Annotated in this window: 52 protein-coding genes (2 of these 52 running past the window's edge); 18 read left to right on the top strand and 34 right to left on the bottom strand. The window is 45.7% G+C overall.

The window, feature by feature from the left end; translation table 11 throughout:
- On the bottom strand, positions 1-532 hold the start of the coding sequence (locus ACSAZL_RS21300; RefSeq protein WP_440946542.1) for an amino acid permease. It extends 1,727 nt beyond the left edge of the window; 532 of the gene's 2,259 nt are visible here — the first part of the coding sequence; it begins with the start codon at positions 530-532; the stop codon falls past the left edge of the window.
- Between the two features lie 245 nt (positions 533-777).
- Positions 778-3,588: a DNA helicase RecQ gene (gene recQ / locus ACSAZL_RS21295; protein ID WP_440946541.1), complete on the bottom strand. Its 2,811-nt coding sequence runs from the start codon at positions 3,586-3,588 to the stop codon at positions 778-780.
- 357 nt (positions 3,589-3,945) lie between these two features.
- On the opposite strand from recQ, the gene ACSAZL_RS21290 reads away from it, so the two are divergent.
- The gene (locus ACSAZL_RS21290) at positions 3,946-4,164 is read left to right on the top strand and encodes a hypothetical protein (protein ID WP_440946540.1); all 219 of its coding nucleotides are present in this window, start codon (positions 3,946-3,948) and stop codon (positions 4,162-4,164) included.
- 29 nt (positions 4,165-4,193) lie between these two features.
- The gene (locus ACSAZL_RS21285) at positions 4,194-4,361 is read left to right on the top strand and encodes a hypothetical protein (RefSeq protein WP_440946539.1); all 168 of its coding nucleotides are present in this window, start codon (positions 4,194-4,196) and stop codon (positions 4,359-4,361) included.
- Between the two features lie 975 nt (positions 4,362-5,336).
- Here the strand turns inward: ACSAZL_RS21285 and ACSAZL_RS21280 are convergent.
- Both ACSAZL_RS21280 and ACSAZL_RS21275 read right to left on the bottom strand, forming a co-directional pair.
- Positions 5,337-5,471 (bottom strand): hypothetical protein, encoded by a 135-nt coding sequence (locus ACSAZL_RS21280; protein ID WP_440946538.1) that lies wholly within the window; start codon positions 5,469-5,471, stop codon positions 5,337-5,339.
- A 7-nt stretch (positions 5,472-5,478) separates the two neighbouring features.
- Complete coding sequence (locus ACSAZL_RS21275; RefSeq protein WP_440946537.1) at positions 5,479-5,772, bottom strand: hypothetical protein; 294 nt, start codon at positions 5,770-5,772, stop codon at positions 5,479-5,481.
- A 154-nt stretch (positions 5,773-5,926) separates the two neighbouring features.
- On the opposite strand from ACSAZL_RS21275, the gene ACSAZL_RS21270 reads away from it, so the two are divergent.
- The 3 genes from ACSAZL_RS21270 to ACSAZL_RS21260 all read left to right on the top strand — a co-directional run bounded on the left by ACSAZL_RS21270 (position 5,927) and on the right by ACSAZL_RS21260 (position 8,312).
- Positions 5,927-6,106, top strand: a complete 180-nt coding sequence (locus tag ACSAZL_RS21270) for a hypothetical protein (protein WP_440946536.1) — start codon at positions 5,927-5,929, stop codon at positions 6,104-6,106.
- Between the two features lie 87 nt (positions 6,107-6,193).
- On the top strand, positions 6,194-7,111 hold the full coding sequence (gene guaA, locus ACSAZL_RS21265) for a glutamine-hydrolyzing GMP synthase (RefSeq protein WP_440946535.1): 918 nt from the start codon (positions 6,194-6,196) through the stop codon (positions 7,109-7,111).
- 160 nt (positions 7,112-7,271) lie between these two features.
- Positions 7,272-8,312 carry an archaeosine biosynthesis radical SAM protein RaSEA gene (locus tag ACSAZL_RS21260; protein WP_440946534.1) on the top strand — a complete coding sequence of 347 codons (1,041 nt, stop codon included), beginning with the start codon at positions 7,272-7,274 and terminating at the stop codon, positions 8,310-8,312.
- Between the two features lie 47 nt (positions 8,313-8,359).
- Here ACSAZL_RS21260 and ACSAZL_RS21255 read toward each other — a convergent pair whose 3' ends face one another.
- The 3 genes from ACSAZL_RS21255 to ACSAZL_RS21245 form a co-directional block, all read right to left on the bottom strand.
- Entirely contained in the window at positions 8,360-8,866 is a 507-nt protein-coding gene (locus tag ACSAZL_RS21255) for a GNAT family N-acetyltransferase (RefSeq protein ID WP_440946533.1), read from the bottom strand.
- 62 nt (positions 8,867-8,928) lie between these two features.
- Entirely contained in the window at positions 8,929-9,828 is a 900-nt protein-coding gene (gene argB / locus ACSAZL_RS21250; RefSeq protein ID WP_440946532.1) for an acetylglutamate kinase, read from the bottom strand.
- Positions 9,829-10,134: 306 nt separating this feature from the next.
- A complete protein-coding gene (locus ACSAZL_RS21245) occupies positions 10,135-10,419 on the bottom strand; it encodes a non-histone chromosomal MC1 family protein (RefSeq protein ID WP_048174297.1) in 285 nt (94 codons plus the stop codon).
- 424 nt (positions 10,420-10,843) lie between these two features.
- Between ACSAZL_RS21245 and mptA the strand changes: the two genes are divergently transcribed.
- Both mptA and ACSAZL_RS21235 read left to right on the top strand, forming a co-directional pair.
- Positions 10,844-11,800, top strand: coding sequence for a GTP cyclohydrolase MptA (gene mptA / locus ACSAZL_RS21240; protein WP_440946531.1), 957 nt, complete (start codon positions 10,844-10,846; stop codon positions 11,798-11,800).
- Positions 11,801-12,057: 257 nt separating this feature from the next.
- The gene (locus ACSAZL_RS21235) at positions 12,058-12,384 is read left to right on the top strand and encodes a DUF2098 domain-containing protein (RefSeq protein WP_440946530.1); all 327 of its coding nucleotides are present in this window, start codon (positions 12,058-12,060) and stop codon (positions 12,382-12,384) included.
- Positions 12,385-12,479: 95 nt separating this feature from the next.
- Here the strand turns inward: ACSAZL_RS21235 and ACSAZL_RS21230 are convergent, their stop codons facing one another.
- On the bottom strand, positions 12,480-13,913 hold the full coding sequence (locus ACSAZL_RS21230) for a methanogenesis marker 14 protein (protein WP_440946529.1): 1,434 nt from the start codon (positions 13,911-13,913) through the stop codon (positions 12,480-12,482).
- 1,008 nt (positions 13,914-14,921) lie between these two features.
- Here ACSAZL_RS21230 and ACSAZL_RS21225 point away from each other — a divergent pair.
- Positions 14,922-16,085 (top strand): Coenzyme F420 hydrogenase/dehydrogenase, beta subunit C-terminal domain, encoded by a 1,164-nt coding sequence (locus ACSAZL_RS21225; RefSeq protein WP_440946528.1) that lies wholly within the window; start codon positions 14,922-14,924, stop codon positions 16,083-16,085.
- A gap of 236 nt (positions 16,086-16,321) precedes the next feature.
- On the opposite strand, the gene ACSAZL_RS21220 is transcribed toward ACSAZL_RS21225, so the two are convergent.
- The gene (locus ACSAZL_RS21220; protein WP_440946527.1) at positions 16,322-16,861 is read right to left on the bottom strand and encodes an OsmC family protein; all 540 of its coding nucleotides are present in this window, start codon (positions 16,859-16,861) and stop codon (positions 16,322-16,324) included.
- 399 nt (positions 16,862-17,260) lie between these two features.
- On the opposite strand from ACSAZL_RS21220, the gene gatC reads away from it, so the two are divergent.
- The 3 genes from gatC to gatB are packed head-to-tail and all read left to right on the top strand — an operon-like array spanning position 17,261 to position 20,470.
- Positions 17,261-17,542: an Asp-tRNA(Asn)/Glu-tRNA(Gln) amidotransferase subunit GatC gene (gatC, locus tag ACSAZL_RS21215; RefSeq protein ID WP_440946526.1), complete on the top strand. Its 282-nt coding sequence runs from the start codon at positions 17,261-17,263 to the stop codon at positions 17,540-17,542.
- 12 nt (positions 17,543-17,554) lie between these two features.
- Entirely contained in the window at positions 17,555-18,982 is a 1,428-nt protein-coding gene (gene gatA, locus ACSAZL_RS21210; protein ID WP_440946525.1) for an Asp-tRNA(Asn)/Glu-tRNA(Gln) amidotransferase subunit GatA, read from the top strand.
- Positions 18,983-20,470, top strand: coding sequence for an Asp-tRNA(Asn)/Glu-tRNA(Gln) amidotransferase subunit GatB (gene gatB / locus ACSAZL_RS21205; protein WP_440946524.1), 1,488 nt, complete (start codon positions 18,983-18,985; stop codon positions 20,468-20,470). It begins immediately after the preceding gene.
- Between the two features lie 134 nt (positions 20,471-20,604).
- Here gatB and ACSAZL_RS21200 read toward each other — a convergent pair whose 3' ends face one another.
- Positions 20,605-21,405, bottom strand: a complete 801-nt coding sequence (locus tag ACSAZL_RS21200) for a nitrilase-related carbon-nitrogen hydrolase (RefSeq protein WP_440946523.1) — start codon at positions 21,403-21,405, stop codon at positions 20,605-20,607.
- 340 nt (positions 21,406-21,745) lie between these two features.
- On the opposite strand from ACSAZL_RS21200, the gene ACSAZL_RS21195 reads away from it, so the two are divergent.
- Positions 21,746-22,297 (top strand): class I SAM-dependent methyltransferase, encoded by a 552-nt coding sequence (locus tag ACSAZL_RS21195; protein ID WP_440946522.1) that lies wholly within the window; start codon positions 21,746-21,748, stop codon positions 22,295-22,297.
- A gap of 367 nt (positions 22,298-22,664) precedes the next feature.
- On the opposite strand, the gene ACSAZL_RS21190 is transcribed toward ACSAZL_RS21195, so the two are convergent.
- From ACSAZL_RS21190 to ACSAZL_RS21140, 11 genes are all read right to left on the bottom strand, one after another.
- On the bottom strand, positions 22,665-22,799 hold the full coding sequence (locus ACSAZL_RS21190; RefSeq protein ID WP_440946521.1) for a hypothetical protein: 135 nt from the start codon (positions 22,797-22,799) through the stop codon (positions 22,665-22,667).
- A gap of 393 nt (positions 22,800-23,192) precedes the next feature.
- Positions 23,193-24,494, bottom strand: a complete 1,302-nt coding sequence (locus ACSAZL_RS21185; RefSeq protein ID WP_440946520.1) for an S-layer protein domain-containing protein — start codon at positions 24,492-24,494, stop codon at positions 23,193-23,195.
- A 153-nt stretch (positions 24,495-24,647) separates the two neighbouring features.
- The gene (locus tag ACSAZL_RS21180; protein WP_440946519.1) at positions 24,648-25,457 is read right to left on the bottom strand and encodes an ABC transporter ATP-binding protein; all 810 of its coding nucleotides are present in this window, start codon (positions 25,455-25,457) and stop codon (positions 24,648-24,650) included.
- Entirely contained in the window at positions 25,448-26,467 is a 1,020-nt protein-coding gene (locus tag ACSAZL_RS21175) for a FecCD family ABC transporter permease (protein WP_440946518.1), read from the bottom strand. Before ACSAZL_RS21175 ends, ACSAZL_RS21180 begins: the two co-directional genes overlap by 10 nt.
- Positions 26,460-28,232 carry a radical SAM protein gene (locus ACSAZL_RS21170; protein ID WP_440946517.1) on the bottom strand — a complete coding sequence of 591 codons (1,773 nt, stop codon included), beginning with the start codon at positions 28,230-28,232 and terminating at the stop codon, positions 26,460-26,462. The genes ACSAZL_RS21175 and ACSAZL_RS21170 overlap by 8 nt, the downstream gene beginning before the upstream one ends.
- 13 nt (positions 28,233-28,245) lie before the next feature.
- Positions 28,246-28,869 (bottom strand): class I SAM-dependent methyltransferase, encoded by a 624-nt coding sequence (locus tag ACSAZL_RS21165; protein ID WP_440946516.1) that lies wholly within the window; start codon positions 28,867-28,869, stop codon positions 28,246-28,248.
- A complete protein-coding gene (locus tag ACSAZL_RS21160) occupies positions 28,866-29,984 on the bottom strand; it encodes an iron ABC transporter substrate-binding protein (protein WP_440946515.1) in 1,119 nt (372 codons plus the stop codon). Before ACSAZL_RS21160 ends, ACSAZL_RS21165 begins: the two co-directional genes overlap by 4 nt.
- A 478-nt stretch (positions 29,985-30,462) precedes the next feature.
- On the bottom strand, positions 30,463-31,551 hold the full coding sequence (locus tag ACSAZL_RS21155) for a hypothetical protein (protein ID WP_440946514.1): 1,089 nt from the start codon (positions 31,549-31,551) through the stop codon (positions 30,463-30,465).
- Between the two features lie 135 nt (positions 31,552-31,686).
- Complete coding sequence (locus tag ACSAZL_RS21150) at positions 31,687-32,529, bottom strand: hypothetical protein (protein WP_440946513.1); 843 nt, start codon at positions 32,527-32,529, stop codon at positions 31,687-31,689.
- Positions 32,530-32,908: 379 nt separating this feature from the next.
- Positions 32,909-33,439 carry an ATP-binding protein gene (locus tag ACSAZL_RS21145; RefSeq protein ID WP_440946512.1) on the bottom strand — a complete coding sequence of 177 codons (531 nt, stop codon included), beginning with the start codon at positions 33,437-33,439 and terminating at the stop codon, positions 32,909-32,911.
- Complete coding sequence (locus tag ACSAZL_RS21140) at positions 33,436-33,681, bottom strand: hypothetical protein (protein WP_440946511.1); 246 nt, start codon at positions 33,679-33,681, stop codon at positions 33,436-33,438. Before ACSAZL_RS21140 ends, ACSAZL_RS21145 begins: the two co-directional genes overlap by 4 nt.
- 305 nt (positions 33,682-33,986) lie before the next feature.
- Here ACSAZL_RS21140 and ACSAZL_RS21135 point away from each other — a divergent pair, with 305 nt between their 5' ends.
- Both ACSAZL_RS21135 and htpX read left to right on the top strand, forming a co-directional pair.
- Positions 33,987-34,532 carry a dihydrofolate reductase family protein gene (locus ACSAZL_RS21135; RefSeq protein ID WP_440946510.1) on the top strand — a complete coding sequence of 182 codons (546 nt, stop codon included), beginning with the start codon at positions 33,987-33,989 and terminating at the stop codon, positions 34,530-34,532.
- Between the two features lie 537 nt (positions 34,533-35,069).
- The gene (gene htpX / locus ACSAZL_RS21130; RefSeq protein WP_011024415.1) at positions 35,070-35,930 is read left to right on the top strand and encodes a zinc metalloprotease HtpX; all 861 of its coding nucleotides are present in this window, start codon (positions 35,070-35,072) and stop codon (positions 35,928-35,930) included.
- A 51-nt stretch (positions 35,931-35,981) separates the two neighbouring features.
- Here htpX and ACSAZL_RS21125 read toward each other — a convergent pair whose 3' ends face one another.
- On the bottom strand, positions 35,982-36,164 hold the full coding sequence (locus tag ACSAZL_RS21125) for a hypothetical protein (RefSeq protein ID WP_440946509.1): 183 nt from the start codon (positions 36,162-36,164) through the stop codon (positions 35,982-35,984).
- Between the two features lie 336 nt (positions 36,165-36,500).
- Here ACSAZL_RS21125 and ACSAZL_RS21120 point away from each other — a divergent pair, with 336 nt between their 5' ends.
- The 3 genes from ACSAZL_RS21120 (at position 36,501) to ACSAZL_RS21110 (ending at position 39,766) form a co-directional block, all read left to right on the top strand.
- On the top strand, positions 36,501-37,154 hold the full coding sequence (locus ACSAZL_RS21120; RefSeq protein ID WP_440946508.1) for a thymidylate synthase: 654 nt from the start codon (positions 36,501-36,503) through the stop codon (positions 37,152-37,154).
- A 107-nt stretch (positions 37,155-37,261) separates the two neighbouring features.
- A complete protein-coding gene (aroA, locus tag ACSAZL_RS21115) occupies positions 37,262-38,554 on the top strand; it encodes a 3-phosphoshikimate 1-carboxyvinyltransferase (RefSeq protein WP_440946507.1) in 1,293 nt (430 codons plus the stop codon).
- A gap of 231 nt (positions 38,555-38,785) precedes the next feature.
- Positions 38,786-39,766: a 50S ribosomal protein L11 methyltransferase gene (locus ACSAZL_RS21110; RefSeq protein ID WP_440946506.1), complete on the top strand. Its 981-nt coding sequence runs from the start codon at positions 38,786-38,788 to the stop codon at positions 39,764-39,766.
- Between the two features lie 252 nt (positions 39,767-40,018).
- Here the strand turns inward: ACSAZL_RS21110 and mcrA are convergent, their stop codons facing one another.
- Genes mcrA through mcrB form a run of 5 tightly spaced genes read right to left on the bottom strand, consistent with a single transcriptional unit; the run spans position 40,019 to position 44,958 of the window.
- Positions 40,019-41,731: a coenzyme-B sulfoethylthiotransferase subunit alpha gene (mcrA, locus tag ACSAZL_RS21105; RefSeq protein WP_440946505.1), complete on the bottom strand. Its 1,713-nt coding sequence runs from the start codon at positions 41,729-41,731 to the stop codon at positions 40,019-40,021.
- 10 nt (positions 41,732-41,741) lie between these two features.
- Positions 41,742-42,488: a coenzyme-B sulfoethylthiotransferase subunit gamma gene (gene mcrG / locus ACSAZL_RS21100; protein WP_440946504.1), complete on the bottom strand. Its 747-nt coding sequence runs from the start codon at positions 42,486-42,488 to the stop codon at positions 41,742-41,744.
- Between the two features lies 1 nt (position 42,489).
- Positions 42,490-43,110, bottom strand: a complete 621-nt coding sequence (mcrC, locus tag ACSAZL_RS21095) for a methyl-coenzyme M reductase I operon protein C (RefSeq protein WP_440946503.1) — start codon at positions 43,108-43,110, stop codon at positions 42,490-42,492.
- 6 nt (positions 43,111-43,116) lie between these two features.
- Complete coding sequence (gene mcrD, locus ACSAZL_RS21090) at positions 43,117-43,629, bottom strand: methyl-coenzyme M reductase operon protein D (RefSeq protein ID WP_440946502.1); 513 nt, start codon at positions 43,627-43,629, stop codon at positions 43,117-43,119.
- Between the two features lie 24 nt (positions 43,630-43,653).
- Complete coding sequence (gene mcrB, locus ACSAZL_RS21085) at positions 43,654-44,958, bottom strand: coenzyme-B sulfoethylthiotransferase subunit beta (protein ID WP_440946501.1); 1,305 nt, start codon at positions 44,956-44,958, stop codon at positions 43,654-43,656.
- Positions 44,959-45,377: 419 nt separating this feature from the next.
- Here mcrB and mmp10 point away from each other — a divergent pair, with 419 nt between their 5' ends.
- Positions 45,378-46,613 (top strand): methyl coenzyme M reductase-arginine methyltransferase Mmp10, encoded by a 1,236-nt coding sequence (gene mmp10 / locus ACSAZL_RS21080; RefSeq protein ID WP_440946500.1) that lies wholly within the window; start codon positions 45,378-45,380, stop codon positions 46,611-46,613.
- 360 nt (positions 46,614-46,973) lie between these two features.
- Here the strand turns inward: mmp10 and ACSAZL_RS21075 are convergent, their stop codons facing one another.
- The 7 genes from ACSAZL_RS21075 to mnhG form a co-directional block, all read right to left on the bottom strand.
- Positions 46,974-50,426 carry a DNA polymerase II large subunit gene (locus ACSAZL_RS21075; protein ID WP_440946499.1) on the bottom strand — a complete coding sequence of 1,151 codons (3,453 nt, stop codon included), beginning with the start codon at positions 50,424-50,426 and terminating at the stop codon, positions 46,974-46,976.
- A 34-nt stretch (positions 50,427-50,460) separates the two neighbouring features.
- Positions 50,461-50,706 carry a hypothetical protein gene (locus ACSAZL_RS21070; protein WP_440946498.1) on the bottom strand — a complete coding sequence of 82 codons (246 nt, stop codon included), beginning with the start codon at positions 50,704-50,706 and terminating at the stop codon, positions 50,461-50,463.
- 93 nt (positions 50,707-50,799) lie between these two features.
- Positions 50,800-51,891, bottom strand: coding sequence for an L-threonylcarbamoyladenylate synthase (locus tag ACSAZL_RS21065; RefSeq protein ID WP_440946497.1), 1,092 nt, complete (start codon positions 51,889-51,891; stop codon positions 50,800-50,802).
- 134 nt (positions 51,892-52,025) lie between these two features.
- Positions 52,026-53,312, bottom strand: a complete 1,287-nt coding sequence (rbcL, locus tag ACSAZL_RS21060) for a type III ribulose-bisphosphate carboxylase (protein WP_440946496.1) — start codon at positions 53,310-53,312, stop codon at positions 52,026-52,028.
- Positions 53,313-53,671: 359 nt separating this feature from the next.
- Positions 53,672-55,630: a hydantoinase/oxoprolinase family protein gene (locus tag ACSAZL_RS21055; RefSeq protein ID WP_440946495.1), complete on the bottom strand. Its 1,959-nt coding sequence runs from the start codon at positions 55,628-55,630 to the stop codon at positions 53,672-53,674.
- 341 nt (positions 55,631-55,971) lie between these two features.
- Positions 55,972-56,664, bottom strand: coding sequence for a metallophosphoesterase family protein (locus ACSAZL_RS21050; RefSeq protein ID WP_440946494.1), 693 nt, complete (start codon positions 56,662-56,664; stop codon positions 55,972-55,974).
- 916 nt (positions 56,665-57,580) lie between these two features.
- Positions 57,581-57,671: the 3' end of a monovalent cation/H(+) antiporter subunit G gene (gene mnhG / locus ACSAZL_RS21045; protein ID WP_440946493.1), read on the bottom strand. It continues 281 nt past the right edge of the window; only the last 91 of its 372 coding nucleotides appear in the window; the start codon falls outside the window, past its right edge; the stop codon is at positions 57,581-57,583.

Here is a 57,671-nt window from a genome sequence, read left to right as displayed (position 1 = left end):
GGATCCGGAACGCGAGCCTGGCACTAATATAGGCGATAACGAAGAGCAGGATAAAGGCTGCAAGGTCGATATAAAGGGCAGGATGCTCGGGAAAAAACCACCTCCAGCCAGTCCTGATCCCGAAAATGTACATGGAAACTGCCAGTGCCTGGGAAAGGTAGAGAGGAATCCCTATACTGCCCCCGACTTCAAGCCCAAGAGACTGGGAAATGATGGAAAAAGCTCCTCCAGCCCCTATACGAATATTTGTGGTGATCGAGGAGAGAGAAAGCCCCGTACAGGTTGTGATGGCAAAAGAGATCAGGATGATCAGCCAGGCCCCGAGCAGCCCCGCATTTCCCACGACCCAGCCCTCCCGCAGGTACATGATCACCCCGAGGATGGTAAGCAAGTTAGGAACAAAGACGCCCTCAAAGGTCCCGAACAAAACAGGCTTTGCTTTTTGCTCCTCTACCTGTTCCTGCAGGCTCTTTGTGTCTTCCCCGGTTTCGAGCATTTCGCCTTTGCCTGCTTCAAAAGGTTCATTTTCCAAATTTCTTTGGCCCCCATCGAACTGATAAGCTCGATTGTGCTACTTTTCTCCCCTGTGCTTCCCCATAAAAGTATGGACCGCTATTTAAAAAAAGATTCGGTACTGAAAAAGATTAAAAATTGTTCCAGGATAAAAATCCGGGAAAACCAATTTCAGGATATTTTATGTATCCTTTTATCCGCAAGAGCGAGTATCCCCATCAACCATGAATCGAAATCATGGAAAAAATAAAGGAAACTGGCCTCTCAGAATGAGAAAAACATTTTTGAGAGGAGAAAAGCCCTTATAAGTTTCATTTCCTCTTCCCGGCAGTTCTCTCCAAGCCTAGCTCTGAGCAGGGAGTCAAATTCGCTCTCCAATATTTCCACTGCCGTTTTTATTTGCTGCTGCCTTTCCGGAGGCACAAGCCCTTCAATTTTTCGAACCTTCCCGATAAGCATCAGTCTTTCAAACTGTCCGTAAGCATTTTTTATACTCAAACCTTCGATTTCTGCAATTTCACCGATATTGAGCCCCTGCAAATAGAGTGAATAAGTCTTTTCAAGGGAGGTCACCTCAAAGGAATCCATTTCAAGAGAATCTATTTCAGAAGAGTCTACCTCAAGGTTATCAGACTTGAAAGAATCTATTGTAAAAGGATCTTCTTCGCCAGGCTCAATCTCAAGAGAGCCGTTTTCTGAAAACTCTTCAGAGCAATCCGTTTTGTGTATTTCATCAGATCCGGGAGAATTTCCTTCAGGGTTAATTTCAATAAGGCCCCCGGATGGAGAAGGAGAAGAATCTGCTTCCGACCAATCCTGGATACTCATATCCAGATACCTTACTCTCTTTGCAGGCAAGCTACGAGCTTCGGAAGGGTTTTCAGGAAGGATGCCGGGAGGTAATGTTTCTAATTCATTCTCTTTATCGGCGTCCAGAGCAGAAGTTGCAGGCCCGAGCCCTTCGGTTTTAATTTCGAGTTCTGAAAATGCACTTTTGTAGACCCGGCTCTTTAAGGCTTCCCTCTGTTTCTCAGGTTCAGTTTCGTAATCATCGGAATCTTCAGCTTTCTCTACGGAACCCAAACCGTAGTCCCTGCAGTAATCCTCTATCTCCTTAAGAAAATCATCCCCGTATTTCCGGAGTTTATGGTCCCCCACCCCTGTGATAGAATGAAACTCTTCAGGGCTTTGCGGAAACTTTGCAGCCATCTCCTTCAGGCTGGTATCGGAAAAAATGATGTACGGAGGAAGATTTTTCTTTAAGGCGGTCTGTTTTCTCAGGGCTTTTAGCCTCTCAAAGAGAATGGGGTCATGTTCTGTCCCCGATCTGGAAAGTCCTCCAGACTTTCCTTTTTTAAGAATATCGGTAGCAGTTGAGTATCCATCGGCAGGAGGCTGTACGTTCTCTTCAGCTTTTGCTTTGATTTTGCCTGCAGGGGCTGGCAGGATAAAACTCTCTTCGGCTCCGGGTATAAAACCCTCAGGACAGACAAGCTCAACACTCTCCGAGCCATTCAAAATTTTCCTGCTCATAGAGTTCAGTTTCAGGACAGGGTACTGTGCTCCGCTTACCTCAAGAAGCCCGGTATTCAGCATTTCAGAGGCAAGAGACCTCCACTGTTCCTTTGTAAACTCCCTGCCACTACCATGGGATTTCAGCTTTTCATGGCGGTTTTGCCTGATCTTTTTATTTTTTGAACCTGTGAGCACATCAATAACATAGTTCGTTCCAAAACGCTGGTTCAATTCCTGGATACAGGAGATCAGTTTTCTGGCAGCTTCGGTCCCGTCAAAAGTGTCTTTAGGCCTGAGGCAGGTATCACAGTTCCCGCATGGAACTGAAAGCTCTTCCCCGAAATACTCCAGGAGAGTCTGGCGCCTGCACTTATTTCCTTCGCAGTAGGCTACCATCTGCCTTAACTGCACAAGGGAGATATCTTTTTCTTTCTCATTTGTTTTCTGTGCGATAAAGTATTCAATTTTAAAGCGGTCTCCCCTGCTGAAAAAAAGGATGCACTCGCATGGGCTGCCGTCCCGGCCTCCTCTTCCTGTTTCCTGGTAATAGCTTTCAAGGTTCCGGGGGAGGTCATAGTGGATTACAAAGCGGACATTGGACTTGTCGATCCCCATCCCGAAAGCGATTGTAGCCACTATTATGTCCACGTCGTCTTTTATGAACATCTCCTGGTTTCGGGCACGTTCGGAATCGGAAAGTCCGGCATGATAGGGAAGAGCCCTGAACCCTGCAAGGTTCAGCTTTTTTGTAAGGGTTTCCACGTTATTCCGGCTCTGGCAATAAATGATCCCGGCCTCACCCCTATGCCTGAGCAGATAATCGGTAATCTCGGAAAAAGTATCTTTCTTAGGTCTGACCTCATAGTAAAGGTTGCTCCGGTTAAAGCTGGCAACGTAAGGACCTTTTTCAGAGGCGATATCAAGTCCGAGCTGAGCTACGATATCCTTTCTGACCCTGCCGGTAGCTGTAGCCGTGAGTGCGATAACCGGTACATCAGGAAAACCTGTCTTCGAGTCCCTCAGAAGTTTCAGTTTCCGGTACTCGGGCCGGAAATCATGGCCCCATTCCGAAATACAGTGCGCTTCATCGATTGCAAAAAGGCTAACCTTGCCCTTCTTCAGGAAGGAAAAGGTCCCGGGCATCATGAGCCTCTCGGGTGCAATATAGAGTATTTTCAACCTGTTTTCCAGAAAAGCTGTTTTAACATCCCTGATTTCTCTAGCACTCTGGGTACTGTTCAAGCAGGCTGCAGCAATCCCGTTTGCTTCAAGCCCGTCAACCTGGTCTTTCATAAGGGAAATCAGGGGAGAAACAACAACAGTGACCCCGTCCAGAAGAAGGGCAGGCAGCTGGTAGCAGATTGACTTGCCCCCTCCCGTAGGCATGAGCACGAAAACATCTTTTCGATCCAGGACATCCCTGATAATTTCCTCCTGCAGGGGACGAAAAGCAGTATATCCGAAGTACTGACGGAGTACGGAGTGCATTCTGGCAGACAACAATACCCTGGACTCAAGCTCATTTTTACTATCTTTCAGTACTCCGTAATCAATGCCCATTATCTCATCCCTGAATTTGCAGAACTCGTACTATGCCAGAATATAAAATTTCGGGGGGCTCTTTGAAAGTCAAAGCATATTTCGACGCATTAGTCAAATAAGATATCCCCATGAAATCAATTTACACACTTGCACAATAGTTATACTTATTTGTGAATCTGCAGTGCTGGGATGTTTCAGACTCATCTTATTTAAGTTGCAAGTATGCAGGGTGAAAGTATTTCTTTCGGGATCCGAAAAGTATTCATTGCGTTCAAAAAACTAGAAGAAAATTTCTTTTTAAAAAGGGAGAAATAAAAATATAGAGCTGTTTTACTGAGATGTTTGAGAGCAAAACTCTCGAAAGAAATTTATGTGATGATAGCATTTAACTTAATTGAGAAATCTATCATGTTGAGAGAATACCTCGTTTTTAAAACCGGTGAACTTTGGAGCTACAGTCCGGAAGGCAACAAAAAGGACTGCAGGTCAGGCGACTCGTTTATCCCGAATGTTGAAGAGTTGTTCGCTGAACATGAAGAACGTTCTCGTCCCCCACTCCCATCCCCCGGTACCATAGTACTTGAAGTACCCTGAAAAGGGAAAAAACTTACCTGAATGTAACGATGATGGTGCCTTTTCTCCCTGAGATGATAGGACTTAAGAAGAAAAGGCGAGGCCGCCAAGGCGGAAAAGCAAATGTGGAAGTAAAGAACGGGGGGAATGTAGCGGCTACCAGGTCTCTAACATCAGGCATCCTCAGCGCCTGGGAACAACGCCTGATTAAGAGGTAAGAGAAGGAGGGGGAAGAAATATTGCCGTACATGTCAAGCTTTACTTCCACCATTTGCAAACTTTGTTTTGACTACTGGATTTTGGATTAGACTGTCACCTTGCATCAAGCCGTTTTTATATTCCCTGAGTCCATGTCCATCAATTTCTATATTCCCTGAGTTTATATCCAGCAGAGTTCATCTCCAGTTAATTTTGGCTCCATCCATTTTAGCTCAACGGACTTTAACTCGACGGATTTTAGCTCAACAAATTTTAGCTCAATCGGCCTGGATCAGCCATCATAAACGGGTAAAATCCCGCTAAATGGTGTCTCTTAAGACAAGAGGACATCTCTACAGACACTGTTTATTCTTAGTCAACGATGACCATAAGTAGAATAAACAGCAGTCCAAGCATCAGTACAAACATCAGAGCCATCCATAACTTTAACGCTTTTTCTGCATTCAAAGTTCCAAATCCCCTGTTCTTAATTTGAGATGTACTGATATATAAATGCAAGAACAAATATTAAGAAACACGCTTATTTAGTATCTAGATATATACTATATATCTGACTTTTATATTAACCTGCCGCTTTTTTGGTATTATCTTTAAGTTTTCAGATAAAACTCTAACTTTGCTTACAATCCAAGCTGCCACGTATAAAGAAGGAAATACTTGACAAAGCCATTAAACAACATTTCAGGAAAAACTTATCCGGATAATACTATCTCCTCTAAGAGCCCTGTGGTTCAGAATGGGTAGAAAATTTATACTAATTGATATACTGAGCGGACATACCGAGAAATATACCAAGTTAAATCAAGTCTTTAAAACAAAAATAGAACAAAAAACAAAAATGAATACATCAGAGGAAACTTTCCCGAAGAAGTTTGGGAGGTTTCAAGCAAGACTCCGGAAAAACAAATGCAGAATTTATTTTCCCTTTTTCAAAACTTCCAGTATCCCTTCGACCCTGAAAATAAACCCGGCACTTACAGCATATCTTCCCCGGAAAAGTCTTCTTTAACTATCGAAAACAAAAGCCTTTCAGTTAAATTAAAACCAACACCTGTTTTCTGACCCTGTGTTCTGATGTTTTTTCGCTTAATTTTATTTTTTGTTTTCAATAGATTCTCACGGCTTCAAATCTATAAGTTCTTTTTCCTGTACCAGCAATTCAAGAACGTCAGCCATTCTCTTCTGAGATTCTGCCATGCTTTGCAGAGATTTTGCAATACTTTCAAGCTTATCGATCATTTCATAATCTTCATTAGCCATTCCTATCACCAATTCCTCATTTCTTCGTGATAGCAATGTTTTTGGAAAAGCTTCGTATATAAGAGTAATTTTTTGTTTTTTGAACGAGGTTAGAAGGCAATTATCAGGGCTTAAAAACTCCCCTCTAACTCTCAGAAAAGTTTCTTCCATTGATTCTTTTTGCCTGACTTATCTCTCTGATTTTTTTATTCCCTTCTTGTACTCGTATTTTCAAAAACTTGTGAAAAAAACAAAAGTCTACGCGATCTAAAGATCTTACCCGCCAGTAAGTTACTGACCAGTAAGATAAAAAAGAGATTCCAGGATGGTTCTTGAAAACGACGGATACTATGGAAAAATAGTAAAAACAGGTAAACCCCGGTCTTTAAGAGACAGAGAAATAACTTTAAAAATTATCGGGATTAAAGAGGAAAGAAATCGAAGGATTGCTGACTATACCTTTAAATATCAAAAACCCCATGCACTGACTCATATATCACAATAAAATATAATCAAACCTTAATTATTCTCATACAATTCACCGATCACTATCATTTCTTCAAAGGAAAGATTCACTCAAAGGAGCACTTCAATGGTAAAACCCGAAAAATTCATTCCAAAGGCAATTGAGAAAATCAGTCAGGAGATAAAAGACGGGAACGCGATTATTGCACTTTCCGGAGGCGTGGACAGTTCTGTTTGTGCAGAGCTGGCTTACAGGGCAATAGGAGACAGACTGCAGCCCATCTATATCGACACGGGGCTCATGAGGAAAGGGGAAACCGAGAGGATAAAGCATATTTTCTCGCACATGAACCTGCATGTCGTGTACGCGAAGGACAGGTTCCTCGCAGCCCTAGCTGGAGTTACGGACCCTGAAGAGAAGCGGAAGGCTGTTGGCGAGACCTTTATCCGCGTTTTTGAAGACGAGGCAAAGAAGATTGCAGCCGATTACCTGATCCAGGGCACGATCTATCCTGACAGGATCGAGTCAGAAGGCGGGATCAAGTCCCACCACAATGTGGGAGGGCTACCGAGCGTAATGGACTTCAAGAAAATTGTTGAGCCTATTGAGGACCTTTATAAGGATGAGGTAAGGGAGGTCGCCTGGGCCCTTCAGCTGCCCGAAGAGATCTGCGAAAGGATGCCTTTCCCGGGCCCGGGGCTTGCTGTGCGCATCCTCGGGGAAGTGACTGAGGAGAAGCTTGAGGTAGTGAGGGATGCAAACTTTATAGTAGAAGAGGAGCTCCTTGAGAGGTTCTGTCCCTGGCAGACTTTTGCTGCCGTGCTCGGCAAAGGCACGGGAGTGAAAGGAGACGTCCGGGCTTACGGCTGGATCGTAGCTATAAGGGCTGTAGGGTCGAGGGACGGAATGACTGCAGAAGCCCTCGAACTCCCGTGGGATGTGCTCAAGCACCTGGAAGCCAGGATCACTTCCGAAATTCCGAGAGTAGCCAGGGTAGTGTACGACATCACCCCAAAACCGCCTGCAACTATCGAATTTGAATAATACCGGCAAGTGCAGGACAGGAAAATTGGAAAATATTAACCAAAAGTGAATTCCCAGAAATGAAGCCTATTCAGGCTTCTGAAACTTTTTTTTTGCAAATAATGCAGAAATGCGCAAATCATAAAATGAATATTAATCCATAATAGCGAGTTCTAAGCCCATGTCCCTTAATAAAGCAGTACTGGATATCCGGCAGCGGATTAAAGTAAAACCTTCACCTACGAATGAACCTGCGGCAAGCTGGACCGGAACGGACCTTGTAAATGGGGTTCAAACAAAGACTCTCACTGTGATCTTCAAAAGCGCAGGCTGCCGCTGGGGAAAAGCCGGCGGCTGTACGATGTGCGGCTATGTCTATGACTGCGCAAGTGAGCCACCGTCCCTCGAAGACTACATAGCTCAGCTTGAAAAAGCAATGAGGAAAGCTGAGAAGTTCCCTGAGTTCATGGTCAAGATTTTCACATCAGGCAGTTTTCTTGACGAACAGGAAGTCCTTCCCGAAGCCAGAGATACAATCCTCAAAACCCTTGCAGAAGATCCCAGGGTCACCAAAGTGCTTGTTGAGACCCGTCCTAATTATGTAACAGAAGAGAACGTACAGGCCTGCCTTAGCATCATGAAAGATAAACCTTTCGAACTCGCTTTCGGGCTGGAGACAAGCTCGGATAAGATCCGGAGGGATTCCATTAACAAGGGTTTCACCTTCCAGGACTTTGTCCGTGCGGCAGAAATCGCAAAAAAACAAGGAGTAACCGTAAAAGCCTACCTTATGCTCAAGCCTCTCTTCCTCTCCGAAAAGCAGGCAATGGAAGATATCATACGTTCCATAGACGATGCGGCCCCTTATGCTGATACGATATCCGTCAACCTCTGCAACGTCCAGAAAGGCACCCTTGTCGAAGCCCTCTGGGAAAAAGGTCAGTACCGTCCTCCCTGGCTCTGGAGCATAATTGAAATACTCCGGAAGGCAAAAGCTGCCCACCCTGAGCTCCCCCTGATGTCCGACCCTGTCGGAGCAGGCTCAAAACGCGGCCCCCACAACTGTAAAATCTGCAGTTCTGAAGTTGCCGATTCTCTCAGGACTTTTTCACTCACCCAGAATCCTGCAGATCTCAGTACAAAAGACTGTGAATGTAAAGAACTCTGGAAAAAAGTCCTGGAAATCGAAGATTTCACTTATGGGACGCAAATTTTAGACTGAAGCCGCGGAAAATTTCTGGAAAATTTCTGCTTGGAAAAAATCCGTTTTTATTTAAGCTGAGCGGGAATCCTGTACCTGGCCATCATGAGAAGGTCAGCGTACTCCCCGTCCTTTATTATTGAATATTTCTTTTTTCCTTCAAGCTCAAACCCGAATGAATTATACAGGTGAATTGCTCTTTCGTTGTCAGAAGTGACATCAAGCTCGACCCTTACAAGCATAAGCCAGTTATCTGCAAGGTCCAGGATATTTTCCAGCAGCTTTTTTCCAATTCCCTGACCCTGAAATTCGGTCCTTACCATCATGCCAAGGCAAGCTGTATGCCTTTGCCTTGCACTTTTGAAGGGATGGACTCCCACCATCCCTACGACCTTTCCATCAAATTCGGCTACCAGTACATGGTCATCGCTTCCCAGACTCTTGAGGAAACCTTCGGTAAAGGCAACGGTTTCGGTTGCCAGGGCAAGTGTATTCGCCCTGACATCTTCCTGCCTTCTCATTTCATTAATGTCCTCAGAGTCGCTTAACCTGACAGGCCTGATAAGTAAATCCATGGTTACTCTCGCCCCGGAGTTTTTTACTTTTGCCGGCAATTAAAGCCATTGGGAACCTGTTTTCACACCGGCGGGTGGTCCGGCCCATAGAGCATGGTTCCTACTCCGCCGTCTGTGAAGAGTTCAAGAAGCATGGAGTGGGAAACACTCCCATTTATGATATGGGCTCTCTCTACTCCGCTTTTAACCGCAACAGCAGCGCCTTTGATTTTGGGGATCATGCCCCCGCTGATAATTCCTTCCTCGATAAGGGGATCAATTTGATCCAGATTTACACGGGAGATGCGGCTTTTCGGGTCTTTAATGTTTCTCAACAGACCGGAAACATCGGTCATAAGGATCAATTTTTTAGCTTTCAAAGCTGCTGCAATGTCTCCCGCAACCGTATCGGCATTAATGTTCAGGGCATTGCCTTTCGAGTCCACTGCAATCGGAGAGATGACAGGGATATAACCTTTTTCAAGCATTATATGGAGAATTTCCGGGTTTATGACCTCACTTTCCCCGACCCACCCTATATCCACTTCAGTTTCCACGCCATCGACAATTACACGTTTTGCAGCCTGTTTGTGACCAAGGATCATTCGTCCGTCGTAGCCTGTAAATCCGACACCTTTGCCGCCGAAGATCCCGATAAGGGATACAATCTTTGTGTTTATGTTCCCTACCAGAACCATCCTGGCAATTTCCATAGTTTCGTCATCTGTAATGCGAAGCCCCTGGAAAAATTCAGCCTTTTTGCCCATGCGCTCCATTTTTTCAGTAATTTCAGGGCCTCCGCCGTGTACGATAACTGGTTTGATCCCCACATAACGCAGGAGAACGATATCCTTTATAATGTCCTCCATGATCTGGGCGCTGACCATTGCGTTTCCACCCACTTTGATAACCATGATTGAATCATAGAACTCCTGCATATAAGGCAGGGCTTCGATAAGCACATTCTCTCTTTTGAGTTCCATGATTTAGGAATCAGAAAATCTCTTTTTAAACTTATCGTTGAACATCCTGGGTACAGGCCCGGAGGAATCCTGTAAAAAACAAATTTATACAAAACTTCTTAAAAATCTGGGAAGGGATGAAGATTATGAGAATTATAGAATTGAGGCACGGAAATTATGGAAAAATTATAGAAAAGAAACATGAAAATTAAGAAATAAGCCAGCCCGGATAGTGCAAAATTAAGACCTGTCCAGGCTAATTCCGCATCTAGATATCAAAAAGAAAATAAAGAACCCCGATTTACAGGGCATATGAGTAATATAAGTTTATTCGATTTTTTCGATCTTTTCTTTCTTGACAAAGGGCTTGCTGATTTTCTCAGGCATCCAGTCAGGCCTATTTTTGGGGGCTGCGACAAGTTCCTTCCATGCCTTGAAAACGTGCACCTTCTTTGTCCCGCGTTCTCTGAGGCGGATGACATCCGGTTTGGATTTAGTACCGGAACCCCGGTTTGCAGCTTTCAGAGCAGCCTGCCGAGGCTGTTTTCCAGTGAAAACTCCATGCTCATTGCCTTCTTCGTCTCGTAAAACAAAATTTCTTGTGTTGGACATAAAGGTCACCTCGCAAATTGTATTGCTAGACACTGATTAAATTTTAAAGTATATAAAATCTTTCTTCAGGATGTTGCCTTTAGTTATTGGTTTATCAAAAAAGGTGCATAATTTATACGGGGCATATAAACTAAATTTGTTTAGATTGTTAAAAACATGGGAAATATTTAAATATTTATTCTTTGTTGAAAATTTGCCCAAAAATATGATTCAGGAAAGGGGTTTTAGATACTCTTAAAAAATATATTTCATTGTACTTTTGGAAAAGACCCCCAGGAAAGCACAAACTTTACATGCTATTACTTCTTATGGTCACTATATTTTTCCAAATGCATATAATAGAATTATGTATTTGTTAAGTATTGATTCTACAAAATAGTTACAAATCAAGTACACACTCATCTTTTCACGGATCTGGTTAAATATGGAACACTGTACTTTCAACCTCCCGGATGTCCAGGCCAGCAAACCAAGCATAGCTATCAACCTCACCCGTGTTGGGGTAACAAACATGAAAAAGCTGGTTGAAATCAAACGAAAAGACAAGCGTCCGATAGTGCTGATTTCAACTTTTGATGTCTTTGTTGACCTGCCTTCAGACCGCAAGGGAGCAAACCTCTCAAGGAACTTCGAAGCTGTAGACGAAGTGCTGGAGAAGGTGCTCAGTACACCGGTATATGAAATAGAACAACTATGCAGCGATATCGCACACAATCTACTTGGCCGCCACGAATATGCAAATCAGGCCGAAGTAAGAATGAAAAGCGAATATATGATAAGGCGCGCCTCTCCTTCAACGGGCATCAAGTGTCAGGAAGTCGTTAATATCTTTGCCGAAGCTTCGGCTGTAAGGGGTGACGGCGACAAAGACTACTTTGATGTGAAAAAGCTCATAGGAGCCGAAGTGGTTGGAATGACTGCCTGTCCCTGCGCTCAGGAAATAATGAGAGATAAGGCTGCAAACGAGCTGGCTGAACTTGGAGTTGACAGGGATACAATTATAAAATTCCTGGAAAAAGTGCCAATGGCAACCCACAACCAGCGCGGAAGAGGCATTATCTCGATCAAGGTAGCACACGATTTTGATGTTTCCCTTGAAAGCATAATCAAGATCATCGAGCGCTCTATGAGTTCAAGCGTCTATGAAGTTCTGAAACGCGCAGACGAAAAGGTTGTCGTGGAAACCGCTCACATGAACCCGAAGTTCGTGGAAGATTGTGTAAGGACAATGGCAGACAATATCGTAAAAGAGTTCCCGAATCTTCCCGATAATGCTGTAATCACTATCAAACAGATTAACGAAGAGAGCATACACAGGCACAACGCTTTTGCCGAAAGGGTTGCCCTCATGGGAGAACTCAGGAGCGAAATCAACCAGTAAAAAGGTAACCAACAAAAAAGGTAACCTTCGCTGAGCGATCAGCAAACTTAAATTCTTTTTTTATTTTTCAAACTCAGGAGTCTCTATAAAGTCTTTCCGGGCTTTACCGGAGGCCTTTGAAGTTGAGACCACACAAGCTTTATTAGAGGGCCTGAATAACCTATTAGCAGTTATTTGTATGTAAAGAAACCTGTATGTAAAGAAACGGACTTGCAGGGCCTAAATGCCAGTGTCCTGGAAGCCCTCGAGGTGAAAGCATGGCTGATGCTGAGGAAATCACAGCAGTCGGGCGCAACAAAAAACCCATCCGAGTGGGAAATGCTGTCAAATACGTAAATAGCGATACGGTGAGCAGGGTCAGCGAGATCAAAAAGGACGAAGAAGGAAATGTTTGGGTCCTGCTCGAAAGTACCGAACTCTGGTACAGAGAAGAAACTCTGGAATATACGGACCTCAAGCCCACAGAAAAGAGAGAACAAAGGGAATTTACCGCCGAAGAACTGGAAGAAAGGTTCAGGAAAGAAAGGGAAACGATGCAGACCTTTGATCTTGGAAAAGCCGGAGGAGGAGGGGCAGGAGGATAATTCTTCCTCTCTGTACCTTATTCCTCGACTCCTCATCTATCGTTTTTTATTTTACCTTTTTTCTTCAAACACTTTTGCACTGCGCAACTGTTAGTTCACTTTTCCTGCATTTTCATCCGCTGTGCAAGAATACATTTTCCGCCGTGTCTGCCGCCAAGCGGCTGTTGAGGTATTCCCAGGGAATTCATGCAGCGCGCCATGACAGCCGCACCTCTGGCAAGCCCGTCATCCACAAAGACCACTCTCTCATCGATTTTGGGAGCGAGGTTCATGTTCTCAAGGCAGCTCAGGATTAATTTAGGCTTGTTCCCGGTAATCCCTGCCCTGCCTGTAATTCCGATAGTTGTATCTTCAAAAATGAGCCCTTCTTTCTTTGCGACCTCTATAAGCCTGCATACTACTCTGGCCATTACCTCGTCAATGACGGCATAAACAATAGGCAGTCCATGACTTTTACAGATCTCCAGGCCTATTGCGCTCAATTTTCCCATGTTTGACCCGTTTTCCCCCACATCACAGCCTATAAGAGTTACCCCGATCTCCTCGGCTGCATCAGGCCTGACAGGGACGCTGCCGTACCTTTTTCTATCTGCCGGGACTCTTTCGATAATTATGAGCTCATCAATGCGCTTTGCATAATCTTCTATAGCTTTGGCCTTCATCTTCAAAGTAAGGAAAGAAGGGGGTTTCTGTTTCTCAAAAACTTCAAGAGCAGTGCCTACCCTGGAATCAACAATTTTCGAGCCCCGGATAATGGCGTCAGGAATTGCTCCTGCATAACCGCAGAAGTTTCCGATTGTTTTTGCATACGGCAGGTCAGGGCTTGTAATCCTGCCATCAAGGGTCGTCCCGAAGTCAATTGAGATACAGGGATTCCTGAAATCGACATCTGTCAGTTTAGCCGCTTCCTTGATCCCTGCTGTTGCAAGCTCTCCTTCCATTTCGTTTGCAACAATTTCAACACCAGTAGAGCCGATTGGAGGCACAACACCGGCTACAGCCCCGTCAAAGATGACTTTTTCCAGTTTACTGTATTTCTGGAGCTTTTTAGAGATATTCGAGATGGACATTGGAGGAGTCATGTTCTTTGGGGGGACACCTGCCATCAGACACCCGTCTGCCAGGGCTTTGATAAATTCGCCCACTTCCTCAGGGGAATCAAAACCTGCAACGACACCTGTTGAACGCACTACAAAGTTAAGATCCGTCTTTATATCCAGGCTGGCTTTTTCCAGAGATTCGGTCAGGGTGCCCTTCACCAGTTCCGCAACGGATTCGCGCGTAAGCTCCACCCCCGTAAGCGTTCTTCCGAATATTACTTCCCCGGATTTTGGAGGACGGACATCCCTTGTCATCCTTACAACCTTATTTATGATATGAGTCCTGCCAGTATCCATGTTGGTAGCTGTAAGGATACATTTGGTAGTTGTGTTTCCGACTTCTACGGAAGCCACAATAAAGAACGGTTTTGATTTGAGGTCGATCAAACGAACCTGAGGAGATTCTGCAATTCTGGGTTTAAGAGCCATTTTTTGTACCTTCCTGAGGGTCTGTAATTAAATTCAACTAGGAGATAAATTATTTTTCAGGTTTAATTTGAAAAGATAATCTAAACTTATTTGAAGGTTATTCGAGTTTATCCGAAAATTATTCAAGTTTATTCAAAGGTTAATTCGAACTTATTCGGAAATTATTCAAGTTTATTCGAAGATTAATTCAAAAGCTTATTTGAAGATTAATTCAAAAGCTTATTTGAAGATCATCAAACTTTTTACTAAAGCCGATGAAAGTGAATTGAAAACATCATTTTGAAGTCGAGATTTGAGTATAGGATACTTCCAGAGTGCTGTTTCTTCAGAATTCTGTAAAGAGGTCTAACAAGACCACAATTTATCTGAAGTTTGAAGAAGGTATTAACCAGAGCCTATAATAACCTTTGCAAAAAAGGTTGAAGTAGTCAACTCATTTCGATTTCAATTTTGTTTTTACCATTATATAAATCGTAACAAGATTATGTAATCGGGTTATGTAATCGGGTTATGTAATCGAGTTATGTAATCAGGTTATGTAATCGAGTTATGTAATCGAGTTATGTAATTGGGTTATGTAATCGGGTTATGTAATCGGGTTATGTAATCGAGTTATGTAATCAGGTTATGTAATCGAGTTATGTAATCGAGTTATGTAATTGGGTTATGTAATCGGGTTATGTAATCGGGTTATTATACTCCTGTCCTGACAGTGAAACAGTCTATATCCAGAGTTAAAATAATTTTTTTCCATTAAAGGCATTATTCCTGCTTACCATCACCTCGTCACTTTCTTCCGATGCCGGTCTTTTTTTTGTTTACAACGGATTTCATACAAATTTATGTTTTTGAAGTCTTAGCGTCATTATCAGGCAATTTCGGGTCCCGCATACCAGTAAGATTAAATTGCAACACATAATTATAAAGAGTATAAATTATAAATGATAGGGTTATAAAAATGTGCATATTTATTACATTTTTCGCGTAAACCTGAATTGGAGGCCATTAATGCCACTGGATCCCATCTGCAAGAAAATAATACCTGAAAACAGTGAATACATTTCGGACTACGGGGGAAAAACCTACTATTTCTGCAGTCCCGAGTGCAAGCAGAAGTTCGATGTACTTGAAAAGAGTGTCATCCGGCTCAAGCGAAACCTGAGTGAAAAGGAAAAGATTTCCTTCGGAAAACTGAAAAAAGATATAATAAAACCGGGAATCTGCACCCTCTGCGGAGCCTGCGCATCAAGCTGTGAATACATAACCATTGAAAACGAAGCCCCAAAACTGGTCGGCCCCTGCAAAGCCTGCGGGGTTTGCTACTACCAGTGCCCAAGGACAATCACCACCGAAGAAGGACTGATAGGAAGCTTCCGATATGCCTACGCCGCAAAATCTGCTATTCCCGAAATGAAAGGTCAGGACGGGGGAGTTGTGACCTCTCTCCTCCTGTATGCCCTGGATGAAGGCCTGATCGACTGCGCCGTGGTCACAACCCGCTCAAAGGAAGAACCCTGGAAACCCATACCCAAAGTAGCCAAAACCAGGGAGGAGATTCTTGAAAGCGGAGGGAGCATCTACTCCCATTCAATGACTCTTGAAGCCCTGATGAGTGCAATCAAGCAGGGTATGCATAGCATTGCCTTTGTGGGAACAAGCTGCAACATCGACGCTGTCACAAAGATGCAGAAAAGCTCTTACGGCTTACTGCACCTCTTCATGCGGGCAAAAATCCTGAAGCTGGGCCTCTTCTGCATGGACACCTTCGCCTATGAAGGAATTAAAGCTGTACTGGAAAGCTACGGGATCACACTCGAAAATGTAGAAGCCATGAAAATCCGAAAGGGGAAGTTCGAAGTTACACTGAAAGACGGAAAAGAGCATGTCCTGGAGCTCAGCGACTTCGATGAATACCGGAGTTCCTCCTGCCAGTTCTGCACAGACCTGGCCTCTGAAAACGCAGACATCTCCTTTGGCGGCGTGGGCAGCCCTAAAGGCTGGACCACAGTCCTCGCCCGCTCGGCCATAGGTCACGAAATCTTCAACGAAGCCGTAGATAACGGTTACATCGAAGCCCGACACCTCACCGACGAAGAACTCGAAAAAGTCCTCAACCTCGCAAAAATGAAGAAAGTACAGATGTATGCACTCCACATGAGGCAGAAAGTGTAAGAAAAGTGGAACAGAAGCTATTTTTTAGATAGAGCAAAAATATAGAAAGAATAGCTCCTTCACTTTTTAACCCGCTTGAAAAGAGAGTCCCGATATGGGATTCTCTAAACTACTTCTAACAGGAAAAGAGCCCGAATAGAGTCTTTCCAGATAGAAACCTGATACACTTCAACAGATCTCTGGAGACCTGATACACTTCAACAGATCTCTGGAGAAAAGACACCTGTTTAATGGTTCTAATCTTTTTTGTTGAATACAATTTCGGGGATGATTTCAGTGGTCAAACAGTAATAACACGGACAACGCTGCTTTGCGATCTCATTAAATCTTTCGATTTCTTCCATGCTCATTTCCGAGTCGATTACGATTTCGAATTTAATACATTCATATACAGGAATTGCAGGCTCCTTGAAAATTCCAAAACTTGCACTTAGATCCATGTCAGCCCTGACCTTTATCTTTAATTGATTGAGCACTATACCTTCCATTGCAGTCCATTTAGCGAAAGAAGCGGCAAAACAGGACACTATTCCATACAGGCCATACTGGACAGGGTTGGGGGCAGTCCCTCCGCCTCCGAGAGCTACAGGTTCATCCGATTGAATCAAGAACTCTCCCCCATTTTCAGAACGTATCTTTGTGGAAAATTGAGGCCCGGTCTTGCCTATCTCCCAGTTCCCTTCAAACTCAATCACTTTTTTAGTTTTTGAAGGATCGTTTCTTACCTTTTGAAGGGTCTCACTAAATTGATCCACTGCTACTCTATTTATTATCACTTTTCCACCTCGTTCCCGAATTTTTGGAATCTTCGGGATTTCAGGGTAATTCCATGAGATTAAAACCGATCTACGTGGACGGAGGAATCAATAAATTTGCAGATATGAATTTGCAGAATATTGCCGCAGGATATTTCCAGGCGTACTTCTAGCCAGTATGAAAATAATCAGAATTGAGTATAGCAGAAGAATAAGTAAGGAGTAACAGTAACTAAATGATTGTCAGTATTTCAATTTGGTCTGAAAAAGAGAACATTTACGGCAAATTATATTGAAAAATACTTCCCCGCGTACCCTCCGAGATGAGAATAGGAAGAATATATTTATTTCATAAACTGTTTCTATTATGGATAACTAACGGCATTCCATTTCGTATTATTCTATTTTTGAGGAATTTTAATGATCACAAAAGAGGATGTAGAACACATAGGCTGGCTTGCCCGCATTGAGATCAGTGAGCAGGAAACAGTCGAGTATATGGAAAAACTTAACTCAGTTTTGGAGTACTTCGGGCAACTCGATGAGTTGCCGACCGAAGAGGTTTCTCCAACATACCATGTCGCTGAGATCCATAATGTATTCAGGGAAGACGTGGTGGAAGAATGCCTTTCGCAGGAAACCGTTCTTGCAAACACCGAACACAAACAGGATGGGGCTTTCAGGGTCCCGAGGATCGGCTGAGGAGATGTTTTGATGGCAAAATGGATGAGTGTTGCACAGATTAAAGAGAAGATCAGGGAAAGCTCAGCCGAAGAAGTAACAGCCGGATACCTCGAAGTTATCGGAAAGAGCAAAATCAACGGTTATATAACGGTTTCCGATAAATCCCTCGAACAGGCAAAAAAGATCGATGTTGAAGGACACGAGGGCCCCCTTGCAGGCGTGCCAATCGCGATAAAGGATAACATTTCCGTAGTCGGGCTGCCAAACAGCTGCGGCTCGAAAATCCTTGAAGGCTATGTCCCTCCTTTCAATGCTCATGTAATCGAAAAGCTTCTTGCTGCCGGAGCCGTAGTCCTTGGAAAAACCAACCTGGACGAGTTTGCGATGGGGTCATCTACGGAAACCAGCTACTACGGACCAACTGCAAACCCCTGGGACCTTGAGAGGGTACCTGGCGGCTCTTCCGGAGGCAGCGCAGCAGTTGTTGCAGCCGGAGAAGCTCCTTTTGCTCTGGGTTCCGATACAGGCGGATCCGTACGTTGTCCTGCAGCTTTCTGCGGGGTTGTAGGGCTTAAACCGACCTATGGGGCAGTTTCAAGGTATGGGGTTGTAGCTTACGCAAATTCCCTTGAACAGGTCGGACCTCTCGCAAACAACGTGGAAGATATTGCAGTCCTGATGGATGTCATAGCCGGTTACGACCGGAGAGATTCCACTTCCATTGACAGTAAAACCGAATACCGGAAAGCTCTTATTGACGATGTGAAGGGCCTGAAGATAGGGGTTCCGAAAGAGTTTTTCGGAGAAGGCATTCACCCGGGCGTAGAAAAAGCCGTATGGGACGCAATACACAAATTTGAGGACCTGGGAGCTACCTGGCAGGAGGTCTCGATGCCCAACATAAATTACGCCCTTGCTTCATATTATATCATTGCAATGAGTGAAGCGTCCTCAAACCTTGCCCGCTTTGACGGAACGCGTTACGGGTTCAGGGAGAGCGCCGAAAACTGGCATGCAATGGTCTCAAAGACCAGAGCCGAGGGGTTCGGAACCGAAGTCAAGAGAAGAATTCTCCTCGGGACCTATGCGCTTTCTGCAGGCTACCATGACAAGTATTACCTCAAAGCCCTGAAGGTAAGGACGCTTGTTAAGCAGGACTTTGATAAGGCTCTCTCGACAGTTGACCTGCTTATGGCTCCGACCATGCCGAACCCTGCTTTCAAGATAGGGGAAAAAATTGAAGACCCGCTTACCCTCTACCTCTCGGACGTAAACACCTGCCCGATCAACCTTGCAGGCGTGCCTTCAGTTTCCGTACCCTGCGGCTTTACCGAAGGACTGCCGGTGGGGCTCCAGATAATGGGCAAACCCTTTGACGAGCCGACTGTCCTGCGTGCAGCCTACACTTTCGAGAAGAATACCGATTACCACACAAAGAGACCTCCGGAGGTGGCGTAAATGGTCTACGAAAACCCTGACGGCATAAGGATCGGGCTTGAAATCCACGTCCAGCTTAACAAACTCAAGACCAAAATGTTCTGCGGCTGCTCTACCGATTACCACAATGCTGCCCCAAACACCCACACCTGTCCGGTCTGTCTGGGCCTGCCCGGAACACTTCCGGTCCTGAACAAAAAAGTCGTGGAAGCAGCAATAAAGGTAGGGCTTGCCCTTGAAGGAGAGATTGCAGAAGAGACCCAGTTCCACAGAAAGAACTACTTCTACCCTGACTTACCAAAAGGTTTCCAGGTCACCCAGTATGATTTCCCCATTGTTAGCAAAGGGAAAGTTGTAATCGAAGGCGAGGACGGGGAGCACGTGGTAGGGATTACTAGAGCCCACATGGAAGAAGACCCCGGAAAGCTTGTGCATATAGGGAGCATCGAAAAGTCCAAGGGTGTCCTTATAGACTACAACAGGTCAGGTATGCCCCTGATCGAAACCGTTACCGAGCCGGATATGAGGAGCCCCAAGGAAGCCAGAAGGTTCCTTGACAAGTTCAGAAACATCCTTGAATACCTGGACGTCTTTGACGGAAACCTTGAAGGGGCTATGCGTGTCGATGCAAACGTCTCAGTCCACTGGGGAACCAGGGTTGAGGTCAAGAATATTTCTTCCCATAAAGGAGTGGAAAGAGCTCTCCTCTACGAGATCATGCGCCAGAAGAACGTGATCCGTCGCGGAGGAAAAATCGTGCAGGAGACCCGCCATTTCGACGAAGGCCGTGGCGTAACGCTCTCAATGAGGACCAAGGAAGAGGCAGAAGATTACCGTTATTTCCGTGAGCCTGACCTTATGCCCATGCGTGTAACGGACTGGATTCCTGCAATCAAAGAAACCCTGCCCGAACTTCCGGACGCCAAACGTGCCCGCTTCATGGAGCAGTACGGCATTACGGATATGCATGCAAGAGCCCTTACCTCCAAGATCATGCTCGCCGACTTCTACGAAGGAGTCTGTGCAAAAGGTGTTGACCCGAAGATTGCCGCCACCTGGACCGCCGACGTTTTCCTCGGTGAGCTGAACTACCGCGACCTTGCGATCTCCTCCTACGACGGCAAGACAATCGGCTTCATCCATGCAAAAGACCCTGAAGTAGAAAACTCCTTCAAGGGCTCGGATATGGTAGAACTGGTCACCCTTTTTGCCGAAGGCAAGATAAGTGACAGGGCTGCAGTTGAAGTCATCCGTACAATTCTGGACGGCACGGAGGAAAAGACCCCCTCTCAGATCATCGAAGAAAAAGGCCTCTTCAAAGCCGAAGACGACCTGGTCACAAAAGCTGTTGCCGAAACAATTGCCGAAAATGCTGCCGCAGTGCAGGACTACCTTGGAGGAGCAGAAAAGTCTCTGAACTTCCTCGTAGGACAGGTCATGAAAAAGACAAAAGGCACGGCAGATGCAAAGACTGCACGCGAACTTATTCTCAAGGAACTTAAAGGGTAACCCACCAGGGCTTACCTTTTTGATTTTCTTTTTCAATACTTTTATTTCATTTTTTTAGCTTGATTTCTGTAACTAGATTTCTGTAACTTGATTTCTGTAACTTGATTTTTGGATTTTATTCCAGTCTCTGATTTTTAATAAAGGTCGGGCCTGCGGTCTTCTAGAATGGAGCCTGTTTGCCTTATTTCCCTTGCCTCTTCAGGGTCGATTTCCCCGATGAGGACACATTCCTCTTTTCCGGCTTCTGCCAGGACGCGACCCCATCCGTCAGCAATAAAAGAGCCGCCGGGATATATAGAATACCTGTCTCTTCCCACCCTGTTGCAGGCGATATGTGGCAGCTGGTTTTCAATTGCCCGTGAAAAAGACATAATGCGCCAGGGATATATGTAAAAGTCAGGGATTTCGGCAGCTGAGACCAGCAGATCCGCTCCCTCAAGAGCCAGTTTTCGGGCAACTTCCGGATACCTGAGTTCATTGCAAACTATGAGCCCTATGGAAAGCCCGTGTTTTTGCAGCCTGATGGAAGCTATGCTGTCACCGGAAGCAAAATGCTCCTTTTCAGGGCCGTAAAGCTGGACTTTTCGGCGGATACCGACTAGCTTTCCAGACTCTATGCAGAAGCCGAGGTTGTACTGGGAAGGAACATTCTTTTCTGAACTTATTACGTTCTCATCTCTTTTTTCTATCATTGAACCTGCAAGAATACAGTCGTGTTCTCTGGAAAAGGCACGGAGAGCTTCGAGAGTGAGCCCGGAAGCGGTTTCAGCCACATCTCCTATGCGGTCATAACAAAAGCCGGTTGAGAAAACTTCCGGAAAGACGAGAAGCTCAGCTTCTTTTGCAACTGCTTCTTCTGCAAGGGAGAGGGCACGCTCAAGGTTTTCCTTTTTCGAGCAAAGTGAGATATTCATCTGGATACAAGCGGCTTTCATAATCGTCTCCGCCATTCATGAAGTATATCATGAAGTATAATTATTTAGATACTTTGTGAGGTTATTTTATTTTCCGATTTTAGATTAAGGTTTTGCGCTCCGGCATTTACTTTCAGTATTTACTTGGGATCCGGGGTATAGTAGTGGTGATCCGGAATCCAAATAACTGCTGCAGGCAGCACTTTGATTACTATGTATCCGGATATCTATACGAAACAATAAAAAATCATGAAAACTTTTCGTAGGCAAAATATAAGGCATGTGAATCTCAAAATAAGCCTGAAGAAAAAAGCTGTCTGCAAGAGAAAGAGCTTAACCATTACTGAATTATGAACTGAACATGAAGGAGGAAAACATCACGGAAGAACCAGTTTCTGATTTTCGATTCCACGCAACGACCCTTATCTTCAAGCTCCGGGACTTCTTTTTCCCCCGCAGGAAAATCCTGGAAGAGGCCGGAATAAAGCCCGGTTTCAAAATTCTGGATTACGGCTGCGGATCGGGTTCTTATATCCGTGATGCCTCCGAAATGGTAGGCTCTTCAGGAAAAGTCTATGCTCTGGATATCAACCCTGTTGCTCTTGAGATGGTCCAGCACTTAGCTTCGATAAAACAGCTAAAAAACATAGAAACTATCCTTTCCGATTATGATACGGGTCTACCCAGCGGAAGCCTGGATACAGTCCTCTTCTATGATACTTATCATTCCCTGAACAAACCGGAACTTGTTATGAAGGAGTTGCACAGAGTTTTGAAACCAGAAGGAACCCTTTCTTTTAGCGACCACCAGATGAGAGAAGAAGAAATCATGGAAAACGTAACCCGGAAGAGGTTATTCAAGCTGAAAAAGAAAGGCAAAAGGACATATTCCTTTAAAAAGGACGGGAATTAATTCAGGTACATGCGCGTACCTGGAGATCTATAACCCAAGAACAAAGAAATAAAACAAAAAAATAAAAGAGAGAAATGAAAGAATCGGAACGCAGGAGAAGCACAGAGCTTACGGGTCAGGAGATAATTTTCTGTAAATTTTCACTTTTAACGTGATTCGACTTCCATCACCTTCTTTTGAGCATAAGAAGGAGCTGGTGCAAATCACTGTAAAGGGAAGATCGATTTACATTTAGGAGGTTGGTTTGTTGGATTTTTGGAGGTTAGTTTAATAAAATAGCTAGATATTTCGTAGGATGGTTATATAATGTTTTAATGAATTCCCTGACCTATTTACAATGCGCCATTTCCCGGTTCACTTTTCGAGTTCACGCTCTTGTTGCCGGAATGACCCCAAGGCTTTCCATGATTCTCATTTCTGCCGGGGTGACAAACGTACCATTGCCGAACAAAAACCCACGCAAGATGGGTTTTGGAGCCACTACCTCTACTTTTTCTTTCATATTCTGGATCTCCTTTTCTTGTATTGGGATTTCCTGTCCATCACAGGAAGCCCGGAATCCTATTACCGTGTTTTAGTATAAATAATTTTCTCCTGAACGGGACGGACAGCCAGATCTGACAAAATCCCCATAAAAATAGACTGAAACTTTCCGGATTCAGAAAGACGGACATAAAATTCCGAATTACGGACACAAATCAAATAGTTTCATTTCATGGAGAGTTGGTATTCGCCCTGAAAAACCGACTTAAAAACCTATCAAAAACATATTAAAAAACTATTCGAAAGACCTATTCAAAAACTATTCAAGAACTATTCAAAATTATTCAAAAAAAGGAAAAAAGGAGGAAAAAAGGAGGAAACAAGTCAGGACTGTGAGACTTACTGCCTCCCCTTAAATTTGACTCCTCTTAAAACAATAAGCTATGCTGGCCAGAGAGAAAACAGCCAGAAATCCTCCGAAACCAGAACTTGCTGCAGCTTCACTGCTGGCAGATGCAGGTGTTTCTGCTTCAGCCGGGACTTCAGATGAAGTTCCGTAGACCTCTTCACTATTTTCACTGGAGGTTTCGGTTATTGCTTTTGTCTGAGTGCTATTATCTTCCTGTATCTGAACATTGCCGGAAGCAGCGGATGAAGTATCGGTTTCTGCAGTTCCGGTTGCAGTTCCTGTTGCAGTTCCGGTTGCAGGACTTTGTTCTGCAAGAATGACTGTTTTTGCCGGGTAGATCACGTACCCCCCATTACTTCCTTTTCCCGCATCCGAGGTCTTGAAATACCACTCGTCTGTAATATTGGTCTTGCTGTCAGCATCGACATTAATTGTTATTGCGTCAGAATTTGACATTACTATCAGGTTTTCAAGAGCCTGGTCTACTTCGAATTTGCCAAACTCGTCCCCGGATTCAATGGAAAGAGGCTTGTCCTTATCTATCAGCCAGGTGTACTTGAACACTGCAAAATCGGTATCCGCACTTGCAAAAACAGAATCCACAAAGGTAACGAAATAAATATGTGTGTCATTGTCCCCGAATTCGGCATCTGCTGTAAATATCCTGTCATCTATCGTGCCGTCCATGGAGATTACCGCAGTATCCAGTTCCTTACCATTCTTGTAAAGCGAAAAATAGCATTTGTTGCCGTTAACATCAATCCCGTTCAGAATAAGGCTGTACCCACCGGCAATATCCCAGGTCTCCCCTGCTTTGAGGGTTTTCTTGTCGCTGGCATCCTGCTGGTACAGCATCTTGGCAAGATGCGTTGCATCATTGTCAATAGTACAGTAGGGTTTACCAAAGAGATGCATCATGTAAAAGAATGATAGCTTTGTTACATTTTCTTCTTCGGAGAACACCTTATACTTCGAAGGAAACTGTTTGGTAGTATAAAAAAGTTCACCTTCATCGATTGTGCTGGCTAAAGGATTATCTTTCCCGAGGGCAGGGCCGTTTCCTTTGTCCTCAAAATAAAGGTGCTCTCCAGCCCCGCTAACGTAATTACTATACTTATTTGCATTGAAGCCAAAAGCCGGGAAGGTTCTGAAATCCCATGAGATATTCTGGGAATCCGTGCTTCCTGTATCAAAGGGAGTGCCCCTGATTTCAACCGATGCAGCGGTACACGTTCCTACCAACGTAAGGATTAATGTTAGCACAAAGATAGCCAGAGCTACGGATTTAAATCTTATTAAGTTCATAAAAATTCTCCACTAATTTTTAATTTTTGTATTCCTATGTTCAGACTTTTATCGTGAATGTAAAATTAAGGTGACTGCACCTCTTTCTGTTATTCAGAAGTTTGTCCAGTGCGTTGATTAATTCACAATATCTTGATTTAGTTTCAGTTAGTTTCAGTTAGTTTCAGTTAGTTTCAGTGTATTATTTCCCCTCAAGGGCAGGCACACTTTTCTTTTCATATCTTCAATTTCCCGGACAGCTACCTTTACCCCATAGACCGAGGACATCATCTTGCCGGTTACAACCGTTTCAACCTCTCCAAGCGCAATCAGTCTACCTCCTGAAAGGGCTGCGGCTCTGCTGCCCACCAGGAAAGCATGGTCGGGCATGTGGGTATTCATCACAATAGACATCCCCAGGGAAGCGAGTCTCTGCACCGTTTCCAGTACAAGGACCTGGTTCCCAAAATCAAGGTGGGAAGTCGGCTCGTCAAGCAAAAGCAGAGAGGGCTTCTGGACAAGAGCCCGGGCTATCAGGACCATCTGGCTCTGCCCACCGCTGAGACTGGCAACCGGCCTTTCCGCAAGCTCCGAAAGTCCAACCACTGCAAGAGACTCCCTTGCAAGCTCCACATCTTCAGCACGGGGGGATGCAAACATGGAAAGATGAGGAGCCCTGCCCATTACCACGAAATCCAGCACGGTAAAAGGAAACACAACCTCGTTCTGCTGGGGTACGTAACCTATATGCCGGGCAATTCCCTTTGCCCCCAGAGAAGCCGTGTTCTCTCCCAGAATGCGGACAGACCCGGAAGCAGGTTTGAGAATCCCTGCAATGCATTTGATAAGTGTGGATTTTCCAGCCCCGTTGGGACCCAGGATGCACATAACCTCGCCTTTTTTTAGCGAGAAAGAAACGTCCTCAAAGACCGGCCCGTCTCCATAGGAAAATGCAAGGGAGTTCACTTCCAGCATCAATTCCATCCCATACGCCCCCTCCGGATAAGATATGCAAACAAAGGAGCACCTACAAGGGAAGTAAGAATTCCCAGGGGAATCTCCGTAGCGGCAATAGTCCTTGACAGGTCGTCCACGAGCAACAGAAACGAAGCCCCGATGACCATGCTCATGGGCATCAGGCGGCTGTAGTTTGGACCGACTATCATCCTTGAGATATGAGGCACGACCAGCCCGACCCAACCAATAACACCGCTAATGCTGACTGCCGCTGAAGTTAAAAGGGTTGCACAAACAATGATGACCAGGCGCATTTTTTCCACGTTCATCCCGAGAGCTCTAGCCTCCTCGTCTCCGAGTGAGAGAATATTGATCCTCCACCTGAGAAGAAAAAGCACCAGAGCCCCGACAAACATGGGCAATAGTATATAGAGCAGGTCCCCGTACCTGACAGTAGCAAGGCTTCCCATGAGCCAGAATACTATCGCGGGAAGTTCGTCATAAGGGTCTGCCATATATTTTACCAGGGAGGTAAGCGCCGTAAAAATAGAACTCACGATAATTCCGGAAAGCACGAAGACCAGAGTTCCCGTACCTTTACTGGCTTTCCCCATACTTATGGCAAGAAACATCGCCAGCAGTCCGAAAGCAAAAGCCATCAACTGTATAAGCAGGTAATTATCCCAGAGCAGTATTGCCAGGCATGCTCCGAAACCCGCACCTGCACCCACTCCCAGAATATAGGGAGAGACAAGGGGATTCCTGAAAATCCCCTGAAAAGAGGCTCCGGCTGTGGAAAGTGCAGCCCCTACAAGCAAAGCTGCAAGTATCCTGGGCAGCCTTACATTAAAAAGGACCGTGTGTTGAGTGGAAACCGAAGCAGGGGTACCAAAAATGAGAGATGAAAAAACTTTCATGCTCTCATCCACAACTGCCGAGACCGGAGTCTGATATCTCCCCACAAAAAGGGAGCCTATTAGTAAGACCAGGGGCAGCATGTATACCAGAGAAGTGCGGGAATACCTGCATTCAGGCATGGGTACACCTCAAAACATGCCCTGGCCAGTTCCCGGAAGTTGGCCTGTGAAAAGACCTGTTAGGCGTGGCTTTCCCATACGGCATGCCGTAAAACTGTCGGTAGAATTCATCTGCTTCTTTTTCCAGGTCGATTCCTGAGTTTCCGGGATACAGTTTGTCTGCTATGTACATGAGGCCCAGTATCCAGCGGGGATTTCCGAAATCCCAGGAGGGAGGAACTTCATAGACCCGCTGCTGTTTTATAGCGTCCGCCTCTATGCCGTACTGCAGGCAGAGTGTATAGAATTCAGCAAGGGGGCGGGAAAGGAAACCGGAGATGAAAATAGTATCCGGGTTATTTTCATTGATGAAAGAAGGAGAAACATTTATACCCGGTTTTCCTTCCTTTTGAAGCTGCTTATTGATGCTTACGCCTCCGGAAAATGTCACAAGGTTATTTTCCATTCTCCCGGCGTTCAGGGCAAAGAGAGGAGAGCCCATGCAGTAATACACCTTACGGCCACTGTTTTCTGCTGCAAGGGACTTGACAAGCTCCAGGCGTATACGGATAAAGGAAATAAGCTCTTCTCCTTTTTCCGGCACATTTGCCTTTTCCGCTATTAGCCTGACAAAGTCAAGATAAACGTAAGGCTGCTGGATCATATGGTGCACCTGCATAAGGGTTCCGGAGTCGGAGATTTCTCTCCAGACATCTATTAACCTGGAATCGTCCAGTATTCCCAGACATGTAAGTACTCCATGAACCATCCCGAAAGCCCGACTTATCCGGTATCCTCCCATGAAACCTTCCTCATTGAAGCGTTCAACGGCAGTTGTCCCTTTAACGGGCAAAGTCTTCCTGCAATCACAGGTGTAATTTATCCAGGGCTTTAAAGGCCTGGAACCCATGGGCCCGTAGAACTCCCGCTCTGCCAGAAGACTCCCGCATTCGGGACAGTAAGTATTCAATAGTTCCGTACCCGGGGAATTAAAGAGATAAACATAACCCACATACTTACGCAGATCAGCGCACAGGCTCTCCGCCTCTCCTACGGAGGGTTCAAGCTCAATAGGAGCATCCCCGAAGGGGATGAATCTCATGACCTGGACCGGAATGGTTGGAGAAATATCGGATACCGCTTCTGCAACCTTTATCACGTCGGTTTCATTTCCCCTTGAATAAACAACCGAAGTTTCAACATGCACTCCCATGTCGAAAAGTCGGGAAATATTGCGGAAAACGGGAGCTGATGAAGGAACTCCGCAGCTTATGTAACTCCTGTCAGAATAACCTTTGATTCCGACATTCATGAAATCCACAAGCTGCCCGAGCTTGTTCAAAGTCTCACCTGTGAAATAGCAGTTTGTGGAACAGCCTACAAGCAAACCTTTTTCTTTTGCCTGCACTGCAAGATCCCTGAAGAGATAATAATTTGCAGCAGGCTCATTCAAGGTAGAAACCACTCCCAGGCAGTCCTGCTGCAGGGCTCTTTCCACGACCTGAGAAGGAGTTAAAGTGGTACCGGAAAGAGCTTTGCCTGAAGCCAGCAGGCGAGCCACACACCCGGAACACTGGAAATTACAGCCCGTGCTGAAGACCTGAAGAAACTTACCTGAGGGATAATAATGAAGCAAAGGAATCGTTTCTATGGAAACAGGATATGCTCCAAGGTACCCCATATCAGGGTCCTGGACAATGGTCTCATCGGTACAGACATAGGTACCGCACCTTCCCCTGCTGTATTCATTGATTTCGCACCCGAATTCGCACACATTGCACTTCATTATTTTAACCTCCTTACTCTCCCTTACTCAGGACCACCCAGAAGCCCGAATCGTCCTGCACCACACTGCAGGGAATTTCAGTCTGTTCCCCAGCTTCCCGTATAGCCCGAATAGTTTCTGGACTGAGGCGTTTTTTTGAAGCTGTATGCCAGTCCGGGTCTATTTCGACCATTTTTTCAGAGATCTGCGCTTTCAATTCTTTTGTACCGAACCCGCCCCCTATCCACGCATGTCCTCCCGGAGCAAGGACACGGGAAATTTCCCTGAAAGCCACAGGCAGGTCTTTCCAGAAAAATACGGAGCCACGGCTTACTATGAGGGCTGCGGAGTTATCCCTGAAGGGGAGAAGGTGGACATCAGCCTGTAGAGGAACAACCTTATCCGAAAGAAAGTGGCGTCGAGCTTTGTCCTTTGAAAGCCTGCACATCTCCGTTGAAAAATCAACCCCGTAGACCTGCATTTCCGTAACTTCCGCAACAGCGATTCCCAGGGACGCGATACCGCACCCCAGATCTAGGCATGTGCCCTGTTTTATCCCGCTTTGTTCAACGATATGAGCTGCTATTACAGGATAGATGGGTGCAAAGATGTGCTCGGCAATATAGGGAAACCCGGGAGATTTTCCCTTCTCGTTCACGTTTTTGCCTCTGCTGCAGGATTAAGTAGCGTGTTCAGTTCTTCATCCGTGAGCTCATAGTGGAAGAATTCCGAGTAGAACTTCCGGGTCAGCTGAGAAAGGTCCATATCTGTGAAAAGATCCGGATACAGCATTTTTGCAGTCCAGGCAGTCCCTATTATGAGGTGGGGACCCTGAGGCCTGTCGATCCAGCAGAAAGGATTCTGAGGGGCAAGGTATACCCGTTTATTCTGCACAGCATCCACGCTTACCCAGAGGGGGTCGGAATATACGCTTGCGTAGAACTGCGGATTGGAAGTGATAATTACCTCGGGGTTCCAGTCCATGACCTGCTCTATTGAAACCTGGGTCATGCCATTTCCAGGGGTCAGCGGACAGTCGGCAACATTGACGCCACCGCAGATATCAATGACCTGGGAGTGCTGAGAGCCAGACGGGTCGGTCATCAGGCCTTTTGGGCCTTCGGCATAGTAAACCCGTACTTTTTCAGTTTCGGGGATGTCTTTTACAGTGCTGTTGATCTCGTTGAGGATCGAACTGCGGAACTCGATCAGTTTTTCCGCCTGGGCTTCACAGTCAAGCAGCTTACCCACATATTCGATAGTGGGATCGGATTGTGTCACGAAGATAATGGAGTCATTGATAGCAACCACAGGAATGCTGCCAAAACTTTCCTGCCTGCGTTCGATGGCTTCATTGATCTGTCCGTCCGTGGTGTACCCTTCAATTACAATGTCAGGGTCCATGCTGATTATGGTTTCATAGTTTCCGGTCTGGGTCCCGAACCAGCCCCCTATGACGGGCAGACTTGTGTAATTTTCATCCATAAAAGGTTGGGTAAAATTATTTTTGAAATTCCAGCCTGCAAGTTTGTCCGGTGCAAGCATATAAACGAGAATAGTTGAAGGAGGAGAAGTGGCTACTACCGAGGAGATTTCCGCCGGGACAGTTAGCTGCCTGCCCAGCATATCGGTAATCTGCACGGTATCCGAATTCTGAAGCACGGAGTTTGAGTCCGGAACAGCCTGCTGGCCCGTACTTTCCGTACATCCACAGGAAGCAACAGCCAGAACCAGCAGAGAGAGTATCAATAGTGTACCTATTTTTCCACGCATAGAAATCCCTACAGACTTATTATGGTTTAATCGATATGTTCGAATAAACATAATGATATAAAAGTATATTCAGTTATTAAATAGATATACAGTTACTGAAATTGGAAAACGCTAACGAATCTGTTTTTTGGAAAACTTCTACATTTTTACGTCTTATAGAGGGTTTTCAGCAAATAATCTCATTATCATTTTCTGGAGTATTCTCAGCACAGCATACAAGGAAGACGGTAACCTATTTCCTAGTGATATAATAAATAGATTTCTATTTCAAAACAATTCGAATTATTAGGGAAACATATCAAAATCCAGAAAAAATAAAAGCTATATAGACTTCTTGCTACCGAATTTTTGGGACTCTAACCGGAGTGACAGAAAAAAAACGGTCCAACGCTTAAACAATGCTGAAAAAGTGATATGAAAACGGAAAAACACGGCACTGCGCCGCATATTACCACTCCTTTAAATCGTCCGGCCTCATTCAACTCGCTTTTTCCTTTTCAAACTTTTTCCTCTTTTCAAACTCTTTCCTCACTTCAACCGATACCCTGTTAAAAGGGCATCCAAAATAAATACAGCGGGAACACTCATACCTCCATATTGTCAGTAAGAAAATCAAAATCGAAATGGAGTAAGCCCCCAGCAGGAATGGCTCTTTCAAAAGCCAGGGAAGCGGAAAGAGAATCACTACTATGAACCCCAGCATGGTAATAACGAGATCGAATCTGTTCGGAGGGTACGGCCTGGACCTGAAATGTCTCGGCCAACCCCAGTTCATCATGCACTTCAACCGTTTTCCTTTTCCTCCATAGTAAGGACAGTGAGTGCAGAAAAAACGCTGCTCCAGAATATTGAAGTGGAAAAAAACTATGAAAATATAGGCAAGAAGCCACCCTGTTGAACTGATGCCGATTGCAAGCCCCGCCGAAAAAAGAAGAACAAGGGTCACAAAGTTCCAGTAAAGAAAATCCTTAAACTCATGTTTTGCCCGCAGGGACGTGCATCTGCCTGAACCTGCCCCCCAAATACATTTTCCAGAAAGCTCAAAGTTCCCGGAAGGCCTATCCCCTTTCTCAAACTCTTTTTTGACATCTGCAGGCACACGATTCATGGGACATTCGAAGTTAAGGCACCGTACACACTCGTAACGCCGGGCGGTCAGAAAAAACAGTATCCAGGAAACAGCATAAGCCCCCAGCAGCAGAGGGTCCTTGACCAGCCAGTAGACCGGAAAGAAAAACATGGGAAGAGCCCCGAGAATAGTCATCGCCTTTTCAAAAGGGCTGTGAGGACCGGGACGAGCTTTGAAAATCTTTGGCACTCCCGAAAGCATCATGCATTTTACGCATCCCTTGCTCCTTATATAGTAAAGGCAGTGGGTGCAGGCGAAGCGAAATTCGATTACCAGGAAGAAAAAGAGCGCTATTCCAATGTAAACTGCAACCCATTTGAGGGAATCCTTGGCAATTGCAATTGAACCGATGAGGAAGGGGATCATATTGAAAAAGTTCCAATAAAGACGGTCTCTGGCAGAGTGATCCGTTTTGAGGGGGATGCCTGGAGATGACATGCAGGAGTTTTTGGAAAGGAAAGGTAAAAAGGTTATGATTTAAAAAGCAAAAAAGAAAAACAAGCTTAACAGTCGAATAGGGCGGGACCTGAGTTCAGAGATTGTTAATATTCCGGAACGTGGCCGATAATCATTTCAAAGAGTTTCGCATTTTGGATTTACTTCCAAAAAGAAGCCATTTTTTTCAAAGCCTTTCCTGTTAGGATTAGCCGGAATCCAAAAGTCATGATGTTTACCCTCGTTTAAAGCTAACTCTTTGAAAGTGATTCTTGCTCTTACATCCAGCTTAACAGGAGCTTTAATTTTCTCCGAACCAGAAGATTTTATGAACATGAGGCAAATTCCACCCATCAATCTGTTACCGATGCTGTGAAAAGCTTTTCTGTCAATTGTCCACTCGACCCCGTTCAGGAGATTTCCTTCCTCATCTGTGGTTACAATTGTTTTCAAATACCAGGGGTAAGCATGAGAACTGGGCACCACATCTTTTTCCAGTTCACCAAGCATATCCATTACTTCTCCTACCTGTGAAACCGAAGGGATTTTTGTAGTCTCTCCAATGAGTTTTGCAGTTCTTCCCGTTATTTTCATCCAGGAGTCGCAGAAGGTATCCCAGAGGTTTTTATTGGTCATAAGAGGAGGTTTTAAAGTTGCGGTCAGTTCCCGGACCGTATAGTTTGTATTTGAAGTACGGAAAAAAATCTGCACGATAATTGTGTTTGTTTTTTTCAAACATTTGATCCAATCGAGGGTCGGTCTCTCCCTTTTATCCAGATGAGACATGAAACTCAGTGTCCAGATATATTCATAGGCATAAAAATCATACATCTCATTTTTTGGTGTAACAATGGGGAGACAGCTCAAAGACGGCTCAGTTTCCCCCAGAATTTTCAAGCATCCGCTCCTGATCAAGCCTTCTAAATACTCATCGTCTAAGGAATCAGTTTCAATTTTAAACGATTTTTCCATTATTACCATAAACAAACCCCTTAACCCATTTTCAGCCAGAATTCCATCCGTAACGCCCGCTGACATGCATACTTTACAGAAGCATACTTTATGAAAATGCCCTATGTAGCCCGATTCCGTAAAGAAAAGATCTAAAACAGATCTAAACAGATCTAAAAGCAGATCTGGAAAACCGGGCAGGAGGTTAATCCCACTTACAAAAAGCTTCCAACCCACTTAAGTTTTTCAGAAAAATCCTGCCAGGTCGGACCACCAGGAAAAGTCTCAAACAATAGCAAAAATTCATTCCCATTCATTTACCAGGTTTTCAGTACCCACTTCCACAAAGGCATGTACCTGACTCCATTTTCTTTTTTTTCAGTGCCTTTTGTGAGCAGAAGGAGTTCTTTTACCTGACCCCGAATCCTTCAACCCCTGAAAACTCTTCCAGTGCCCGGATTTCCCTTTCTTCGGTCCTATCGATGTAGGAGACATTTATGGCTGTAAGAGAGTTGTCTTTTCCCTTCACCACGAAATCCACCTCTCCCCAGTTTTTCCAGTAATATATCTCTTTATCCCGGCGCATGAGTTCGAGGAAAACCAGGTTTTCGGCAAGTCTGCCTTCGTCTTTTGAAAAGGTAAAAGATATGGCATTCCGAAGTCCGTTGTCTATGCAGTATACCTTTCTGGGGTTTATTGCCTGCGCCTTTAAAGAGTAGCTGAAGAGAGGCAGGAAATAGACAAGGGAAATGTCTTCAGGATTAGAGAGGTATTCGAGGAGAGTGCCTTTTGAGACTTCCTGATCCTGTTTTATCGCTTTGTAGTAAGAAGTTACACTGAAAGGATTCCCGATGTTTGTGATCAGGTATTTTGTGAGAGCTTTGAGCAGGGTGGTATTCCGGATAGAGAAACGTTCCACAAGGTCCCTGTAGATCATCATTTCAAGTAATCCTGAAGAATCTTCTTCCGGAGCTCCGGAACTTCGAGCACGACTTCGGGAAATCCCCCTTCATACAGGTACTCCTCAAAGAGCTTCTTAAGTTCAAAACGCTGCTTGGAGTACTCAAAATCCTGAACAGGTTCAACTCCCCGGAAAGCCAGGTACTCCCGAAAATCCAGAGGATAGAGATAAAAGGAAAGAGTTCGGCCTCTAAGGCTTGTTGCAAGCTCCTTTTTTTCCATGGTCTTTTATAGGAGACCATTTTACTGAAAATTTGGTATTATATAGGAGACCAACTTTTCTTATTCTGGTCTTTTATAGGAGACCACTATGAGAGAGACCTGCTGTTTCTCAGCTTAATTCGGTAAAAGAAGAGCAGAAAAATAAGACCAAAAACTTCATCCGAGCTACGTGAATAGATTATTCCCGTCTGTCCTGTCCCGTTCGCTTGCGAACGGCCTGAACCATAAAACAATTGAAATGAAACAATGAATAAGAAGCAAAATCGCATAAAATCAAATAGTAACCACTAAAAGGGGAAGAGGCAGTGAAAGAAAATAATCCCAGAATAAAACTCTACATCGCCTGCAGCCTTGACGGCTTCATAGCCCGGGAAAACGGCAGTATCGACTGGTTAGCTGAATACGAAAATAGTCCCGAAACCGACTACGGATACTCCGAATTCTTCTCCTCGATCGGCACAGTCCTTATGGGCAGGAAAACTTATGAACAGGTCCTGAGCTTCGGAGTATGGCCTTACGGGGAGAAGAAAACGTATGTTTTTACCAGACAAAAGGAACCCCCGCGCCGAGAAAGAAATGTAGAATTTGTTTCCGGGGACGTCGGAGAATTTGTGCGCCAGCTGAAGGAAAATACTGATGAAGATATCTGGCTCGTGGGCGGTTCGCAGCTTATCAAGATATTTCTCGAAGAAAACCTTGTGCAGGATTTGATTGTTTTCGTTGTTCCGGTTATTCTTGGGAGTGGAATTTCGCTGTTTGACCGGATTGGGAAGGAGGTCAGGCTCAGAATGATAGATACGGAGAGGTATGAGAGTGGGCTGGTGAGGTTGGAGTATGAAATTGACGGGTGACATAAGAAAGTATTAAATCGTAATAAGGAATCAAAAACCTGCAATGATGATACTTTCCGGGACGGCAAAATCCAAGCTTCATTTACTTTCATCCAAAAAGGTTTAATAAAAATTTCTTTCAATAAATAATATATACTTGAAACTCCCATATAATAGTTTGAAATCGAACTAAAAACAAATTTCGAAGATAAAATCAATATAATTATCTCTAAACCGGGGCTCTAATGGCTGTTGCAACTTAAAATATGAGAGCCTCACCAGAAGGGTGAGCAAGACTTTTTGTAGAAAAATAGAACTTCCCATTTGGGGAATAAATTTTCCATTTTAAAGAATCAAAGTGTGTTTTTGAATGAATTGGGAAATAGAATTAACACAAAAGTACAAATCTCCCGGATAGGAGATAAAAAATATATATCTGTAGACAAGAGATATACACTTGATACTAACCAATCAAACTTACAAAAATAAATGAAAAACATACGTATCAAAAGACTGAAAACCCAGACATTAGCCTGGGAGGACGTCGTGTGAGAAGTCATGAAAAATATGCTTAGAACCACAGTTCTGCTTGCTTCCCTGACAGGGCTCCTCGTACTTATCGGAGACTACTTCGGCGGAACGGGCGGGATGATTATTGCCTTTCTTTTCGCAGTAATCATGAACTTTGGAAGTTACTGGTACAGCGACAAGATTGTACTGAAAATGTACAGGGCAAGAGAAGTTACCCCTGCAGAGTCCCCGAACCTTCACAGGATTGTTGACGGGCTGGCTCTGAAAGCAAATATTCCAAAGCCCAAAGTGTATGTTGTTGATTCCGGGATGCCAAACGCATTTGCAACTGGCAGGAACCCACAGCACGCGGCTGTGGCTGTTACGACCGGGATCCTCAACTTGCTCTCCTATGAGGAGATCGAAGGTGTGCTGGCACATGAGCTTGCACACGTAAAGAACAGGGACACCCTGATCAGTGCGGTGGCTGCAACCTTTGCGGGTGTAATTACCATGCTGGCTACCTGGGCTCGCTGGGCTGCAATCTTCGGCGGCTTTGGCGGCAGGGACGACGATAATGGAGGCATTATCGGGTTTATCGTAATGGCGGTGCTTGCTCCGCTTGCTGCAACCCTGATCCAGCTTGCAATCTCAAGGTCAAGGGAATTTGCAGCTGACGAAGAAGGGGCAAGGATCTCTAAAAAACCCTGGGCTCTTGCCGATGCCCTGGAAAAGCTCGAATACGGGAATTCCCACTTCCAGCCAAGCATCAGGGATGTCCAGGCAAAAGAGACCAGTGCACACATGTTCATCGTAAACCCGCTCAAGGGTGGAACGCTCCAGTCTCTCTTCAGGACCCACCCGGTAACTGATGAGAGGGTAAAACGCCTGAGGGCAATGAGATTCTAAAGCCCTCTAAAACATTTTTTTACTTTTGCTTTCTCTTTTGTTCTTTGTCTTTCATTCTTGCATTTCATTTTTAATTTTTTTGACCCCCCTGCATAATTTATTCATTTTTCCTGTCTCGCCTCCTGTCTTGTTCCTTGTCTCGCTGCCCGTCTTGTTCCTTGTCTCGCTTCCTGTCTTGTTTCCAGCCTCATTTTCTCCCTGGAAGTTTGTCCGGTATTTTTTTAAATCGAGCATGCTATATGTTATCAGATTACACGGAAAAATTAACAGGCTTCGCATGAGAAAAAGCACTTATAAAAGAAAGTGATAGATAAAATGGAAAGGATGAATAGTCAATAAAAAACAGTCAGCAAAAGCATCGGTTTATGATGAATGTACTGACAAAAGGTAAGAAATCCGGACCCACCAGTACAACAGATTTACCGGTTCTTATTTGCCATTTCTAAGAAAACGCTCGGGAAGGCAGATAAAAGATGTAGGATCTGGAAAGTATTTTCTCAATAACAGATTATATGTAAATTATTACGTTGATTGTCAATACCCTATCCGAATCTAATCCGGGGATTATCTATGGAAAACAAGTTTGAGATTGGCAGGATCGTCAGGGCAAAAAATATCTCTGATGCATGGTACCGCGGGCTTAACATCATCTGGAACCACGGGCAGGTAATTACCGACGAAAGGGGGAGCCAGATCAGGGAGTTTATGGACCTGATGGTGGTAATTGAAGACCCCTATACGGACAGGATTCCCGAAGATACCGCCTGGAACGAAGAAAGGCTCGAAGAGTATGCAAAACAGCTGATCTCGGGCGAAAATGCACAGGACTTTGAATACACCTACGGGCAGCGCCTCAGGAACTGGAATGAAGAAGTAGACCAGATAGAATACATAATAGAAAAACTGCAGGAGAGCCCCACTTCCCGGCGAGCTACAGCCGTAACCTGGATCCCTCCTGTAGACACGAAAGTCAATGAAGTCCCCTGCATGATCCTGGACGACTTCAAAATCCGGGACGGGAAAGTCCACCTCACAACCCTCTTCAGGAGCCACGACTTCGGAGGAGCCTATCCTGCAAACCTTTACGGGCTTTCGAAGCTGCTTGAATACGTTGCCGGAAGAGTAGGGGTGGAACCGGGAACGATCACCACGGTCAGTATCTCAGCCCACGTCTATGACCACGACTGGGACATGGTAGAAAATATCGTGAAAGGCATAAACTGAAAGTCTTCAAGCAAATTTTTTAATCAAATTCCAAAAAGAAGGCAAAAAGCAAGCAGTTGAATCTCAAGGAAAAATCCAGGAATAAAAATTGAAGAGCTCTGATATACATGCGCGTCTCTATCAGCGAATCCTCAGTCAAAGGGGAAGTTTTTGCCCCTCCTTCAAAGAGTTATACTCACAGGGCTATAACCCTGGCAGCCCTTTCAAAAGAATCGATCGTTCGCCGTCCCCTGCTCTCCGCCGATACTCTCGCCACAATCAGAGCTTCCGAGATGTTCGGAGCCTCGGTTAAACGCGAGGAAGAAAATCTCATCATTCACGGATTTAATGGAAAACCCCATGTTCCTGATGATGTGATTGATGCTGCAAACTCAGGGACAACCCTGCGCCTCATGACCGCAATAGCAGGGCTAACGGACGGGATTACAGTGCTTACCGGAGACTCTTCCCTCCGCACCCGGCCAAACGGGCCTCTTCTCAAAGTCCTTAACCAGCTGGGAGCCAGTGCCTGTTCTACCCGGGAAAACGAGAGGGCTCCGCTTGTAGTAAAAGGCGGGCTTGAGGGAAAGGAAGTAAGCATTGACGGTTCAATCAGTTCGCAGTTTATCTCTGCCCTTCTTATAGCCTGCCCCCTTGCAGAAAACAGTACCACACTTTCGATTATAGGGAAACTGAAGTCAAGACCTTACGTGGACGTAACCATTGAGATGCTTGAGCTGGCAGGAGTCAAAATCCGTACGGATGAGAATAACGGCACGAAATTCATCATCCCTGGAAAGCAGAAATACGACCTCAAAGAATACACCATTCCAGGCGACTTTTCCTCGGCATCTTACCTGCTTGCAGCTGCAGCCATGACCGAGGGGTCCGAAATTACCGTTAAAAACCTCTTCCCCTCAAAACAGGGAGACAAACTGATTATTGAAACCCTGAAGCAGATGGGAGCAGACATCACCTGGGACAGAGAAGCCGGTATTGTGACTGTCAAAGGAGGAAGAAAATTAAAAGCTGTTACCTTTGATGCCGGAGCAACCCCTGACCTTGTTCCTACCGTCGCCGTCCTGGCAGCAGTTGCCGAAGGGACAAGCAGGATCGAAAATGCCGAGCATGTCCGCTATAAGGAAACCGACAGACTTCGTGCCCTTGCAACTGAGCTTCCTAAAATGGGAGTTAGCCTCATAGAAGAGAAAGACAGCCTGACCATCACCGGAGGAGAACTGAAAGGAGCAACGGTCCACGGCTGGGATGACCACAGGATTGTTATGTCCCTTGCACTTGCAGGGATGGTAGCAGGAAACACGACAATTGACACAACCGAGTCCGTAGCGATCTCTTACCCGGACTTCTTTAAAGATATGTCCAATCTTGGAGTAAAGCTTGAACAGATTTCGGAAGAATGAGTTGAGAATACAATCCAGATTCCCAAGTGCAGATTAAATTCAGGTTAATTCGGATTTTATTTAACCTTGAGAACCGACATGAAAGGAATCCTCATCCTTTCAGTATTTCTTTCCTGAATCAACCTCACTCAGTCAAAGAAATCGTTTACCTTCTAAACGGATCCAGATCAGAATTCAGGAATAATAAGAAATAGCATAGTACTTTTACATGAAATATCCATATTTGAACATATGGAAATAAGATGTAAATGTGGAGATCCGTGCATAAAGCCTATTTCGGAAGTACTAAAAGACATCGAATTATTCTATAAACCATGCAATGATTGCAAAATAGAAAAAATAAGAAAATTCTCTCCTCTGGCAGAAGAGATTAACCTGGATGAAATAGATAATCATTTTGGAAGTTGCAAATGCGGGAAGAGGCAACTTGATATTGTAATGGCTCACGTGCTAAAAGTAATGATCGATGAAGGAATAAAAGATAAAAAAGCCAATTTGAGGAATGCGTGTGTTCCCCTTGTGACTCCTGGCTATCCGACTAATTTTATTCCCTATTTGCCTGAGGATTCTTTAGTAGTATTATCTAATGAAGTAGATAAAAAATGTGCTGAAACGATTGTGAAGGAAGTTAGGGAAGTAAAAGGAGTTTTAAAGGGAGATTCAAAAAAAACTGTAGGTATAAAAGATTCTGATTCCAATCCTCATGTATATGAACTTCTTTCCGGATGCGACTTGAGATGCGATATTATACAAACTCCTTACGGGGCTTTGGGAATATACAAATATCAGCGTGAAATTCATATAGAATTTCCAACGGTAGAATCCCCCAAAATAGAGATCCTTAAAAAAGCTTTGAAAGATTATGATAGCCCTACTGTTCTTGATTGTACCTGCGGCCCCGGGACACTGGGAATCGCGAGCCTTAAAGCCGGCGCGCAGAAAGTTGTTTTTAATGATATATGGAAGCCTGCAGTAGAAACTACTTTGATTAATCTGGAAGCAAATGGATTTCCGGTCAAACTTTCAGGCAGCGAAGAAGAATTAATAGCATCCGGAGACAAATTTGAAGTTTATAGTATGGATGTAAGAGAATTGGCAAATTGTCTGGATGAAAAATTCGATATTTGTATTGTAGATGTATTTCCTGGTGTGGATACGGCAGAATTTGTGGAAGCTGCAGGCAAATTAGGCAGAAAAGTTGTCGTGATTTGAAGGAGATTAACCCTCTTCTCTTCTTATTTTTCCTATTTTTAACGTTTACTGGCCAGTCTTTATTTTTTCATTCTGTTATATTTTCAAAAACAAATAATCCTAAATTTATAATTTATTCAGAATATTGTTCAAGGATAGCCCTCGAATAAATAGCGACTTCCGGAAAAACAGTAAAGAAAACCAGTATAGAAAAAAGGGAGAAAAAGCAGGCCCGAAGGCCTACTCTGTTTTAAAGTATTTAATTTATTGAGTTTATTTTGCCGGGATGACGAGGGCTCTCTCACCAGCAGGCATGAACTCTCTGATGGCACCGCGGCCGAACTCTCTCCTGGGTTCTGCGAAGTTGAAGGGCATGAGTTCGTCAGCGAAGCAGACCTTGAGGAGCGGGTTGACGGTGAATGCGTCGCCGCGGCCTGCGTGGGCTGCCTGAGCGATACCTGCGTATCCACCCTGGTGACCGACGTTCATTGCGTAGTTGGGGTAGTTTGGACCACGGAGTTCGTCTGGGAGACCTTCGTCGCCCTGGTAGGACAGAACGTTTGTGGCACCACACTGGTCCTGCAGGTCGAAACCGAAGAAGCCGAGACGGCCCCATGCTTCCTTGTGCAGGTACATGGAGAGGTACCAGCCGGAGAGACCGGCGTTTGCGTTTGCAGTACCGAGGGCACATGCGACACCGGCTGCAGCTGCGAGGACGGTTGCTCTCTGGGATCCACCGAAGTGGTCTTCAAGGGCAGTTGGGAACTTCTCGTAGGTCTCGATACCATAGAGTGTGGACTCGGTTGCGATGTCCTTTACGACTTCGAGGGTGGCTTTGATCTTGTTGTCCTTGCCGACGGTTGCAGCACCGTTGTACTTGTCGTTGATGTAGTCAACGTCGTAGTACACGTTGTTGTCGAGGATGTCATCAGTGTATGCAGCGGTTGCATACTGTGTGAATCCGACACCACCGGACATGTAGGATCCGAGCCAGATCTGGTCGTAGAGCATACAGCCTGCACCGACGACTTCAAGGGCAATCTTTGCCGGGTCTTCGGATGTGCGGCTTGTCTGGATGATGTCTGAGAGGTGACCGAAGGAAAGTCCACCGGGCTCGTTAGGACCACGTGCACGCCTTGCGGGGAGCATTTCACCCATGGAGACAAGGGCTGCGTGCTTTGCAGCGAAGGACAGGTCAGCGACGGCTGCTTCACCGGCACACATTGCGTATGCGGAGATGAAAGACATACCGATCTGCATGGCTGCCCACCTGGAGGTCTGAGCACCGTCAGTTGTTCTGGAGACAATTGTTGGGATGTGGATTGCCTGCCAGGTTGTCTTACCGATGGAGGCCTTAATCTGGGCTGCCTGTTCTTCATTGAACATCTTGTTGATGTTGATGACGTACTGCTTGTCGACTTCGTCTGCAAGTTCGTCGTCACCGGTGAAGAGCTTTACATAACAGTCGTCCACAAGAGCGGGGTGAGTCTCGACCATCATTTCCTGAACCACTGCTGCACCGGGCATGGCGTGGTTAAGGGTCTCGAGGTAGTGGTTGATGGTTTCAGGGGTAACTTCCTTACCGAGCCTCTTCTCAAGGGTCTCGTGAGCCATGTCAAGACCGACGATACAGGTTCTCCTGATGTCATCCCACATCTGCTGCATTGCAGCGTTGTTGACGTAGTGGAGGTCGTCAGGTTCTGCAACAATGTCAGTTCCGGAAATGGTGTAAGGAGTGATTGCACGCTGACCGAGAGGGGCACCCATGTGCATCATCGGGTTGTAGAATGCAAGGCCTCTCTTCTCTGCAATTTCTTTTCCGGCCTTAATCATTTCAACTTTTCTTGCATCCTGCTCAGGGCCGAGTCTCAGGAATTTTTCGGTCTTGCCGGTGATGTCGCCGCCACTCTGCTGGTTTGAACCGTATTCCTGTGTGAACTTGACTTCCATTGATTTTTTGAATTTAGCGAAAATGTCTGCTGCCATTATGATCACCTCATTTCGGCTGGAATCCGTATGTCGTTCTCTTGTCGAATACTCTGTGTACCCATTCAACGACTTCTATGTCGTCTCTGAAGGCTACATTGTCCACACGGTAGATGGTGGTTCTCTTTGCAGCTTCGTCGCTGGACATCGGCTTGCCGAGGTCTACTTTCCTGTCGAGTGGAATTGCGACCTGGTCCTTGTCCATAATGATAGTACCGCCTTCGAGTCTTCTCCTGTCGAGCATGTCGAACATTACACCGTCTTCCTGAAGACGGACAGAGTGACCGTGCACAGTTGCACCACGCATACCTGCGAGTGCAGGGTCGGTCATTTCGGTTTCCATCTGGACCTTGGCGCACTGTTCCATGTCTCTTTCACGGGCTTCAACAATCTGACGACCGGAAAGGGTACCTGGGTCTACACCTCTGAAGTTGATTGCTGCAAAATATGATCTGAAGTACGGGGTAGCTGGAGCGTTGTACATTGAGTCAGCGAACTGAACGTATCTGACCCTGTCTCCTGCTGCTGCACCGGGTGTTGCTGCTACAGCTTCACGGATAGAGCATGCGGGCTCTCCCATCTCTGCAAGTGGTGGGTGGGTGCTTGGGTAGTCGCTCCCTGGGGCACGGTGTCCGAGGATTGCAGTTAAGTCTTCGTCGGAAATCTCCCTGAGTTTCTCAAGTTTACCGGACATGTGCTTTCTTCTGTTAGCGCCGACTGATGTAGCGCCTGGATAATACTGTGCTTCGTATGCCATCTCATGCAACTCCTTTATGATCTTCTAACTGGTCTAATGTCGTCTTGACGTATTTTACGATTAAATTTAGTTTATCCCTGGGACAGAAGTCACCGCGTGTAACTCCACTTACCATATCCATTACAATTCCTCTGGTACGAATATTTTCATCCCTTGGCATCACTAATCTCGTCTTTATCCCTGCTTCTGCAAAATCCTCAAAATCCACCGGGATCTGGCTGACAACGATTGCCGGTATATCAGCCTGGCTCAGGATCTCCCTGGTTTTTCTGATTACGTGGTCCTTAATATTTCCGAGGTGAATAACAGCCAGCTTGTGCATTTCAATCTGTGCGACTTCTACCGGACTCAGTGCAAATGACCCGGTCCTCATACCTGATTCGGGAATCCCTGAACCTGAGTAGAGTACGAGTACACTCACCTGAATGTTTTCTTTCCTCATTCCGTATGTAATCTCGCATACCGGTTTTGTGATATGCCTCTGGCCGGGACTCATAGCAATAGCCACTACATCGGCACGCCCGGCTTCCGAAAGAGTGCCTCTTTGAGCAAGCCCTCCTCCTTTGCCAAGTCCTGCGCCGCATCGGCAGTCAACTACCTGCGTTTCCCGATCGATCATCATACCTTTTCACTCATCTTTATCTTTGTCATCTTCCTTCTTTTGTTTCTCGATGAAGACGAGCTGGTTTATCTTGCTTTTGGGATCTACCATACCAAGCAAGCGAGGGTCGGTTTCAGGACCAAGTTTTGCATAGTCAGTAACGGTAGGCTTTTTTCTGAGGAAATGCCCTTCCCTGAATTCAAAAGAGAACGGGAGAACCTTTTCGCATACTGATCTGACCTTTTCCTTGGTTTCAGCGTTTGAGATTTCAAGCCTGATCCTGCCTACACTGATCTTAAGTTCAACAACCTGATCTCCGATCTGGATAGGCTTTCTTAGGGGGTGTTCGACCTTTTCCCCGGTACCCGGGCCTGCAGAGACCTTTTCAGGGAGTCTCGGGCCCTGGACCATAACGCGGATTATCCCGTCAACCTGATAAAGCTCAGCAATAAGCTTCTGAGCGGTTTCAGGGGACAGGATCCTACTGGGAAAGATTTCGATTTGTATAGAATCTTCCGTGTTTGAAGCAGAGTCTGACATCTTTAGACCTTTCATTTGATTTGTTTAGAGCGCTCCTGCAACTGCCTTAATCGGCTCGCGGAATTCCCCGATCGATCCGAACACGTCACCGATGAGGCCAGATGTTGATTCGATTGTGAACATCTGGGTACCTGCATCCAGAGCTACTGCTGCGCATACGCAGGGAATTGCAAATCCTCTGGAGTGCCTGGTAACGACGTGGTTACCGTTGAAGACACCGGGTCCACCGCCACCATAGATTGAGTGGCTGAAGAATGAGAATCCTACTGCGACACCCTGGACTTTACCGTAGTCGCATCCTGGGAGACCGGTTTCCTTCTCAAGGATGTCGTTGAAGTACAGAAGTGTTGAGGAGACGTTCTGGGCTGCACGGCCTGCACCACAGTTCACAAAAGTAGCTGCAAGGGTACCGGCTGCGGCGTAAGCGTTCCACATTGGGACGTCATTTGCCTTGTAGAATTTGTATCCGGAGGGTGCGGTCTTGTCAACGGAGATTACACCGTCTTCAACTGCCCTGCCGACAATTGACTCGATAACGGTTCCGATGGTACCGTCCTTTCCATTTTCCTTTACGACGTCATATACGACATTGTTGGCGTTGAGACCCTGGCAGGCAAGACCGAGGAGCTGGTGCCTCTCGAACATACCGACTGCGCCACCCATCTCAAAGATACCGGACTGCTCGTAGATTGAGGAGAGAGCTGCTGCGTTCATTGCACCGCGGTTGGTGATTGCTGCAACGTGGTTGGCCATGATGTTCCTGAGGGAGAAGCCAAGACCTTCGTTGTTCTGGGGGATGCTCAGAACACCCTGAACGTTTCCGCCCATCAGGTCCATTGTCTGCGGGTAGCTACCCCAGACAGCTGCCTTTGCAATGGGTGCATCGTACATGTCGGTTCCGAACATGTCAATAATGGTCTGGGTGACTGCTGCTGCACCGACGGTGGTTGCGGACATGTAGTCAGCACCGGCGGCAATTCTGGATGATGGAGCCTGAATGAGAAGGCTCTTTCCGCCCTTAATGAGCTTAACACTGGTGTCGTCGCCTTCATCGACCTGGACGAGCTTCTGAACACTTTCTGCAATAGCATCAGCGTTGCCTACAAGATCGTAGTTGAGTCCGCGGCCTAAGATCTGACGGCCCTTTCCGCCCATCTTGCCGCTGGCAAGTGCGCCCTGAATACCTGCGAGGGAGACTGCAACGGACCTCTTGGTGTCCAAGATAATCTTTTTAATTGCTGCGTTTCTTGTTGGAGCAAGGCTCATAATGTCGACATTGCTCTCGAGCAGTTTTCCTCTGTCGTCGTAGATGTCTACTGTGTCAGACACTTTAATTTCCTCCTTAATTTATTAAAATCATTTTGGGACTGGTCACCTACTCGAGTGCAAAAGCACTCACAAATCAAGTACCGCGTCGTTTTTAAGTGTCCACTTTCCCAATGAAATCTCATTCGTTTAGAAGGTACTTAAATCTTTTGTGTTCTCCGCTAGATGAATTCAGATATTTTTTTAAAAATCATTTTATTAAGATGGAATCTATTTTTCTTGATTTATATAAAAAAACGGTATCAATGGAAAAAATAAGTTTTAAGGTTACTCAAAGCTGCCAGAAAATTCCTTCAACACTTATTTAAGTATTTTTCTGAGAAAAAAGCAATATAATACAATTTTTTTTAAAATGTAAGGATCATATCAGGAGAATCATACCAAAAAGATTTAGTAATATCCTCGTAATACGAAAGTTTAATATGGAAGTAGTTGTCGACGTAGGCGGAAATCCCGGGGTAGACTGCAAAGGTTTTTGCAAATATTGTTACTTTAAAAAGGTCAAAGACATTCAGCCCCTCGGCTGCAAGTATTGCCTCCCTTTTAAAAAGGGGTGCGATTACTGTACTCGCAGTGTAAAAGAATCGTATTCAGGCTTCAAGTCCCTCCAGATGGTACTCGAAGAAACTGCAAACAAACTTTACTTCACAACCGGAGAGGTAAAAAAATTCACTGTCAGCGGAGGAGGAGACTTAAGCTGTTATCCCGAACTGAAGGGCCTAGTTACTTTTCTCTCACAATTCAACACCCCGATACATCTGGGGTATACCAGCGGAAAAGGCTTCAGTAAGCCGGATGATGCTCTTTTTTACATAGACAACGGGGTTACGGAAGTCAGTTTCACGGTCTTCGCAACAGACCCGGCTTTGAGAGCCGAATATATGAAAGATCCCGAGCCCGAAGCTTCAATTCAGGTTCTCAGGGACTTCTGTGCCCACTGTGAAGTCTACGGGGCAATAGTGCTCCTTCCGGGAATAAATGACGGCGAAGTCCTCGAAAAGACTCTCTGTGACCTGGAAAATATGGGTGCAAAGGGAGCTATCCTGATGAGATTTGCAAACTTCCAGGAAAACGGTTTGATTCTCAATAATTCTCCCATCATTCCGGGAATAACTCCACACACGGTATCCGAATTCACTGAAATCGTACGCAGTTCCGCAGCAAAACATCCTTCCATGAGAATCACAGGAACGCCACTGGAAGACCCGTTAATTGGCTCACCTTTTGCAATCCGTAACGTACCTGAAGCCCTTTCAAAACTTCCCGGGGTAACCAAAAAAGCAACTATTATCACCGGTCAGGTAGCAGCCTCCAGGCTTACGGAAATATTTGAAGCCCTTGGAGGGACTGTAAACGTGGTTCCAGTGAAAAAAGACATCGGCTGCCTTATTACAATTGACGATTTCAAGGCCCTGGACCTCTCTGAGGTGATGGAAACGGTCTTTATTCCGGGAAGGGCTTTTGTCCATGATATGGAAGTCAAAGAAGCCCTTAGAAGAGATGGGGTGGACAGGCTCGTACGCAGAGGACCCGAGCGGCTTTCCGTGGACGGGGAAATGTCCATAGGCATGACAAGGGAAGAGGTTCTTGAACTGGAAATAGAAAACTTCACGGAGCTTATCAGTCAGATTAACTCCCTGGGATTGCCTGTAGAATAACACCCTAATTCTGCCGGAAAGGCTTTAAGTCGAAATCTGGAAAAGAGCCAAACAGTAGTAAAAAAAAGATACCGATAAAGATATAGATATTAAAACAGATACTATATATATCCCTAGCAAATTATATAATTGAGAAAAAAATCAATAGAAGAGGATCCAATTAAATAGTAGAGATTTTGTCCCTAAAAAAGGGCCAGAAAATGAAAAGACCTCTTTTCCAGAAGAAAAAAAATTCTGCAAGGAAGTTTGGAGGCATTATTAATAAACATTCCGATTTGTTCCGGCTTTTAGACTGCCCTATCTCCTTCCTGCCAGTCGTTATAATTTTTTTCAGATTCTTCAACGCTCTCTGTCCCTGCCTCAGCGCGCAGACCCGGACATAAAATCCGAAAGTCCCAGCTGTTTAACCTTATGGTTTTCAAACAGAGAGCAGATATCATAATCTAGCAGCTCGATCCTCTGTCTGGTATAGCTTGAAACCCCGTATCTTTCCCCGATCTCTTTTGAAATCTCAAGATATTTGCGGACAGCTCCCTCGTGCACGGTCAGTACCACATTACCTCCGCATTTAGGGCAGGCTCCGGTAAGAGGAGGACGCCTGAACTTCTCCCCGCACTTGATGCAGCGCATCCGCTGCCTGGAAAAAGAACGGAGATTCCCGATCAGGTCAGGAAGGAAATGGGATTTTAGAACCCTTTCTGCCACATCAGGTGCATCTACTGCCCTTATCCTGTTAGCAAGGGAGAGTTGAGCCTCCATCTTTTCAATCATGCTTCCAAGTGTCTTATATGAGGAATTCAAAGGACCTGCAGCAATGTCCGAGGTATCGTGGGTAAACATGAAATGTTCGTACTGCTCAGGGGTCCCAAGCCGGCCACTGATAAGGTCCATAATACTTTCAAGTTCGGTGGGGTTTTTGATTTCCTGCGTAGCCCTGTAAAACTCAAGAGGATAACGCGCAGGAACGTCGATGTTATGGGCCTCCTTATCCACTTCCTTGGGGTCGATCCTGGTAGTCAATACCAGAGGAGCATCCATCTTTCCTCCTCTTTTGTCGGGCAGATACGACCTCGAAAAATTGAGAATCCCGTCCATAAGGAGCATTATGCAGTCTTCGTCCCCATCACAATTCCTGCGTTTTGAAGCATGGAAAAAAGGATGAGCATACCCTACGGAAGCTTTGGTAAACCCTATTAGGCGCCCGAGGACTCCTGCGGAAGTATGCGGAGCAAGCCCTATAAGCAGTACCCCCACCAGGTCCTGGATAGTTTCGGCATTGTAATAGGGCTCTACCTTATAATACTTCACAAGGAGGTCGTCCACATATTTTGCGGTACGCAGCATATACTCGCCTCCGTCATAGGAAATCACGAGGTCCTGCACCTTCAGGCAGACAACCTGGTCGTCCCTCTCAAGGGGGTTTCCATAAATATCCTCCCTGTAGCCGAGTTCCAGGAGTTTGGTTGCCGTAATCCCGAGTTCATCAGCCCGGATATGGGTAAGAGGAATATCGGACATGTCGTAGCGTACAGTCCCGTCCTTAAAAATGTAGACATCATGTTTTGCGCGCAGGATTCCTTTTTCCAGAGGCTCGGGAGTCATCTGCCCGTTCATTAGCCGCTTTACTCCCTTGATTAAATCCATTTTTTCCCTTTCGCCTACGTTCTCAAAAGCCTGCTTATAAACGGAACGGAAATCCAGTTTTACGTTTGCAACGGAAGTCGGTTTTCTCCCGCATTTGGGGCAGGTCTCAGCTCCCCTCACATCTATCTTGCAGCGGGGGCAGGAAAGTTTGGGATTAGTAAATTCTCCACATTCGCAGCGCCAGAAATAAGTCTCTTTCCCGCAGGCAGGGCACTCTCTCAGCCCCAATTCCACTTCGATTTCCCCTATCTTCCCGTTCATACAGGAAGTGTAGTCAGAAGCGGAAACAAGGTTTCGCGTAATTCCCCCGCAATTGTTTATAGGGAAGAGAACCTGGGCTGCAGGAGACATCTTGCGCAGGTCGGACTTTTCCGGCCTCCCCATGCGTGCCCCTATCCTCGAAGGAGCCCGCGGGTAAACCTTAAACCCGCTCAAAACACCTGCGGCTTCCACCATATCATCTGTGTCCGGCATGCCGGCTTTTTCTTTAAGGGAACTATCAAGCCCGAGACACAAAACAAACGGAAGCGCTTCTTCGACGAGGATTTCATCTTCTTTTACCCTGTGCAGTACGAGGAGCTTTTCAAGCAAAGGCTTTATTCCCTCTTCAAAGGAAGCTGTCAGAGGCAGTTTAAGGGTTCCTTCCCCATCCAGTTCACCTTCCAGGAAGATTCCTTTTTCAGCCACGAACTTTCTAAGAGCTTCAAACTCATTCCGGTTTATATCATGCCAGAGATAGGTGAACTTCGGGTGCAGCGGCACATTATACCTTTCCGCAAGCCTGAGGGCAAGGGAAACCGGAGGGTTTTTCAATTCTTCCTCGGGAATTTGTTCTGAGCAGGCTTCCTCGTAGTCATACCTCCACCACTCGAAAACATAAGGTGAAGGCATAAGAGGGTGGTTATTTTCCAGGAAGTCCCCGTAATTGATCAGAATTTCCCCGATATCGACAATTACTTCAACCTGCGGGCGGAGCTCATATGCTTCCTTTATATTATCTATGCGGACAAGGTCTCCCGAAAAAAGCCTTACAGTAGGGCCCTCTATGGAGTCCACAGCAGACATGGCCGCGGCTTTTCCGGGTCTTTCGACCTTGAGCTGGGTCCCGTTAGTTATGAAATCGTCAAGCAAGACCATACTGGCAGGACTGATCCCTGCCGAAGCAAAAGAAGTATTTCTTGACCGTCCGTACCTCAGCCTGAAACCTCCCGGCCTTGAAGGGTGAGAGAACACAGGCCTTCCGGCAATCAGGTCCCGGATATACTTGTCCTTTGGCTTGATCTTATTTTTCTGCTCATCTTCAGCACTCCCCCCGCTTTTAGCCCCTCCGATAAGGGTCTCCAGCCAGTCCCAGCCGTCCATCTTCAACTTGTTGACGTGCTTTTTGACCTTGGGGGCTTTGAGGGCGAGCCCTTCGGCAAGTACGAGGCACATCCCTCCCCGGACGCGGTTCGTCCCTATCCTCTCGAGGTCCCTGTGCCCTTCGACCTCGGCTTCTTCAGTCGGGTCTCCGTCAATACAGACAGGGCAGTTCCGGACTATAAGCCGGATTTCATCTTCGGAAGGTGTATACTGCAGGCTTGCAACCCTCTTGTAAAGCAGGATTTCTTCCACATAGCGCTCTACTTCCTCTTCCCTTGGCTTGTAGCGGTCAATCCCGATCCCGCGCCGCACATAATCCCCTACAAGCACGGAAAGAGCCTGCGCAGTTCCTCCTGCGCTCCTTATGGGCCCGGAATAAAAGATCCGGATATATTGAGAGCCATCATCATTTTTCCCGAGGTCTACCTTATCAATTCCTTCAATAGGGGCTGCAACCACCCCTTCGGTCAGGACTGCCATGGAAACACGGATAGCAGCTTCCACGGCATCTTTCTTTGTCGGGAAGTTTCCTACAACCCCTTCAGCAACCTGTTTTCCGATTTCAAGAGCAGCTTCTTCCCTGGACATCCGGGTCTCAAGTTCCCGGATCTTTACAGCAACTCCCCGGACTCCGATAAGGTTTTCAACCCTATCAGCAAGGTCTTTGGCAAGGGGAATTTCCACAGTGGGCTTTGGGTCTCCGCCCTGAGCCCGGGCCCTGTTTGCAATCTCAATTGCCTCTTTTAACCTTGCCTCAAGCCCATCGAAATATTCATGCATTTCTTTGCTTGCAATCGTTTCACCCATATTGAAAAGCCCCTTTCGGAAAAGAAGGAAAAAATTATCTCCGCTTGTTTATGGAACCCGCAGCAAAGAGGCCTGACATCGAAGTCACAAAGAAGATAGTAACCCCTGCCACGACAAGATAGTATCCGATATCAACACCAAGAATAGTTATATTAAGAGTCATCAAAAGCAGTCCTGCAGCCAGAATTGAGAGGCTTATAACTGTTACTTTTTTGTTCTGCTCCCGGACTTTTTTATAAGCCCGCGCTTTTTCCATCCTTTCTTTTTTTTCTGCGTTCAAGAGAATCGCTCCAGGTATCTGAAAAATCAATAATATCAAATCTGACTGTCAAACCCTCACTTATACTATTGCAATTTAACCGGTACACCCGACTTAAACAGCATACCTTACGGAGGCAGCTTCTCTTAACCGATTAAGGAGGGCAGCTCCAAGGCCTGAAGGGGAAAAAGAGCCATCAGCCAGAATCACGTCCAGACTTTTCGCATCCAGAGCTCTGAGCCCTTCAAAAAGTCTTCTTGCAGCTTCTTCCGGCTCTTCGCGGGACCCGAGTAAAAAGTATTCATCTGCACTCAATCCTTCAGAAGCAAAAAAACCTGCGGTCTCATTGCTGAGCAGAAGCCCGACTTTTTTCCCCTCGTGCCGGGAATTTTCGAGCAGGGTACCAATCTTTTCGGAAACCCTTTTTCTGTCCCCTTCCACAAGCACGACCTGCGTATCAGGGGTATAATGACTGAATTTCTGCCCCGCCTGCTTTTCAGGCACCGTTTCACCAGTCCCTGCTACAGCCTCGTCATATGAAGGCCTGACTCTACCTATAACCCTTTCAAGCTCGGCAATACTCACGGCTCCTGGCCGCAGCACTACCGGAGGCTCAACCGTCATATCAACAACAGTTGACTCAAGCCCTATGACTGTTCCCCCACCGTCAATGACCGCATCAATCCTGCCTGTAAGGTCAGCCAGGACATGGGCCGCCAGACTGGGACTGGGCTTTCCCGAAAGGTTCGCACTCGGAGCAGCCAGGGGAGTACCCGCCCTTTTTACAAGCTCCAGAGGAATCCTGTGGTCAGGCATGCGGAGACCTATTGAAGGCAGGTTCCCCGAAGTAATCTCCGGGACAATTTCTTTTTTCTCAAGCACGATCGTAAGGGGGCCAGGCCAGAAAGCATCCATAAGCCTGAACGCTTTTTCAGGTATATTTTTTGCGACCTTTCCGGCGTCGTCCCCGGAGTGGACAAGCAGGCTGAGAGGGTTGCCAGGAGGCCGTTCCTTTGCTTCAAAGATTTTCCGGACGGCGGCAGGGTCAAGCCCATTAGCCCCAAGCCCGTAAACTGTTTCCGTGGGGAAGGCAACTGTTCCCCCTCTCCGAATAATTTCTGCGGCCTCATCAAGGACAGCATCAAAGTTCTCTTCAGAGACCCGGAAAAGCCGGGTCTTTATTTTATTTCCGTTTTCTGCCTGCACCAGAGGTGAACTCCTTAGGTTATAATTCTGCTATTGTTTCTTTTACAGCCTGTACCCGGTACTTAGAAGTCTGTGCCTTAACAATCTGCCTCTTAATAACCGGGACTCATTATGCAGCCACTCATTATGCAGCTTTATTTCTTCAACCACTTCCCGAGAGCAACTTCAAGTTCTTTGTGGTTCTTTGCATAGTCCTGAAGGCTGATCCCTTCAAGGCTTGCTTCAAGCGCCTGCCGGCATGCAGCGGCTCCGGCTGCCGTACCCATCGGGTGAGCATGGATTCCTCCGCCGAACTGCATAATAACTTCTTTTCCGAAAATAGAGTAAAGGTCAGGGATCATTGTAGGGGCAAGCCCTCCGGAAGCTACCGGAAACATCGGTTTTAACCCTCCCCAGTCCTGGGCAAGGACATGCTGACTTTCATCCGCGGGCACTTTATCAAGCACGCACTCATCCCTTAGAGTCAGAACTTCATGCTTTTCTCCGTGCATCTTCCCGACAACCGTGCCTATGTGGAGCTGGTCAAGCCCTACCAGCCTGCAGAGCTTGGCAACGACCACCATGCTTATCCCGTGGCGCGGGTTCCGGGTATATGCGGAATGCATGCAGCGGTGAGCATGAAGAGCAAGCCCCGCGTCCTCGGCTTCTTCGCGCAGGGTCTGAACGGCAGACCAGCCCGCAGGCACGATATCGATCATTGCATAGCTGGCACCCAGGTCTTTAAGGACATTCACGCGACGGATCATTTCCTTGCAGGTCGGGGCAGTGATATTGCAGAGGTACATCTTCCTTTCTCCCGTTTCAGCCTCTGCCTTTTCTGCGAGTTTCAGGGTAAGTTCGGCTCTTTTTTCAAAGCCATTGAATTTCTGGTCGGTCAGGTTCTCATCATCTTTAACAAGGTCGCAGCCTCCTACAAAGGAATTGTAAGCTACTTCCGCATGTTTTTCGGAGGTAAGGCCGACTTTCGGCTTGACGATGGTCCCTATTAACGGCCGGTCCTGCACTCCAACAAGTTCCCTGATCCCAGGTAACCCGAAATTCGGGCCTTTAAACTCACGGAGCATTGAGTTTGGGAAGGTGATGTCCTGCAGCCTGAGGTTGTCAACGATTTTCATGCTCAGGATATTGCCCGCAACAGCACTGAGCACTTGAGGGACAGAACCCAGTTCAAAAAGGTCTTCCGAATAGGCAACCCTTACAGTCTGGGCTTTCTCATCCGCGAAAAAAATATGGGGCTTCAGTTGCTCTGCAAGTTCGGGACTCAATGTAGCAATCTCAGTCCAGGAGTCTATGGAACTTTCCCCTGCCATATGGGTGGCAGCTTCCTCAAAATTCACTCCTGCTGACGGTTCTATGTGGAATTCACAGATCAGATCCGTATCCTTAGGGCTGTAACCGATATCTATGTAGTCCCTTCGCATGTTATTTTCTCCTGATGATCAACCATTTTAGAAGAAATCCGATAGAAATAAAGTACAATACAATAATCGTTCTGGTTGAAGGAGGTAACTGAACATTAATAAAATTTGTTTACTCATATCTATGATCTGTAAGACTTCATGTCTATGATCTATAAGATTTCATATCTATGATCTATAAGATTTCATATCTATGATCTGTAAGATTTCATATCTATGATCTATAAGATTTCATATCTATGAAACCTTAATCGAAAGAAAAAGTGAAAAAGAGAAGCAGAGATTGGCTGCTTTACGGAAAAAAAGATGCGATGGAAAGATAAAGAGAGTTTTTGAAGAATCTGACGTCTTCCGTAACCCCGTTACTGTTCCAGCTTCAAAGGGTTTCCGATACCCAGGCCCATCAGACGGGTCTCTTTCTGGGCTCCAAAGCTCGGAGTGAAGTCCTTTCTTTCAAGGTCAAAGCGGACCTGCTCTTTCTGAAGTCCGTACCCGTCCATATGGTCGAAAATTAGTTTTCCCATAAGCTCCAGCCCGTAGTCCACAGCCTCATGATAATTATCTGCGATCCTCCGCTCTACTTCAGAGAATACATAATACTGCTCGGTTCCGGAACCTGCCGGCCTGATTAGAATTTCACTTCTCTTGATGATGTTGCCGGCCAGAGCGCCTGCGGCATTGCCCACCTCGTGGAATTCTGGGACCCGGATATCCGCATCGATGAACTCCTTGAGTTCGGACACGTAGGCTTTGACAGGAGCTCCGATCATTACAACCGGAATATTGATCCTGAACTTTGTAAAACGAGAGTTTGCCAGCAGTTTTTCAAGGTCTTCCCGCTTGAAGTCTTTTGCAAAGAATGCCAGCAGGTCAAGAGCGATATTTTTTGCAAAACTTCTTTTTATTTCCCTGGAAAAACTTTCGGGATCCAGCCCCTGGTAGCTGCCAAGAAGTTCCGCCCCCAGCAGAGAAGCACTACTGTTCCACATTTCATATTCCCCAAGCACATGAAGGGCATCCGTAGGGGTGAAACCTATATGGCAGATGCAGCGCTTCTGGACCAGGGAACGCAGAGCCTTTACAAACTGCAGGGGATGTTTTCCGACCGCTTCTGCAATATCGTATACCGAAACCGGTTCGTATCCTATAGCATCAAAGATCTGGCGCTCATGGTTTTCCAGTTCAAATTCGATTGAATAATTAAGGTCCTGTATATCATCATCGGATTCGGGACTTCCGCTCCTGACAAAGAAACTTGTTGGCTGGAAGATATCATCCATTATCCTGTCCGAGATTCTTTCGGCTTTCCTCAACCGGTCTTCGAGGAAAGGATATTCTGAAGCCGCAAGGCAGAGGGGAATTACCCTGTTCGGGCCGATGTAAAGTTTTTTCTGTACCCACACATTGCTATCTCCTCCCATAGCCGAGGTCCTTATCCTGACCGCCCTGACCATGGTTTTCCAGTTTCCCACCACAGCCCCGTTTTCACTGATTTCGGGGACCCCGTCCTCTATCAGAGCAATATCGGTGCTCGTGCCTCCCACATCTACAGCCACGCAGGTTTTCAGGCCGCTGATATGGGCAGCCCCTACGAGGCTTGCGGCAGGGCCTGAAAAAATAGATTCCACAGGTTTTTCAAGAGCTTCTTCGATGCGGGCAAGGGAGCCATCGCATTTCATAACCATCATTGGAGCTTTGATGTTTCTTGCTTCCATTACCGCCAGGACGGCCTGGATGAACTGAGAGGTGATCGGGATCAGGCGAGCGTTCAAGACTGCAGTTACCGCCCTTTCGTAAGCTCCCAGGCTCAGGGAAAGTTCATGCCCGCAGACCACGGGTTTATCGGTCAGCTGTTCTATTGTTTTTTTTACCGAAAGCTCGTGTTCCGGGTTCCTTGCGGAAAAATAAGAAGAAACTGCGTATGAAAAGAGCCTGCCTCTTGTACTGTTAACGAATTCTTCCACAGGTTTAAGGTCGAGGAAACTGACTTCGTTTCCTTTTGAATCGTGGCCGCCAACTATGGAGACCATCTCACGCGCCGGGATATCCCCGTTGACCGTATAGCCTGCCAGGATCAGCCCTGCAGGATGCCCTTTGCCTTCCAGTGTGGAGTTTGTAGAAAGAGTTGTGGATACCGAAACAAGTTTTATATTGTTCAGATACTCCTGCTTTAAGCCTGCAACTACGTTTTCTATTCCTTCGACCAGATTGGAGTGGGTTGTTAATGCCTTGTTAAAATCAAGAATGCTGCCGTCTGTCAGGTTCATTAAAACGGCGTCGGTGTATGTCCCACCAGTATCGATTCCTAAGCCCAGTTTCATGGCTTATAATTTATTTTCAAAAAAATATAACATAGCCGATCAGGATTTTGCAGGAGCCTCAGGTTCTGCAGGGGGGTGAAATATTGAGGGGGACGAAATAATAGAGGGGACGAAATATTGAAAGAAAAAAATTGTGCGGATAATAGGGGAAGAGCAGTAAAAAAGACGAGTAAAAGAGAGGAACTGATAAAAGAAACATGAGATGGAGGAAAGGACGAAAAACGTAAGGTGAAAGAAAGGGCGAAAAAAATGTAAGGTTGAGGAAACAATAAAAGAAGTCTGAAGTTCTCAGGATCTCTTGAGTCTTAATTCCACTTTATATATGCTATTTTATATTGCTGTCATATTATACTATCCACAACCCGTTCTTTTTTACCTCCTAAGAAAACTCTGTGAACCTGCAGGTGCCGGCGGGTACAGTCGGGTTCAGGCACTTCAAGTTCAATGTAGTTGTAACACTGTGTGGCTTTTCCCCGAACCTTGGAAGAACAGACTGTTCCTGCGCTGACAACAAGCATATCATTTAATCTCCAAACCCAGGGAATATGCCAGTGCCCGCAGAGCACAAGGTTTACACCCGAACGGTCCAGAAGCTCAAGGACATCTCCTGCGTCCACAAGCACATTATTGCCCCTGCCTGTCCTGGGAATTGGGATCAGGTGGTGGTGAAGGGCAAAAACCTTGAAACCTGCTGTTGAGAAAGCTTTCTCTATCCAGCCGTAGTTTTCCCTCCCGATGTGCCCTTCTTCAAGTTCCGGCTGGGAAGAATCAAGTCCTACAACCGTGACTTCCCCAAAACTCCCGGAAGAAGACCTGGCCTTGAAAATGTCTTCGAAGAAAAGGTAACCTGCATTTCTGGAGTCATGATTTCCGGGAACGATCACCTTGTTTTTGCAGTCGATCCTGTCAATGAATTTTTTCGCCCCATCATACTCGGCCGCAAGCCCGTTTTCTGTAAGGTCGCCTGTAACGACAACGATATCCGGATTATTCTGATTGATTTTTTCAAGCATTGCATCTGCAATCTCAGGCATATAAAACGCTTCTGAGAAGTGAATGTCTGAAAGATGTACCAGTCTTATAATAACTATTACCTCTCTGTCCTGCTTTCGCATTTCTGGCTTTTCAGGGTTAGAATTCGCAGAGTAGAATATATAGTTATTCGATTTAGCCTATATAAATAATAAAAAGTATCTTTAGAATAAGTAATCTATATACAAAACCAGTTTGAATCCCGGAAATATTCCATCCATGATTTTAATTCAACGGATCTTCTTTAATGCGAATCATTTGTTAAAGGTGGCTCTGATTCATTTTTCGATCCAATTTGACTCTTTTAAGACCATTTCTTTCCCTTTTCAGAACTTTTCCGGACTCAGAATTTTCCGTATTTTAAATTCGGTCTTTTATCCTGTAGAATCCTGTTCAGACCTGTTTTCAGATCCTGTTCTGACTCGCTTTCAAGCTGGTTCCCAAAAAAAGAGTCCAGGTTTTGCGTACCTGACAGAGGAGACCTTAATTTCTCCGGGATTTACTGGCATAGATAGATGGAAAATAAAAATATATAGCATAACCGACGCTTTTTTTAGAAGGCAAGAAAGATTTTATTGTTTGGAAAAAACATTAATCTCCAATATCAAAATAAGCCTTTTTTTACGTCCGGGATGATTTTCATCCTGCTGAAATAAACTCGCTCCTTCAAATTTTAAAGCCGCCTACTTTTTTACCGTATTATCCGGGAAGAACAATATCTGAGAAAACGAAAAAGAAACAGAAATAGAACTTCAGTTAACTTAAAGAACCGAATTGGAACTGGAGAAAAAGAAGCAGAAACCTCATAGAAGAATTGTTAATCAGAAAAAAACCGATAAGAACAAAAAACCGATAAGAACAAAAAACCGATAAAAAACAAAAAGATGAATGTGTTTGGGAAACACACTCATTAAAGCTTCATTTTTTCTTCTTTGGTGCGCTCTGTGGGCCAAGTGATGGTCCGTATTCGTCCAGGCAGGTGCCTTCACAGAGTTTTACCCCGTGGCGG

Source organism: Methanosarcina mangrovi, from assembly GCF_052057765.1.
Lineage (GTDB): Archaea > Halobacteriota > Methanosarcinia > Methanosarcinales > Methanosarcinaceae > Methanosarcina.
Note: the sequence above shows the minus strand (reverse complement) of the source record. Positions and strands in the feature narration are given on the sequence as shown.

What these genes read in the sequence shown, in the direction of transcription:
- recQ (WP_440946541.1), bottom strand. Translation starts at nt 3,588, where the DNA reads ATGGGCATTGATTACGGAGTACTGAAAGATAGTAAAAATGAGCTTGAG.
- mcrG (WP_440946504.1), bottom strand. Translation starts at nt 42,488, where the DNA reads ATGGCATACGAAGCACAGTATTATCCAGGCGCTACATCAGTCGGCGCT.
- ACSAZL_RS21225 (WP_440946528.1), top strand. Translation starts at nt 14,922, where the DNA reads ATGCCACTGGATCCCATCTGCAAGAAAATAATACCTGAAAACAGTGAA.
- mptA (WP_440946531.1), top strand. Translation starts at nt 10,844, where the DNA reads ATGGAACACTGTACTTTCAACCTCCCGGATGTCCAGGCCAGCAAACCA.
- ACSAZL_RS21200 (WP_440946523.1), bottom strand. Translation starts at nt 21,405, where the DNA reads ATGAAAGCCGCTTGTATCCAGATGAATATCTCACTTTGCTCGAAAAAG.
- ACSAZL_RS21160 (WP_440946515.1), bottom strand. Translation starts at nt 29,984, where the DNA reads ATGCGTGGAAAAATAGGTACACTATTGATACTCTCTCTGCTGGTTCTG.
- ACSAZL_RS21110 (WP_440946506.1), top strand. Translation starts at nt 38,786, where the DNA reads ATGGAAATAAGATGTAAATGTGGAGATCCGTGCATAAAGCCTATTTCG.
- ACSAZL_RS21145 (WP_440946512.1), bottom strand. Translation starts at nt 33,439, where the DNA reads ATGATGATCTACAGGGACCTTGTGGAACGTTTCTCTATCCGGAATACC.
- ACSAZL_RS21245 (WP_048174297.1), bottom strand. Translation starts at nt 10,419, where the DNA reads ATGTCCAACACAAGAAATTTTGTTTTACGAGACGAAGAAGGCAATGAG.
- ACSAZL_RS21125 (WP_440946509.1), bottom strand. Translation starts at nt 36,164, where the DNA reads ATGCTCGATTTAAAAAAATACCGGACAAACTTCCAGGGAGAAAATGAG.
- mcrD (WP_440946502.1), bottom strand. Translation starts at nt 43,629, where the DNA reads ATGTCAGACTCTGCTTCAAACACGGAAGATTCTATACAAATCGAAATC.
- ACSAZL_RS21050 (WP_440946494.1), bottom strand. Translation starts at nt 56,664, where the DNA reads ATGCCTGAGATTGCAGATGCAATGCTTGAAAAAATCAATCAGAATAAT.
- ACSAZL_RS21185 (WP_440946520.1), bottom strand. Translation starts at nt 24,494, where the DNA reads ATGAACTTAATAAGATTTAAATCCGTAGCTCTGGCTATCTTTGTGCTA.
- ACSAZL_RS21260 (WP_440946534.1), top strand. Translation starts at nt 7,272, where the DNA reads ATGTCCCTTAATAAAGCAGTACTGGATATCCGGCAGCGGATTAAAGTA.
- ACSAZL_RS21150 (WP_440946513.1), bottom strand. Translation starts at nt 32,529, where the DNA reads ATGGTAATAATGGAAAAATCGTTTAAAATTGAAACTGATTCCTTAGAC.
- ACSAZL_RS21075 (WP_440946499.1), bottom strand. Translation starts at nt 50,426, where the DNA reads ATGGGTGAAACGATTGCAAGCAAAGAAATGCATGAATATTTCGATGGG.
- ACSAZL_RS21290 (WP_440946540.1), top strand. Translation starts at nt 3,946, where the DNA reads ATGATAGCATTTAACTTAATTGAGAAATCTATCATGTTGAGAGAATAC.
- guaA (WP_440946535.1), top strand. Translation starts at nt 6,194, where the DNA reads ATGGTAAAACCCGAAAAATTCATTCCAAAGGCAATTGAGAAAATCAGT.
- ACSAZL_RS21155 (WP_440946514.1), bottom strand. Translation starts at nt 31,551, where the DNA reads ATGTCATCTCCAGGCATCCCCCTCAAAACGGATCACTCTGCCAGAGAC.
- ACSAZL_RS21255 (WP_440946533.1), bottom strand. Translation starts at nt 8,866, where the DNA reads ATGGATTTACTTATCAGGCCTGTCAGGTTAAGCGACTCTGAGGACATT.
- mcrA (WP_440946505.1), bottom strand. Translation starts at nt 41,731, where the DNA reads ATGGCAGCAGACATTTTCGCTAAATTCAAAAAATCAATGGAAGTCAAG.
- mmp10 (WP_440946500.1), top strand. Translation starts at nt 45,378, where the DNA reads ATGGAAGTAGTTGTCGACGTAGGCGGAAATCCCGGGGTAGACTGCAAA.
- argB (WP_440946532.1), bottom strand. Translation starts at nt 9,828, where the DNA reads ATGGAACTCAAAAGAGAGAATGTGCTTATCGAAGCCCTGCCTTATATG.
- ACSAZL_RS21170 (WP_440946517.1), bottom strand. Translation starts at nt 28,232, where the DNA reads ATGAAGTGCAATGTGTGCGAATTCGGGTGCGAAATCAATGAATACAGC.
- ACSAZL_RS21195 (WP_440946522.1), top strand. Translation starts at nt 21,746, where the DNA reads ATGAAGGAGGAAAACATCACGGAAGAACCAGTTTCTGATTTTCGATTC.
- ACSAZL_RS21235 (WP_440946530.1), top strand. Translation starts at nt 12,058, where the DNA reads ATGGCTGATGCTGAGGAAATCACAGCAGTCGGGCGCAACAAAAAACCC.
- ACSAZL_RS21190 (WP_440946521.1), bottom strand. Translation starts at nt 22,799, where the DNA reads ATGAAAGAAAAAGTAGAGGTAGTGGCTCCAAAACCCATCTTGCGTGGG.
- ACSAZL_RS21285 (WP_440946539.1), top strand. Translation starts at nt 4,194, where the DNA reads ATGATGGTGCCTTTTCTCCCTGAGATGATAGGACTTAAGAAGAAAAGG.
- ACSAZL_RS21275 (WP_440946537.1), bottom strand. Translation starts at nt 5,772, where the DNA reads ATGGAAGAAACTTTTCTGAGAGTTAGAGGGGAGTTTTTAAGCCCTGAT.
- ACSAZL_RS21140 (WP_440946511.1), bottom strand. Translation starts at nt 33,681, where the DNA reads ATGGAAAAAAAGGAGCTTGCAACAAGCCTTAGAGGCCGAACTCTTTCC.
- ACSAZL_RS21180 (WP_440946519.1), bottom strand. Translation starts at nt 25,457, where the DNA reads ATGGAATTGATGCTGGAAGTGAACTCCCTTGCATTTTCCTATGGAGAC.
- gatB (WP_440946524.1), top strand. Translation starts at nt 18,983, where the DNA reads ATGGTCTACGAAAACCCTGACGGCATAAGGATCGGGCTTGAAATCCAC.
- mcrC (WP_440946503.1), bottom strand. Translation starts at nt 43,110, where the DNA reads ATGATGATCGATCGGGAAACGCAGGTAGTTGACTGCCGATGCGGCGCA.
- htpX (WP_011024415.1), top strand. Translation starts at nt 35,070, where the DNA reads ATGAAAAATATGCTTAGAACCACAGTTCTGCTTGCTTCCCTGACAGGG.
- ACSAZL_RS21120 (WP_440946508.1), top strand. Translation starts at nt 36,501, where the DNA reads ATGGAAAACAAGTTTGAGATTGGCAGGATCGTCAGGGCAAAAAATATC.
- ACSAZL_RS21055 (WP_440946495.1), bottom strand. Translation starts at nt 55,630, where the DNA reads ATGAAACTGGGCTTAGGAATCGATACTGGTGGGACATACACCGACGCC.
- gatC (WP_440946526.1), top strand. Translation starts at nt 17,261, where the DNA reads ATGATCACAAAAGAGGATGTAGAACACATAGGCTGGCTTGCCCGCATT.
- ACSAZL_RS21175 (WP_440946518.1), bottom strand. Translation starts at nt 26,467, where the DNA reads ATGCCTGAATGCAGGTATTCCCGCACTTCTCTGGTATACATGCTGCCC.
- gatA (WP_440946525.1), top strand. Translation starts at nt 17,555, where the DNA reads ATGGCAAAATGGATGAGTGTTGCACAGATTAAAGAGAAGATCAGGGAA.
- aroA (WP_440946507.1), top strand. Translation starts at nt 37,262, where the DNA reads ATGCGCGTCTCTATCAGCGAATCCTCAGTCAAAGGGGAAGTTTTTGCC.
- ACSAZL_RS21270 (WP_440946536.1), top strand. Translation starts at nt 5,927, where the DNA reads ATGGTTCTTGAAAACGACGGATACTATGGAAAAATAGTAAAAACAGGT.
- ACSAZL_RS21230 (WP_440946529.1), bottom strand. Translation starts at nt 13,913, where the DNA reads ATGGCTCTTAAACCCAGAATTGCAGAATCTCCTCAGGTTCGTTTGATC.
- rbcL (WP_440946496.1), bottom strand. Translation starts at nt 53,312, where the DNA reads ATGCGAAGGGACTACATAGATATCGGTTACAGCCCTAAGGATACGGAT.